The 56431-nt window shown below is 63.2% G+C and carries 51 protein-coding genes, 1 tRNA gene and 1 pseudogene (1 of these 53 running past the window's edge); 28 read left to right on the top strand and 25 right to left on the bottom strand.

Annotated elements, in window-relative coordinates; genetic code table 11:
• Window positions 1-133 precede the first annotated feature (133 nt).
• Together CHB87_RS06515 and CHB87_RS06520 are read left to right on the top strand one after the other, a co-directional pair.
• Complete coding sequence (locus tag CHB87_RS06515) at window positions 134-1396, top strand: ABC transporter permease (protein WP_089407624.1); 1263 nt, start codon at window positions 134-136, stop codon at window positions 1394-1396.
• Between the two features lie 3 nt (window positions 1397-1399).
• On the top strand, window positions 1400-2638 hold the full coding sequence (locus tag CHB87_RS06520) for an ABC transporter permease (RefSeq protein ID WP_089407625.1): 1239 nt from the start codon (window positions 1400-1402) through the stop codon (window positions 2636-2638).
• A gap of 95 nt (window positions 2639-2733) precedes the next feature.
• On the opposite strand, the gene CHB87_RS06525 is transcribed toward CHB87_RS06520, so the two are convergent.
• Complete coding sequence (locus tag CHB87_RS06525) at window positions 2734-4713, bottom strand: M1 family aminopeptidase (protein ID WP_089407626.1); 1980 nt, start codon at window positions 4711-4713, stop codon at window positions 2734-2736.
• Between the two features lie 96 nt (window positions 4714-4809).
• On the bottom strand, window positions 4810-6030 hold the full coding sequence (gene lpxB / locus CHB87_RS06530) for a lipid-A-disaccharide synthase (RefSeq protein ID WP_089407627.1): 1221 nt from the start codon (window positions 6028-6030) through the stop codon (window positions 4810-4812).
• A 49-nt stretch (window positions 6031-6079) separates the two neighbouring features.
• Here lpxB and CHB87_RS06535 point away from each other — a divergent pair, with 49 nt between their 5' ends.
• Window positions 6080-6742, top strand: coding sequence for a YdeI/OmpD-associated family protein (locus CHB87_RS06535; RefSeq protein WP_089407628.1), 663 nt, complete (start codon window positions 6080-6082; stop codon window positions 6740-6742).
• Window positions 6739-7572 carry an alpha/beta hydrolase gene (locus CHB87_RS06540; protein ID WP_142988252.1) on the top strand — a complete coding sequence of 278 codons (834 nt, stop codon included), beginning with the start codon at window positions 6739-6741 and terminating at the stop codon, window positions 7570-7572. Before CHB87_RS06535 ends, CHB87_RS06540 begins: the two co-directional genes overlap by 4 nt.
• Here CHB87_RS06540 and CHB87_RS06545 read toward each other — a convergent pair.
• Window positions 7569-9596, bottom strand: a complete 2028-nt coding sequence (locus CHB87_RS06545) for an ABC transporter ATP-binding protein (RefSeq protein ID WP_089407630.1) — start codon at window positions 9594-9596, stop codon at window positions 7569-7571. The genes CHB87_RS06540 and CHB87_RS06545 overlap by 4 nt on opposite strands.
• Window positions 9597-9685: 89 nt before the next feature.
• On the opposite strand from CHB87_RS06545, the gene hemW reads away from it, so the two are divergent.
• The 3 genes from hemW to CHB87_RS06560 are packed head-to-tail and all read left to right on the top strand — an operon-like array spanning window position 9686 to window position 12664.
• Window positions 9686-10912, top strand: a complete 1227-nt coding sequence (gene hemW / locus CHB87_RS06550; RefSeq protein WP_089407631.1) for a radical SAM family heme chaperone HemW — start codon at window positions 9686-9688, stop codon at window positions 10910-10912.
• A 22-nt stretch (window positions 10913-10934) separates the two neighbouring features.
• Window positions 10935-11600, top strand: coding sequence for an O-methyltransferase (locus CHB87_RS06555; protein WP_089407632.1), 666 nt, complete (start codon window positions 10935-10937; stop codon window positions 11598-11600).
• Between the two features lie 11 nt (window positions 11601-11611).
• The gene (locus CHB87_RS06560; RefSeq protein WP_245817856.1) at window positions 11612-12664 is read left to right on the top strand and encodes a threonine aldolase family protein; all 1053 of its coding nucleotides are present in this window, start codon (window positions 11612-11614) and stop codon (window positions 12662-12664) included.
• A 4-nt stretch (window positions 12665-12668) separates the two neighbouring features.
• Here the strand turns inward: CHB87_RS06560 and trmD are convergent, their stop codons facing one another.
• The 5 genes from trmD to CHB87_RS06585 all read right to left on the bottom strand — a co-directional run bounded on the left by trmD (window position 12669) and on the right by CHB87_RS06585 (window position 15948).
• Window positions 12669-13475: a tRNA (guanosine(37)-N1)-methyltransferase TrmD gene (gene trmD / locus CHB87_RS06565; protein WP_089407633.1), complete on the bottom strand. Its 807-nt coding sequence runs from the start codon at window positions 13473-13475 to the stop codon at window positions 12669-12671.
• A gap of 27 nt (window positions 13476-13502) precedes the next feature.
• Entirely contained in the window at window positions 13503-14075 is a 573-nt protein-coding gene (gene rimM, locus CHB87_RS06570) for a ribosome maturation factor RimM (protein WP_089407634.1), read from the bottom strand.
• Between the two features lie 28 nt (window positions 14076-14103).
• Complete coding sequence (locus CHB87_RS06575; protein ID WP_281252317.1) at window positions 14104-14454, bottom strand: KH domain-containing protein; 351 nt, start codon at window positions 14452-14454, stop codon at window positions 14104-14106.
• Between the two features lie 279 nt (window positions 14455-14733).
• On the bottom strand, window positions 14734-14982 hold the full coding sequence (rpsP, locus tag CHB87_RS06580; RefSeq protein WP_089407635.1) for a 30S ribosomal protein S16: 249 nt from the start codon (window positions 14980-14982) through the stop codon (window positions 14734-14736).
• Window positions 14983-15174: 192 nt separating this feature from the next.
• Complete coding sequence (locus tag CHB87_RS06585) at window positions 15175-15948, bottom strand: alpha/beta hydrolase (RefSeq protein WP_089408103.1); 774 nt, start codon at window positions 15946-15948, stop codon at window positions 15175-15177.
• Between the two features lie 179 nt (window positions 15949-16127).
• Here CHB87_RS06585 and CHB87_RS06590 point away from each other — a divergent pair, with 179 nt between their 5' ends.
• From CHB87_RS06590 to CHB87_RS06625, 8 genes are all read left to right on the top strand, one after another.
• Window positions 16128-16838 carry an esterase family protein gene (locus tag CHB87_RS06590; RefSeq protein WP_089407636.1) on the top strand — a complete coding sequence of 237 codons (711 nt, stop codon included), beginning with the start codon at window positions 16128-16130 and terminating at the stop codon, window positions 16836-16838.
• Between the two features lie 78 nt (window positions 16839-16916).
• Window positions 16917-17888 (top strand): ATP-grasp domain-containing protein, encoded by a 972-nt coding sequence (locus CHB87_RS06595; protein WP_089408104.1) that lies wholly within the window; start codon window positions 16917-16919, stop codon window positions 17886-17888.
• Between the two features lie 97 nt (window positions 17889-17985).
• Entirely contained in the window at window positions 17986-19089 is a 1104-nt protein-coding gene (locus CHB87_RS06600) for a carboxylate-amine ligase (RefSeq protein WP_089407637.1), read from the top strand.
• A gap of 74 nt (window positions 19090-19163) precedes the next feature.
• Complete coding sequence (locus CHB87_RS06605) at window positions 19164-20249, top strand: aminopeptidase (RefSeq protein ID WP_089407638.1); 1086 nt, start codon at window positions 19164-19166, stop codon at window positions 20247-20249.
• A 72-nt stretch (window positions 20250-20321) separates the two neighbouring features.
• Window positions 20322-21242, top strand: coding sequence for an aldo/keto reductase (locus CHB87_RS06610; protein ID WP_245817858.1), 921 nt, complete (start codon window positions 20322-20324; stop codon window positions 21240-21242).
• Window positions 21243-21281: 39 nt separating this feature from the next.
• Window positions 21282-22505, top strand: coding sequence for an ATP-grasp domain-containing protein (locus tag CHB87_RS06615; RefSeq protein ID WP_089407640.1), 1224 nt, complete (start codon window positions 21282-21284; stop codon window positions 22503-22505).
• 69 nt (window positions 22506-22574) lie between these two features.
• A complete protein-coding gene (locus CHB87_RS06620) occupies window positions 22575-22937 on the top strand; it encodes a PilZ domain-containing protein (RefSeq protein WP_089408105.1) in 363 nt (120 codons plus the stop codon).
• 45 nt (window positions 22938-22982) lie between these two features.
• Window positions 22983-23726 carry a response regulator transcription factor gene (locus CHB87_RS06625; protein ID WP_089408106.1) on the top strand — a complete coding sequence of 248 codons (744 nt, stop codon included), beginning with the start codon at window positions 22983-22985 and terminating at the stop codon, window positions 23724-23726.
• 75 nt (window positions 23727-23801) lie between these two features.
• On the opposite strand, the gene CHB87_RS06630 is transcribed toward CHB87_RS06625, so the two are convergent.
• A complete protein-coding gene (locus tag CHB87_RS06630) occupies window positions 23802-24383 on the bottom strand; it encodes a YceI family protein (protein ID WP_089407641.1) in 582 nt (193 codons plus the stop codon).
• A gap of 130 nt (window positions 24384-24513) precedes the next feature.
• Here CHB87_RS06630 and CHB87_RS06635 point away from each other — a divergent pair, with 130 nt between their 5' ends.
• Window positions 24514-25764, top strand: a complete 1251-nt coding sequence (locus CHB87_RS06635; protein WP_089408107.1) for an MFS transporter — start codon at window positions 24514-24516, stop codon at window positions 25762-25764.
• Window positions 25765-25924: 160 nt separating this feature from the next.
• Complete coding sequence (locus CHB87_RS06640) at window positions 25925-27382, top strand: metallophosphoesterase family protein (protein WP_142988253.1); 1458 nt, start codon at window positions 25925-25927, stop codon at window positions 27380-27382.
• A 43-nt stretch (window positions 27383-27425) separates the two neighbouring features.
• On the opposite strand, the gene CHB87_RS22190 is transcribed toward CHB87_RS06640, so the two are convergent.
• The 3 genes from CHB87_RS22190 to CHB87_RS06655 form a co-directional block, all read right to left on the bottom strand.
• Window positions 27426-30170: a hypothetical protein gene (locus CHB87_RS22190; RefSeq protein WP_176441633.1), complete on the bottom strand. Its 2745-nt coding sequence runs from the start codon at window positions 30168-30170 to the stop codon at window positions 27426-27428.
• 65 nt (window positions 30171-30235) lie between these two features.
• Entirely contained in the window at window positions 30236-31054 is an 819-nt protein-coding gene (locus CHB87_RS06650) for an ABC transporter ATP-binding protein (protein ID WP_245817859.1), read from the bottom strand.
• A gap of 39 nt (window positions 31055-31093) precedes the next feature.
• Complete coding sequence (locus CHB87_RS06655) at window positions 31094-32506, bottom strand: efflux RND transporter periplasmic adaptor subunit (protein ID WP_089407643.1); 1413 nt, start codon at window positions 32504-32506, stop codon at window positions 31094-31096.
• Window positions 32507-32784: 278 nt separating this feature from the next.
• On the opposite strand from CHB87_RS06655, the gene CHB87_RS06660 reads away from it, so the two are divergent.
• The gene (locus CHB87_RS06660; protein ID WP_089407644.1) at window positions 32785-34542 is read left to right on the top strand and encodes a GWxTD domain-containing protein; all 1758 of its coding nucleotides are present in this window, start codon (window positions 32785-32787) and stop codon (window positions 34540-34542) included.
• A gap of 218 nt (window positions 34543-34760) precedes the next feature.
• Window positions 34761-35030: pseudogene (locus tag CHB87_RS22850) on the top strand (carboxypeptidase-like regulatory domain-containing protein); the annotation flags it as partial.
• A gap of 1586 nt (window positions 35031-36616) precedes the next feature.
• Here the strand turns inward: CHB87_RS22850 and CHB87_RS06670 are convergent.
• The 4 genes from CHB87_RS06670 to CHB87_RS06685 form a co-directional block, all read right to left on the bottom strand.
• Window positions 36617-36692, bottom strand: a tRNA-Lys gene (locus CHB87_RS06670).
• A 158-nt stretch (window positions 36693-36850) separates the two neighbouring features.
• Window positions 36851-37702: a menaquinone biosynthesis family protein gene (locus CHB87_RS06675; RefSeq protein ID WP_089407645.1), complete on the bottom strand. Its 852-nt coding sequence runs from the start codon at window positions 37700-37702 to the stop codon at window positions 36851-36853.
• Between the two features lie 52 nt (window positions 37703-37754).
• Window positions 37755-38354, bottom strand: a complete 600-nt coding sequence (locus CHB87_RS06680; protein ID WP_089407646.1) for a biotin transporter BioY — start codon at window positions 38352-38354, stop codon at window positions 37755-37757.
• An 11-nt stretch (window positions 38355-38365) separates the two neighbouring features.
• The gene (locus tag CHB87_RS06685; RefSeq protein WP_089407647.1) at window positions 38366-38560 is read right to left on the bottom strand and encodes a hypothetical protein; all 195 of its coding nucleotides are present in this window, start codon (window positions 38558-38560) and stop codon (window positions 38366-38368) included.
• 179 nt (window positions 38561-38739) lie between these two features.
• Between CHB87_RS06685 and CHB87_RS06690 the strand changes: the two genes are divergently transcribed.
• From CHB87_RS06690 to CHB87_RS06700, 3 genes are all read left to right on the top strand, one after another.
• Window positions 38740-39114: an FtsB family cell division protein gene (locus CHB87_RS06690; RefSeq protein ID WP_089407648.1), complete on the top strand. Its 375-nt coding sequence runs from the start codon at window positions 38740-38742 to the stop codon at window positions 39112-39114.
• A 139-nt stretch (window positions 39115-39253) separates the two neighbouring features.
• The gene (locus CHB87_RS06695; RefSeq protein ID WP_089407649.1) at window positions 39254-40075 is read left to right on the top strand and encodes an alpha/beta hydrolase family protein; all 822 of its coding nucleotides are present in this window, start codon (window positions 39254-39256) and stop codon (window positions 40073-40075) included.
• Window positions 40076-40150: 75 nt separating this feature from the next.
• The gene (locus tag CHB87_RS06700) at window positions 40151-40789 is read left to right on the top strand and encodes a flavin reductase family protein (protein WP_089407650.1); all 639 of its coding nucleotides are present in this window, start codon (window positions 40151-40153) and stop codon (window positions 40787-40789) included.
• On the opposite strand, the gene CHB87_RS06705 is transcribed toward CHB87_RS06700, so the two are convergent.
• From CHB87_RS06705 to CHB87_RS06715, 3 genes are all read right to left on the bottom strand, one after another.
• The gene (locus tag CHB87_RS06705; RefSeq protein WP_089407651.1) at window positions 40786-41769 is read right to left on the bottom strand and encodes a TIGR01777 family oxidoreductase; all 984 of its coding nucleotides are present in this window, start codon (window positions 41767-41769) and stop codon (window positions 40786-40788) included. The genes CHB87_RS06700 and CHB87_RS06705 overlap by 4 nt on opposite strands.
• A gap of 116 nt (window positions 41770-41885) precedes the next feature.
• Window positions 41886-42722, bottom strand: a complete 837-nt coding sequence (locus tag CHB87_RS06710; RefSeq protein WP_089407652.1) for an ABC transporter ATP-binding protein — start codon at window positions 42720-42722, stop codon at window positions 41886-41888.
• A 72-nt stretch (window positions 42723-42794) separates the two neighbouring features.
• Window positions 42795-43571 carry an MlaE family ABC transporter permease gene (locus tag CHB87_RS06715; protein WP_089407653.1) on the bottom strand — a complete coding sequence of 259 codons (777 nt, stop codon included), beginning with the start codon at window positions 43569-43571 and terminating at the stop codon, window positions 42795-42797.
• Window positions 43572-43685: 114 nt separating this feature from the next.
• Between CHB87_RS06715 and CHB87_RS06720 the strand changes: the two genes are divergently transcribed.
• The 6 genes from CHB87_RS06720 to CHB87_RS06745 all read left to right on the top strand — a co-directional run bounded on the left by CHB87_RS06720 (window position 43686) and on the right by CHB87_RS06745 (window position 50337).
• Window positions 43686-44747: a zinc-dependent alcohol dehydrogenase gene (locus CHB87_RS06720; RefSeq protein WP_089408110.1), complete on the top strand. Its 1062-nt coding sequence runs from the start codon at window positions 43686-43688 to the stop codon at window positions 44745-44747.
• A gap of 20 nt (window positions 44748-44767) precedes the next feature.
• Window positions 44768-45700, top strand: a complete 933-nt coding sequence (gene hpnC / locus CHB87_RS06725; protein ID WP_089407654.1) for a squalene synthase HpnC — start codon at window positions 44768-44770, stop codon at window positions 45698-45700.
• Window positions 45697-46626: a phytoene/squalene synthase family protein gene (locus tag CHB87_RS06730; RefSeq protein WP_089407655.1), complete on the top strand. Its 930-nt coding sequence runs from the start codon at window positions 45697-45699 to the stop codon at window positions 46624-46626. Before hpnC ends, CHB87_RS06730 begins: the two co-directional genes overlap by 4 nt.
• Window positions 46623-48020 carry a hydroxysqualene dehydroxylase HpnE gene (gene hpnE / locus CHB87_RS06735; protein WP_089407656.1) on the top strand — a complete coding sequence of 466 codons (1398 nt, stop codon included), beginning with the start codon at window positions 46623-46625 and terminating at the stop codon, window positions 48018-48020. Before CHB87_RS06730 ends, hpnE begins: the two co-directional genes overlap by 4 nt.
• Before the next feature lie 166 nt (window positions 48021-48186).
• Window positions 48187-49278 carry an MBL fold metallo-hydrolase gene (locus tag CHB87_RS06740; RefSeq protein ID WP_089407657.1) on the top strand — a complete coding sequence of 364 codons (1092 nt, stop codon included), beginning with the start codon at window positions 48187-48189 and terminating at the stop codon, window positions 49276-49278.
• Window positions 49279-49323: 45 nt separating this feature from the next.
• On the top strand, window positions 49324-50337 hold the full coding sequence (locus CHB87_RS06745; protein WP_089407658.1) for an MBL fold metallo-hydrolase: 1014 nt from the start codon (window positions 49324-49326) through the stop codon (window positions 50335-50337).
• 3 nt (window positions 50338-50340) lie between these two features.
• On the opposite strand, the gene CHB87_RS06750 is transcribed toward CHB87_RS06745, so the two are convergent.
• The 6 genes from CHB87_RS06750 to CHB87_RS06775 all read right to left on the bottom strand — a co-directional run.
• Window positions 50341-50733 (bottom strand): EamA family transporter, encoded by a 393-nt coding sequence (locus tag CHB87_RS06750; protein WP_089407659.1) that lies wholly within the window; start codon window positions 50731-50733, stop codon window positions 50341-50343.
• Window positions 50730-51185, bottom strand: coding sequence for an EamA family transporter (locus CHB87_RS06755; protein ID WP_089407660.1), 456 nt, complete (start codon window positions 51183-51185; stop codon window positions 50730-50732). The genes CHB87_RS06750 and CHB87_RS06755 overlap by 4 nt, the downstream gene beginning before the upstream one ends.
• A gap of 125 nt (window positions 51186-51310) precedes the next feature.
• On the bottom strand, window positions 51311-52801 hold the full coding sequence (gene hpnJ / locus CHB87_RS06760; RefSeq protein ID WP_089407661.1) for a hopanoid biosynthesis associated radical SAM protein HpnJ: 1491 nt from the start codon (window positions 52799-52801) through the stop codon (window positions 51311-51313).
• Between the two features lie 113 nt (window positions 52802-52914).
• Complete coding sequence (locus tag CHB87_RS06765; protein WP_089407662.1) at window positions 52915-54285, bottom strand: TolC family protein; 1371 nt, start codon at window positions 54283-54285, stop codon at window positions 52915-52917.
• Complete coding sequence (locus tag CHB87_RS06770) at window positions 54282-55292, bottom strand: tetratricopeptide repeat protein (protein ID WP_089407663.1); 1011 nt, start codon at window positions 55290-55292, stop codon at window positions 54282-54284. Before CHB87_RS06770 ends, CHB87_RS06765 begins: the two co-directional genes overlap by 4 nt.
• Window positions 55289-56431 carry the 3' portion of an efflux RND transporter periplasmic adaptor subunit gene (locus CHB87_RS06775; RefSeq protein ID WP_089407664.1) on the bottom strand. 102 nt of this gene lie beyond the right edge of the window, so the window shows 1143 of its 1245 coding nt (coding positions 103-1245); its start codon lies beyond the right edge, outside the window; its stop codon occupies window positions 55289-55291. Before CHB87_RS06775 ends, CHB87_RS06770 begins: the two co-directional genes overlap by 4 nt.

The raw sequence follows: 56431 nt of genomic DNA on the forward strand, positions 1-56431 counted from the left end.
CCCGCCCAAAGAGCTCGTCATCCTGAGCGAAGCGAAGGACCCCCGTATTGGCTTTTGCCGCTGCTTGCCCTTGTCCGAGAGTTGACGAAACGGCTAACGGAACGAATCCGCCATCGTCTGCGTATCAACCTCCATGCACGAGTTCGTCGAAATCCTCCAGCAGGTCTGGGACGCGATCACCGCCAACAAGCTGCGGTCGTTTCTCACCATGTTCGGCATCGCCTGGGGCGTTGCGTCGCTGCTGCTGCTGATCGGTCTGGGCGAAGGCTTCCGCTCCGGCCAGCGCCGTTCGCTGGCGGAGATCGGCTCCGACGTCATCATGGAGTTCAGCGGCAACATCCCCGCGATTCCAGGCCAGCACAACGACCTGCGCCCCTACCGCCTCACACTGGGCGACGCGGCTGCGATCCGTGCCTCCGCGCCCCATGTGCGCAACCTCACCTCGCTCGACAATCGCGGCAACCTCAAAGAGGTCAGCGAGTTTTCAAGCGCCGGCGGTCCGGTGATGGGCGTGGAGCTGAACTTTCCCGAGATCCGCAATCTTCCCCTCGCCCAGGGACGCTTCTTCAACGTCGACGACCTTGAGAATCGCCGCCAGGTTGTGGTCCTGGGCAAGAAAAACAACGCGCTGCTCTTTCCCGGCCGGCCCTCGATCGGAAGTTACATCACCATCAACGGCGCTCGCTTCCTTGTTATCGGCATCGCCAAATCCATTGGGCGCGGCAATAACGACGGCGACAACCAGAAGGTCTACATCCCGCTGACAACCATGATGCAGCTCTTTCCGCAGTGGACGACCGACAGCAACGCACCGCGCGACGGCATCTACGCCATCGACTATCAGCCCACCGATGAGAGCCTGAACGAGACCGCGAAGGCCGAGGTCCACCGCGTCGTCGCCGCCCGCCACGGCTTCGATCCGGCGAACAAAGATGCCTTCGAGGAGTGGGACACCATCAAGAGCAACCGCACCGTCGGCATCATCTTCGACGCGATGGATATGTTCCTCGGTGGAGTCGGCATCGTCACCCTGGCCCTCGGCGCGGTAGGCATCGTCAACATCATGCTCGTCACCGTCACCGAGCGCACGAAGGAGATCGGGCTGCGCAAGGCGCTGGGAGCCACCAACCGCAGCATCCTCTTTCAATTCTTCCTCGAAGGCCTTACCCTGACCGGCGTCAGCGGCGCCGTCGGCATCGCCGGAGCCGCCGCCTTCATGGCGCTGGTGGGCGGCGCGGTCGGGAACAGCGACATGGGCTTCGACCCGCCCCGCCTGGTGCCTTGGTCGGCCGCGATGGCCGTCGGCATCCTCACGCTTTGCGGCGTCGTCGCGGGCATCTACCCCGCGCGCCGCGCCGCCATGCTCGAGCCCGTCGAAGCGCTGCGAAAGGACTAACCCATGTTCAGAGACATTCTCGGTCAGGCCTTCGAGGCCATGCGGCACAACGGTCGCCGCACCCTTATCACCGTCTTCGGCATGGCCTGGGGCATCGCGACCGTCGTGCTGCTGCTCGCCTACGGCGCGGGCTTCGGGCGTGCGTTTGAAAACATCTTCGCGCAGTTCGGCACCAATCAGATTGGCGTCTTCCCGAACACGACCAGCGAGCAGGCCGGCGGTTCGAAGGCCGGCGTCAAGGTTCGCTTCACCCGCGACGACGTCGAACATATCCAGGAGACCGTTCCCGGCGTCATCCACGCCTCGCCCATCGTCTGGAAGACCGTGCCCGTAGCCAACGACCTGCACGCCTATACCTGGGAGGTGGACGGCATCGAGCCCGAACTGCAGACCATCCAGAATATGAACATCGACCAGGGCCGCGCCATGAGCGAGGCCGACCTGCAGAGCCGCGCGCACGTCGCCGTCATCGGCTCCGAGGCCAAGACCAAGCTCTTCTCCGGGATGTACGCCCTCGGCCAGACGATCCACGTCAACGGCGTCAGCTTTCAGGTCATCGGCGTCCTGAAGGCCAAGATGCAGGAGGGTGATGACAACCTGAATCGCATCATCAACATACCGCTCACCACCATGGGCGATATCAAGGACACCAAGTACATCGACGGCATCTGGATGAGTTACAACGGCAACCACATGGAGGTCGAGCAGGCGCTGCGCAAGACCCTTGCCGCCTCGCACCACTACCGTGCATCGGACCGCAGGGCCGTCAATGTGGCCAACATCATGGAGCAGCTCACGCAGTTCCGCATGATCTCGCTCGGCCTTCAGGTGCTCCTGAGCTTCATCGGCGCATTGACGCTCGGCATCGCAGGCATCGGCCTGATGAACATCATGCTGGTCAGCGTGCAGCAGAGAACGCGCGAGATCGGCGTCGAAAAAGCCCTCGGCGCCCGCCGCCGCCATATCCTGCTGCAGTTCCTGTCGGAGGCGATGGTCATCACCGGCCTTGGCGGCGGCATCGGCATCGCGCTCGCATATCTGATCGCCGTCTCGGTCGGCAAGATCACGCTCTACAGCGCGATTGCGACCGACGCCGACGCGGCGGACATCCATCTGCTCATCTCAGGAACCAGCGTGATCGTCGCAACCGTAATCCTGGTCGTCGTGGGACTGATCAGCGGCATGATCCCGGCCATGCAGGCCTCGAAGCTCGACCCGATCGAAGCTCTGCGGTACGAGTAGAGTCCCCGCCGCTGCTTTCGCTTTCGCCTTTGTTGTTGCTTTTTCGTTTGTCATTCCCGCAGGGAATCTGCTTCTGTCCTTGTCTTTGCCCGAAGTTAGTTCTCCGCAGCTTCCTTCTTATACGGATGCGTCATCAGATTCCGCGCCTCGTTTACCGCACCCTGAGTATTGTCGTTCGTCTGCACCGCCAGCCTGTACTCATTCACCGCGCGCTCGCGCTGCCCGGTCACGTCGAAGATGCGGCCCAGGCAGATATGGCTCCAGACCTCCACCCACTTCGGGTCGCCGTCCCCGCGCAGCGCATCGCGGAAGGAGTTGGCTGACGACTGGTAGTTCCTCTGGTTGAAGAAGATCTCGCCGATCCGGTAGTTCGCCAGCGAGCTGTTCTTGTTCGCGTCCAGAGCCTTCTGATACTCTGCCAGCGCGCCCGCGTTGTCGCCCTGCGCGACCAGTTGCTGTCCGCGCAGCACGGCCACGCGAACGGCAAGGTCCGGCGTGCTCTTCAGCAGCCAGCCCTGCGGATCGATCGTAATCCGCCGCGGCCGGCCGAAGGTCTCGACCGTGAACTGCGAGTCCGTGCCGCTCACATCCACGCGGCGGTCCTCAGTCTTGCCGTCCGTCTCGATGCGCAGGTCGACCGGCATCCGGAAGAGGTCGAGGTCCTGCGAGATCGCCCCCACTGTGCGGAAGCCCTTATTGTTGCCCAGCCGGTAGACCGTGTACTTGTTCGTGAACTGCGGCGCGCCCGTGCCGCTGACCCACTGCGAGAAAAACGGCGTCAGTTGCAGATCGCTCTGAGCGATGGCGACCGTCTCGACGTTGCTGCTGCGCACGCCCAGGTCGGTATATTGCGACAGCAGCCCGCGCAGAAACTTCGTGAACACCTCGTCGCCCATCTCCCAGCGAAGCATGTGGAAGACCATCGCGCCCTTTTCGAGCGTCATCGACTGGAACTGCGGCGAGAACGGATCGAGCCGGCCAAGCGTGCTCAGCGGCTCCGTGTCGTAGGCCATCGCGCCTGCCGAAACGTCGCTGATCGCCGCCTGGAAGGCCGTCTTGCCCGATGCATCTTCGACGTACATCAACTCCGCGTAGCGCGACATACCGTTCGTGATCCACGCGTCGTTGAGTGTGGCGGGCGAGATCTCCGATCCAAACCACTGATGCGCCAGCGTATTCGCGAGCAGCCGCTGCGCGTTCTTGTCCGAGATGCGATGTCCGCCGATGGCCGCAATCTCCGGCCCCCACGCGGCCGAGACAGCATCCTCCGGCAGCTCCACGACGTTGATCTGGCCCGACTCCGGCTGCCCGAAGGTCGTCGTAAAGAACTCGAACTCCTTACCCGCCAGCTCGCCGAACTCGATCCCCGCAGCCTTGCGCTTCTCGGTCACGTAGACGTGGATGTTCGAGTACCCCGGCGCCCGCAGCGGCGCAAGAAACTTGCCCGCCACCAGCGTTCCGGGAAACCCCGGCTTGGTCCAGTTGAAGCTGTACTCCGTTCGATTGCCGTCGACCGTCTTCGGAGTTCCCACTGAACCGGAACCGACCACACGCTCATCCGAAGGCACCCGGATATGCATCTCGGCCGTGAAGCGATCGGTCCACAGTCCGGTCATCGGGAACCAGCGACCGGCGTAGAGCAGGATGCTGATGGGGTCGGCGATGGCCGCCAGCTTGATACCCTCGACCGGGCTGGTCTCCGAGCCCGAGAGCAGTCCGCCATACTCGAAGTAGTAGGTCGTCGTCGTACCCTTGGGGATCGGCGTCGGCAGCGAGAGCCGCACGGTGGAGTTCGTCGTCAGGCGCTCGGCGGTCAGCGTATTGTGCGCCGCGTCGGTCACCTTCGTCAGCGCCAGGCCGTTGTTCAGCTCGAAGACCGGGTTGGTGACGTCGTCGAGCGCGGTGAAGGTCACCGCCGCAGTCGCGGTCAGCTTGCTCTGCGCCGGATACAGGTCGGCCGAGATGACGTATCCGGTGATATTGATCTGCGGACGCGCCGGCGCGGCATAGGCGCCGGTCGAGAGAACGAACAGGGCGGCAAGCGAGAGACGAAGCTGGCGGAGCGAAGACGTCATGCGGTCGGATTCCTCAACGAGTGGCAAACCTGCCAGTCCCACTATATAGACGCAGAATCTCGCCCGGAGGATGAGCGCCGGTTTGTCTGATTCCTGTCAGCTTTGAAGCAGTGCCAATACGGCATCGCGAACCCGTTCGATGGCGTTCCTTTCGCCATCTCCGGCGGGTACGAGCCTCTGCCGCACCTCGGCCAGATCGCGGATCATCCGCCGCCGCTCCGGGCTGTCGACCAGCAGCGGCCCCAGCGTCTCGGACAGCTTCTGCGGATTGAAATGCTCCTGCAGCAGCTCCGGAACGATCCGCCGCCCGGCGATCAGGTTCACCATGCCGACCGGCAGATTTCCCGCGCGGTCGACCTCCGCCGGAATCTCCGGCGGATAGTCGACCAGCAGCTTCGCCACCTCGTACGTCAGCTTCGATACCTTGTAGACCACGACAAACGGGTTGCCGATCACCGCCGCCTGCACCGTCGCCGTACCGCTTGCCACCACCGACGCCTGCGCGTGGTGCAGCGCCTCGCGGGCATCGGTCACGAGGTGAAGATAGGGAAGCGGCAGCCGCGGGTCGGTTCCTGGTGGATGCGAGATCCAGCCCGCGACGAAGTCCGCCAGCCTGGCCCGGTCGATGGTGCTGGCGACCGGCAGAATATATTCCACGTCGCGCGGATACCGGCAGGCCATCTCGACCATCACCGGCAAATTTGCCTCGATCTCCCGCCAGCGGCTGCCCGGCAGCAGCGCGACCCACGGTTTCGTGGCGTCCAGGTTGTAGTGTGCCGCGTACGCCTCGCGCGGAACGGACGGCAATGGCTGCTCGGCCAGCGGGTGTCCGACGAACTCCGCGTCTACCCCCCGCGCGCGGTAAAACTCCGCCTCGAACGGAAAGATGACCAGCATCCGCGAGACTCGCTCCTGCACCCAGCGCAGGCGTCCCCGCTTCCACGCCCAGAGCTGCGGACTGACGAACCAGACGACCGGGATGCCGCGCTTCTTCAGCTCGCGCGCCAGCCGGAAGTTCACGTCGGGGAAGTCGATCAGCACGCCAATCGCCGGCGGATTCTGCTCGATCGACCGCACCAGCCTCCGGTACTGCCCGTAGATATACGGCATGTGCCGGATGACCTCGGTGATGCCCATGTGCGCGACATCCTCGGCGCGGACGACGCGCTCCTGGCCCTGCGCGGCCATGCCCAGCCCGCCCAGCCCGGTGAATGTCGCAGCAGGAAGCTGCCGCTTGATCGCGGCGATCAACTGCGCGCCGTACTGGTCGCCCGAGGCCTCGCCGGCGGAGAGAAAGATACGCGGATTGGAGCTCATGACAATACTGTTCAGTCTACCGAAGCCCGGGCGCGTTAGCATGTTGTCCATGGCGAAACCGGCGAATCCAATCCAGCATTTCACGGCGACGCTCGAGAAGGGTGACCGAGCCCTCGGCTGGACCATCGCCCGAGTCCCCTTCGACCCGGCAGTCGTCTGGAAGGAGATGATCCGGCTCCGCATCTCGGGCGAGGTCAACGGCTTCGCCTTTCGTACCTCGCTCTTTCCCGATCCGCGCGGCGGCTTCTACCTGCTGGTCAACCACAAGCTGCAGCAGGGAGCAGGGATACGCCTCGGTTCGAGCGCCGAGTTCCATCTCCAGCCCGACCTCGAACCCCGCGAAGCCGAACTCCCCGACGAACTCGCCGTCCTGCTCGACGAGGAAGAAGGCCTCCGCGACTGGTACGACGCGCTCTCCGAGTACACCCGGCGCGAGATCGGAAAGTGGGTGCTCGGCGTCAAATCCGACGCCGCCCGCATCGGCCGCGCCGAGCAGATGGCCGAACGCCTGCTCGCCACCATGGACGCCGAACGCGAGCTGCCGCCGTTGATCGCGCAGGCCTTCGCCGCGCGTCCCAAGGCCAAAGCAGGCTGGTCGAGGATGACCGGAATCCAACGCAAGAACGAGCTAATGGCCGTCTTCTACTACCGCACGCCGGAATCCAGGCAGAAGCGGCTCGAAAAGATGCTCGATGCGGCGGAGAGGCGTTGAGACCCTTGAAGCCGATCGACGCGGACCGGATGCGGCTGGAGCTCTTCTCAGCCGTCATCACGGCTGTCAGCCGCAGCCTCCAGACGCGGGATTCGCTACTCGGAGTCGTACGCAGCCTCCGGCAGGCCCCGGAACGCGAAGTGTTCTTCTTCGCCAGCGGTGAACGCAGCTTGTCTGCGGTCTACGTGGCCGGGAGGCCCGGCGCGCCGGCGATTCTGGTCTGTCATGGGATCGGCGAGACAGTCGCGCACTGGAGCGAAGTTCAGGCGCTGCTCCAGGACTACGGCCTCGGCTCGCTCGTCTTCAACTACTCCGGCTACGGCGAAAGCTCGGGAAGCGTCGACGCGAAGCATTTTGAAGAGGATATGGCCGCCGCTTATACGGAGCTGTTGCAGCGTCTGCCCGTCGAAAGCAAAGTCTTCATCCTCGGATTTTCACTGGGTAGCGGCATCGCGACGAGTGGCATATCGCCTCTTCGACCCCAGCCCGCGGGCCTGATCCTTTGCGAGGCCTACACCTCGTTTCGCGAGGCGTCGCACGCGGCAGGATTTCCAAGGTGGCTGGCCGCGATCGTCCCCGACCTATGGGATACCTGCCAAAGCGTCCAAAGGCTTCAACTTCCAATCTGCGTCGTACACAGCGACGCGGACCAGTTGTTTCCGATCGCGATGGCCGAGCAGATACTGGCGTCCTGCAAGAGCGATTGCACGGAGTTCGTCAAACTATCCGGCTTCGGCCACAACGAGCTCTACGCGCGTCCCACGGCGGGGTACTGGGAACCGGTCGTCGAGTGGGTGATGCGCGTAGCAGGAACGAAAACACTCGCTTAGATATGGACGGCCGCGTCAATCGTCGCAGGAATCCCAATCTCCTGATCCCGATACTGCAACTGATACAGCTTGTAGTAGAGCCCACGCTCGGCGAGCAACTGCTGGTGTGTCCCTTGTTCGCGAAGCTGGCCCTTGTGCATGACGAGAATCCTGTCCGCGCTCTGGATCGTCGAGAGCCGGTGTGCGATCAGCACGGACGTCCGCCCCGTAATCATCCGCGAGAGCGCCTGCCGGACCAGCATCTCGGTCTCGGTGTCGACCGAGCTGGTTGCCTCGTCCAGGATCAGGATGCCAGGGTCGTGCGCCAGCGCCCGCGCAAAGCTGATGAGCTGCTTCTGGCCGGTTGAAAATCCGGCGCCGCGCTCCCGCACCGGCGCCGCGAAGCCCTCCGGCAGCGTGCGGATGAAGGCGCCGACGTTCACCTCGTCGGCCGCGCGCTCAAGCCGGGCATCCGTAATCCACTTCGAACCGAGCCGAATGTTGTCCGCCACCGTGCCGGTGAAGAGGAACGGGTCCTGCAGCACCACGCCGAAACGACATCGCAGCGCCTTCAGGCCCTGCTCGCGAATATCCACGCCATCGACCAGAATCTGCCCGCGCTGGATGTCGTAGAACCGCATCATCAGCCCGGTGATGGTCGTCTTGCCCGCGCCCGTGTGGCCGACGATGGCGGCGGTCTCGTTCGGCGCGATCGAGAAGCTCACCCCACGTAGAATCCACTCGATGTCGGTCCTTGCCGCCAGCTCCGCTGCGGTCGAAGCCTGCACGCGAGCCAGCTCCTCCGCCGTCAGCGCCTGGTAGGTGAACCAGACATCCCGGAACTCAATGCTGCCGGTCTGGTCTCCCTCCGTGATCCTTGCCGGCGATACAATCTGCGGAGCCTGATCCAGCAGCTTGAACACGCGCTCGCTCGCAGCCATCGCGGCCTGCAGAATGTTGTACTTATCGCTGAGATCCTGAATCGGCCGGAAGAACCGCTGCGCATATTGAATGAACGCGATCAGCACGCCGACCGTGACGGTCCCAAAGACGCCCGGCGGAATCGTCAACCCGCGCACAGCCGCCGGCAGCAGGCTGAGGAAGTGCGTATTGTGCAGCACCGCGCGACCGCCCTGCCAGATCACCAGCGCCATCGCGAACGAGCTGAGGAACTCGACCACGGGGTAGTAGAGCGCGTAGGCGAAGATCGCGTCCGTCCACGCGATCTTGTTCTCGAGATTCACATCCGAGAAGTCCTTGTATGCCCGGCGCTCGCGGTTGAAGAGCTGCACGACCGACATGCCGGAGACGTACTCCTGCGTAAACGTATTGATCTTCGCCGTGGCCGCGCGCTGGCGGCGGTAGCTCTCGCGCACATGCCGGCGGAACACACCCGTCACATACAGAATTGCCGGGATGACCGACAGCGTCAGCAGCGCCAGCGGCCAGCTCATCTTGAGCATGATCGTCACAATGAAGCCAAGGATGAAGATGTCTTCGAAGATCGCCAGCACGCCCGAGGTGAACATCTCGTTCAGCGCGTCGACGTCCGAGGTCACGCGCGTCACCAGTCGGCCGACGGGGTTCTTGTCGAAGAAGCCCGCGTCCTGATTCTGAATGTGTCGGAAGATCTGGCTGCGCAGGTCGAACATGATCTTCTGCCCGGTCCACTGCATCAGGTAGGTCTGGGCCAGCTCCAGCAGAAAGGTCAGCAGCAGGGAGCCGAGATAGAGCACGGCGATCTGCGAGATGCCCGTCATCGCGACCGGGCTCAGGTGTTGCGCCAGCCAGCTCAGCTTCTCCGGCCGCTTGCCCATATACGTGTCGACCGCGGTCTTGACCAGGAACGGTCCAATCACGTCGCTGCCCGCCTTCAACACGATGGCGACGAGTGAAAACGCAACCTGCGGCTTATAGGGACGCAGATAGACCAGCAACCGGCGCATCAGCCGGCTGTCGTAGACCTTGCCGACTACATCGTCGTCGTGGGCGGTCTTCTTCTCGGGTTTCTTCTTCGCCTGCTCGTCCTGCTTTTTCTCGGCCATGGGTTATCTCGATTTTAGATGCTTTGGGGCGTTGGTCGATGCGAATCAATCCGGTGGCCGGGCAGGCCACACGTGAAAGAATGGGAGGGATGAACCAAGCGGCTGGCATCTACCTCTCGATCCCGTTCTGCAAGGCCAAGTGCAGCTTCTGCAACTTCGCCTCGGACGTCTTCGCCGCCAGCCGGATGCAGGGCTACATCGACCGCCTCTGCGCGGAGATTCGCGCCGCCCGCGCCGTCGCCCGGTCGCGCGGGGCGGCCTTTCCGGACTCTTTCGACAGCATCTACTTCGGCGGCGGCACGCCCAGCCTGCTCGAACCCGCGCTCTTCCGGCAGATCTTCGACTGTCTGCGCGACGAGTTCGCCTTCACCGGCATGCCCGAGATAACCGTCGAATGCGCGCCCGGCCAGCTCAGCGACGCGACGCTCGAAGAGCTGCAGCGGCAGGGGATGAATCGGCTCAGCTTCGGCGTGCAGAGCTTCGTCGACCGCGAAACCTCCGCCGTCGGCCGTCTCCACAGCCCGCAGGATTGCCTAGACGAGCTGGCTCGCGTCGGCCGCGCCGGAGTCGGACGGCTGGCGCTCGACCTGATCGTCGGCCTGCCGCACCAGACGGCGGAGAGCTGGCTGCACTCCGTCGACCAGGCCATCACGAGCGGCGTCGAGCACGTCAGCGTCTACATGCTCGAGGTCGATGAAGACTCCCGGCTCGGACGCGAGGCGCTCGCCCACGGCAGCCGATACCACGCGCCCCACCTGCCGGACGAAGACGCCGCCGCCGACTGGTACGTCGCGGCCTGCGAGCGACTCGCGGACGCCGGTATCGAACAATACGAGATCTCGAACTTTGCACGCACCGGCGGCGAATCGCGCCACAACCTTAAATACTGGAGCCGCGATCCGTACCTCGGCTTCGGTCTCGACGCGCATTCGATGCTCCACACCAGCGCTTCACAGACGCAGGCCGTTCGCTGGGCCAATACGAGCGACTTCGACGCCTACCTCGGTTCACCTTCGAACAATCCGCTGGCCGCGCGTTTCGTCCCTTCCTCTAAGCCGGAGGTCGACCGCGTCGATGAGGACGCCGCTTTCGAGGAGACGATGTTCCTCGGGCTGCGGCTAAACCGGGGGATCGACCTTGACTCCGTACAGGCGAAGTTCGGCATCTCGCGAGTCGCTGCGATGTTGGAAGGACTGCGCGATGTCGAGACCGCCGGACTTGTCGAGGGGCAGGGAAATCGCCTGCGACTGACCGACCGGGGCCGCATGGTTTCGAATGAGGTCTTCAGTCGGCTGCTTCTCCAACCGGCAACTTAGGCCGAAGCGATACTTTATTGCTATGAGCCAACAAACCTGGACCGCCGTAGACGATTACTTCACCGACTGTCTGATTGCCGCCGACCCGCCGCTCGATGCCGTTCTGAAGGCCAACACAAAGGCTGGGCTTCCAGCGCACGATGTCTCGCCGACCCAAGGTAAGCTGCTTCATCTGCTGGTTCGTTTGAAGGGTGCAAAGCGCATCCTTGAGATCGGCACATTGGGTGCTTACAGCACCATCTGGTTGGCGCGCGCACTCCCAGAGGACGGCCGGATCGTTACCCTAGAGGCTGATCCAAAGCATGCCCAGGTGGCCGCCGCGAACATCGAACGATCCGGCTTGGGCTCCCGGATCGAACTCAGGGTCGGTCTTGCGCTGGAGTCTCTTGCCGACCTGCATGCGGAGAACTCGGGGCCCTTTGACTTCATCTTCATCGATGCGGATAAGCCGAACAACCCTGCCTATCTCGAATGGGCGCTTCGTCTTTCCCGGCCAGGCTCCGTCATCATCGGAGACAATGTCGTGCGGGATGGCGCCGTCGTCGATCCAGATGATCCCGATCCACGCGTTCAAGGAGTTCGGCGTTTCCTTGAGATGATGAAAGCCGATCCGCGGCTGGATGCGACCGCGCTCCAAACCGTGGGCAGCAAGGGGTACGACGGGTTTACGCTGGCAATCGTCAGATAAGATTGCGAAAGATGATGAACACGAACTTTGCCCCGATCGATCTGCGCAGCGACACCGTCACCAAACCTACCCCGGCCATGCGCCGCGCCATGGCCGAAGCCGAGGTCGGCGACGACGTCTACAGCGAAGACCCCACCATCAATCGCCTGGAGGCCCGCGCCGCCGAGATCTTCGGACGCGAGGCCGCCATCTTCGTCCCGACCGGCACGATGGGGAACCAGATCGCCATCCGCCTACACACCCGGCACGGCCAGGAGGTCATCTGCGAGGCTCGCTCGCACGTCCTCGACTGGGAGATGGCCATGATGGCCGCCTTCTCCGGCTGTCAGGCCCGAACGGTGGCGGCGCCGCGCGGCATCCTGACTTGGCAACTCATCCAGCCGGCCATTGGGGCGAAGATCTACTACCGCGCTCAGACCGGGCTGATCTGCCTGGAAAACACGCACAACATGGCCGGCGGCACGGTCACGCCGCTGCCGGTCTTTGAAGAGATCTGGGCCGGGGCAAAGGCCGCCGGACTTCCGCTTCACCTCGACGGCGCACGCGTCTTCAACGCCGCCGCAGCGCTGGGTCTGCCGGTCGCCAAGCTGACCAGCGGCTTCGATACGGTGATGTTCTGCCTGTCGAAGGGCCTCGGCGCGCCGGTTGGTTCCATACTGGTCGGTAGCCGGGAGGCGATCGCGGAGGCGCGCAGCGTTCGCAAGGCGCTCGGCGGTGGCATGCGACAGGCAGGAATCCTTGCCGCAGCCGGTCTGATCGCGCTCGAAGAGATGCCCGCCCGCCTGCATGAGGATCACTCCAACGCCCGCTTGCTGGCCGAGGCAGTCGCCGGTGCGCCCGGCGCGTCGATCGACCTCGAGGCCGTCCAGACGAACATCGTCATCTTCACACTCGACGCGGGCGACGCGCCCGGCTTCGTCGCAAAGCTGAAGCAGCAGGGGGTTCTGGCCAGCGCCATCAATCCGACAACCGTCCGCTTCGTCACCCACTACGACGTCGACCGCGCCGCGTGCGAGCGTGCCGCAGCGCTGACGGTTCAGGAGTTGAAGGCGCGAACAGTCTAGGCGCCTACTGCTCCCGCAGCTTCCGCAGAAACGCTTGATCCGCCTTCGAGAGAGTCGTTCCTTCGAGCAACTCCGGGCGATTGCGGAAGGTCTTTTCGAGCGACATCTGCCGCCGCCAGCGGCGAATCTGCTCGTGATTGCCGCCCTGCAGCACATCGGGGATCGGCACGCCCTGAAACTCCGCGGGCCGCGTGTAGTGCGGGTAGTCGAGCAGGCCGCCCGATCCGTGCGTCGACGGAGGGACCGCGCCAGGCTCGTGTGCATTCCCCGTATCTTCCGCGCCGAAACTTTCAAATTTCGCGGAGTCGGGATTGCCCAGCACGCCGGGCAGCAGCCGCACAACCGAGTCCACGATGACCGCCGCAGCCAGTTCGCCGCCCGAGAGCACATAGTCGCCAATGGACAGCTCTCGGTCGCAGTACAGCTCGTTCACACGCTCGTCCACGCCCTCGTAGCGTCCGCAGATGAAGACGACGCGGTCAAGCGCGGCCAGCTCATGCGCGACCGCCTGCGTAAACGGTCGACCCTGGGCGGAGAGCAGCACGACCGATTCGCGGCTGGTGTCGCGGCCGGCCTTCAAACCGATGTGGATCGAGGCAAGCGCGTCCGAGATCGGCTCGGCCTTCAGAACCATGCCTTCGCCACCGCCGAAGGGGCGGTCGTCGACCGTGCGGTGGCGGTCGTGCGTGAACTGACGCAGGTCGTGGCTCGCGACCGAAACCGTCCCCGTCTGGATGGCGCGACGCAGCACGCCGTGGTCGAATGGCCCGGAGAAGAAGTTCGGAAAAATGGTGATGAGGTCGAAGTGCATGGCGCCTCTCGATCTTACCCTGACCGCTTACAGGTTCAGGTCGATCAGGCCCGCAGGCAGGTTCATCTCGATGCGCTTGGTTCCGGTATCGGTGGAAATCAGGTAGGCCGTGACATAGGGGATCAGCACCTCGTCGCCGGCCGGGGTCGTCACGGTCAGCAGCGGAGCGGCATCTTCGAGCCGGCGCGTGCCGTCGGGAGTGGTGGGGAAGTCGACGCCCGAGACCTCGCCGACGGGGGTTGCGCCGTCGTAGACAGTGCAGCCAATCAGGTCGTCGATATACTCGGCGTCTTCTTCAAGCTCCAGCCGCTCTTCCTCGGGAATGAGGACCTCGAGCCGCTCGAGCTTTTCGGCGTCGTTGATGGATTCGATTCCGGCAAAAGAGAGCACGATCCGGCCGGCGTTCTTGCCTACGGGCAGCCAGAAACCGGTAACCTCCGCCTCGCGGGCTGCGGCGACGTGGCCGTTGAAGCCTGCGGGTGCGAGGTAGACGCGGGGTTGAGTCTGAAAGCGCTCGGGAAAGTCGGTCAGTAGTTCGGCGAGCATCTCGCCTTTTCGTCCCTGCGGCCGGAGAAGCTGGGCAAGCGTAACCCAACGCACGCTTTGGCGTTCGGTTTCGTCCTGCGCGCTACTCGTCGGAGTCGGAATCTTGATGTTCTTCCAGGGTTGGGGGCGTGCTTTTATCTTTTTTCCAGCCGTCTTCCTGCTGAATGTCCAGCGAGAAACGGTGTTGCGCCTTCATACTGGCGGCGCCGAGGATCGTACGCATGGAACGTGCCGTTCGCCCTTGTTTCCCAATGACTTTTCCTAAATCGCTGGGGGCGACGCGAAGGAGAAGCATGGTGGAATCGCGATCGGCGACAGCTTCCACCGTAACGCGATCCGGGTTGTCTACCAGGGCTTTGGCCATACCTGCTACAAGGTTAACCATGGAGTTCGCAAGGTCTCCCTGCGACTCCAGTAGAGTCGTTTCTGTCATCACACACACACCTCTTGGGATTTTCGAATGCTTTGGTCTGGCGCATCCGACGATCCGTCTAACGCGGAGCTGAGAGGGAGGCGACCAGAACGACCATCACACCGAACCCGGGAGCTGAGTCGGAGAAATCTCCGTTCAGATCACGGCAGACCGTTCCTTTAGAGGAGCGGTCTGCGATGAGTTTACGTGAGGAAACATGAAACGGACTCGCTAAACCAAGCTATTCAATACTCTTTAGATACTCAAGGTAAGCGAATGTATGGTTACCGGTAACCAGCGCTAGGCTGCGGCAACAACCTCAGCCGGCGCTGCGGCAAGCAGCTTGCCGACGCGATCCGACAGTTGTGCGCCATTGCCGGTCCAGTAGTCGATGCGATCGCGCTTGAGATCAACGGTTGCCGGGTTGGTGCGGGGATTGTACGTGCCGACAACTTCGATGGAACGGCCGTTGCGGGCGCGGTCCTTCTCAATAACAACGACGCGGTAGTGGGGCTGCTTACGGGCGCCAACGCGCGCCAGGCGAATCATCAACACTAGGAAACCTCTCAAAACAGTTTTGTTTGGGTAAATTAAGGACGCCGCTTCGGGCGGTCCTTTGGATGGAGCCGCAGAACCCAACAACTAAGTATGGCGGAGATTGCGAAAATCCGCAATTGGAAAGCCCAGAAAAAGCGTCCGCAGGCTGCCGAGCCCTGTTAACTGGATGGTAAACAAAAGTGGTTACCTGTGCTCAAAGACGCTTTTGGCCGGGTAGAGGAAAAGTAGGACGCTATCAAAACGATCCGCCCACGCGTCCTCGCTGTGAACCCCATCCGGGATCGTCCGGTAGGCGAGATCGACCTCGTCGCGCCAGCCGAGACCGACCAGCAACCGGTGCAGCAGCGCGGTGTCGCGCACGTGGCGAGCCCCTTCGGCGGTTCCGATATCCAGCCAGAGCCGCAGGTTCGGCCGCTTCTTCAACTGTCTAACCTCGGACAAGATGCTCCGCTGATCCCACCAGATCGAAGGCGAGATAATCGCCGCCCGGCCGAAGATCTCCGGATGCCGCAGCGCGAGGTGCAGCGAGATCAGCCCGCCCAGCGACGAGCCGCCGATGCCGGTCGAATCCGCGTCGGCGCGGGTGCGCAGGGTGCGGTCGACCCAGGGCTTCAGCTCCTCGACCAGCAGCCGGCCGTACCGGTCGCCGTCGCCGCCGCCCATCTTATAGTCCTCGGTTGGGGTGTACTCCGCCATGCGTCGCACGCCGGTGTTATCGACGCCGACGAGGATCACCGGCTCGATCAGACCCGCCTCCGCCAGCCGGTCGGCGGCGGTGTGCGCACGCCAGGTGTGGCCGGGGATGTAGGAGGTTTCGGGATCGAAGAGGTTCTGGCCGTCGTGCAGATAGAGGACAGGAAAGCGGCGGCCGGGTTCGAGCGCGTACTGCGGCGGCAGATAGATGGAGACGTCGCGGTCGTCGGGCAGAATGGCGGAGTGCAGCCGGAACTTAAGCATCCGACCGCTTGAAAAGCTCTCCGGCGCAGCCAGCGGCAGAATGGAGAGACCGCGCGGTGGTTCCGGCGGCGCGACAGGGTGCGCCGGGTTGGAAATGGTTTGGGTTCTGGGCTGAATCTTCAATGCGTTACGAGGCTCCGAGTGCGCTACGATTGCATCAGACTAGCAGAGGCCACGCCATGAAACGGGAATATCACAAGTGGTTTTCGTCGAGCCTCGGACGCGACATGGAGATGCTTCTCTTCGGCCACGGCGGCTTGCCGGTGCTCGTCTTTCCTACGTCCTGCGGCCGCTTTCACGAGTTCGAAGACCGAGATATGGTGGGCGCGGTCGCGGGTGAGATCGAGGCCGGGCGCATCCAGCTCTTCTGCGTGGACTCGGTCGACGCAGAGAGCTGGTACAACCGCGGCGTGGGTCCGCGATGGCGCATCGCCCGGCACATGCAGTACGAGCAATACTGCATGACCGAGGTGCTGCCGCTCATCCGCAACCTCAACGGCAACCACGGCCTGGCGGCGATCGGTTGCAGCTTTGGCGGCTATCACGCGGCCAACATCGCGCTGCGCCACCCGGACGTCTTTACAGCATTCCTCTCCATGGGTGGGGCGTTCGACGTTTCGAGCTTCCTGCACGGGTACTATGACGACGACTGCTACTACAATCTGCCGACGCACTTCCTGCCCGGCATGAACGATCCGTGGTTCCTCGACCGGTATCGCCACAACTCGTATGTGCTGGCGACGGGCGAACATGACTTCTGCTGGAACCAGAATGAGGCGCTCGCTGGTATCCTGCGATCCAAGGGCGTGCCCTGCCGGCTGGATGTGTGGGGCGGCGGCGCTACGCACGATTGGCCGGACTGGCGGCGGATGCTTCAGACCTATCTGTAACGTTGGCTCTGTACAGTGCAAGCTCAGGGGGTGTGAATGGCTGCGAAGAAGACGGTAAAGAAGAAGGCGGCGGCAAAGATCAGGAAGATCGGTGTGCTCTTCGGCGTGGAGAATACCTTTCCCGGCGCGCTGGTCGAGCACATCAACGCGTTGGAGATCGACGGCATTCAGGCAGAGTTCGTCCATTTGGGCGGCGTGCAGGAGGCGTCCGACTCGGGGTATGCCGTCATCGTCGACCGCATCTCGCACGACATGCCGTTCTACCGGTCGTACCTGAAGAACGCCGCGCTGAGCGGGACGCAGATTGTGAACAACCCGTTCTGGTGGTCGGCGGACGATAAATTCTTCAATTACGCGCTGGCCTCGAAGCTGGGCGTGGCGGTGCCGAAGACCGTGCTGTTGCCACCGAAGGACTACCCGCCGCAGATCAACACCCGCTCGCTGCGAAACTTGGAATACCCGCTCGACTGGGCCGGCATCTTCGACTACATCGGCTTTCCGGCCTTCCTGAAGCCGCACGACGGCGGCGGCTGGCGCGACGTCTTCCACGTCCACAATCCTGAAGAATTCTTCCGCGCCTACGACCAGACGCGCGACCTCTGCATGACCCTGCAGGCGGCCGTAAAGTTCAACGAATACTTCAGGTGTTACGTGGTAGGGCAGGAGAAAGTGCGGATTATGCCCTACGACCCGCGCCGTCCGCACGAGCATCGCTACGTGCTCGACTCGCCGGAGTACGACCCGAAGCTGCTGGCGCGCGTCGAGAAAGACGCCCTCACCTTATGTAAGGCGCTGGGCTATGACCTGAACACAGTGGAGTTCGCGGTTGAAGACGGCATCCCCTACGCCATCGACTTCATGAATCCCGCGCCGGATGCGGACCTGCACTCGGTCGGCAAGGAGAGCTTTACGTGGATCGTCGACGAGGTGGCGAAGCTGGCCATCAAGAAGGCGCAGGCTGGGCCAGGGACGCTGGATCTGAACTGGAGCGCGTTCTTGAAAGGGCCGGCGCCGGCGAAGAAGGCTGCGGCAAAGAAAGTGGCGAAGTAGCCCAAGCCTTGCAATAAGACACAAGCAGATCCTTCGCTTCGCTCAGGATGACAAGCAGATTTGCGAAGGATGACAAAACCCAGAGGTGAGGTAGGGAATGCGGCCAAGTTTTACGCTGGGCATTGAAGAGGAGTACCAGACCATCGATCCTGTGACCCGCGACCTCCGCTCGCACATTGCGACCGAGATGCTGGCCAAGGGCAAGGTGCGGCTGGAGGAGCGCGTCAAGGCCGAGATGCACCAGTCCGTCATCGAGGTCGGCACGCGTATCTGCAAGAACATCCAGGAGGCCCAGCAGGATCTCTTCGACCTGCGCCGGAACATGATCTCGCTCGCCGAGGAGCACGGCCTCGTGCTGGTCGCCGGCGCGACGCATCCCTTCGCCGACTGGCAGATGCAGGAGATCTACCCCGATCCGCGCTACGCCCAGGTCGTGGAAGACCTGCAGCTTGTTGCAAGGTCCAACTTGATCTTTGGTCTGCATGTGCATGTAGGGATTGAGGATAGAGAAGCGGCAATTCGCATCATGAATTCGCTGCGCTACTTTCTCCCGCACATCCTCGCGCTCTCGACCAACTCGCCCTTCTGGATGGGGCTTGAGACGGGTTATAAGAGCTATCGCGCAAAGGTCTTCGAGCACTTTCCGCGAACGAATCTGCCGGATTCCTTCGCCAGCTACTCGGAGTTCGAGAGCTACGTGAACCTGCTCATCAAGACCAACTGCATCGACAATGCGAAGAAGATCTGGTGGGATATCCGGCCGCATCCGTTCTTCGAGACGGTCGAGGTCCGCATCTGCGACATTCCGCTCTCGGCGAAGGAGTCGATTGCGATTGCGGCGCTCATTCAGGCGACGGCCTGCAAGCTGTGGCACCTGCATTCGGGCAACGTGGACTTCCGCCAGTACTCGCGCGCGCTGCTGATGGAGAACAAGTTCCGCGCCGTGCGCTACGGGCTCGACGGCAAACTGATCGACTTCGGCAAGCAGACCGAGGTTCCGGTGCGTGACTTGATCATCGAGTACCTCGCCTTCGTCGACGACGTGCTGGACGAGCTGGGCAGCCGGGAAGAGATTGGCTACATCCACACGATGCTCGAACGCGGCTCCGGCGCCGACCGGCAGTTGAAGGTCTTTCGCGAGACCGGCGACCTGAAGGCGGTGGTCGACTACATGGCGGCGGAGACGCGCGCCGGATTGTAGAACGAGGGAACAGGGACAAGGGAATCGGCTCTGCGTTTCCGCATTGCCGATTGCGGTATGCTAAAGACATGTTAATGGGTGTTGAACAACAGATAACGGTCGTCTCTCCCGAAGCTCCGGCTGGACGGACCGATCTGCGTTCGGTCCCGTTTCCGGAATCCTTTACCGATGGCGCGCGCAACGCCGTCACCACCTGCCTGCGCATCCAGCGGGAAGAAAAAGTGACGTTGATCACGGATCGCAGTTGCATCGCGATTGCCGCGTCGCTGGCGCTCGAACTCGATGCAATCGGCTGCGCCTGGAACGCCTTCGTGCTCGAAGACATTGCGCCGCGGCCCCTTGCCGGGATGCCGGAGGTTGTCCTCGAAGACATGGAGTCCTCGCAGGTCAGCATCTTCGCGGTCGAGGTGCAGCCGAACGAGCTGCGCAGTCGGATGGAGATGACCGACGTGGTCAATCGCCGGCGCATGCGCCACGCGCACATGGTGAACATCACCGCTGAGATTATGACGCAGGGCATGCGCGCGGACTTTCTCGCCATCGACCGGTTGAGCCAGGCGGTGCTGGATAAGGTCCGCCAGGCAACCTACGTCCGCGCGACCACGCCCGCGGGCACCGACATCCACGCGCAGCTCTCGCCCGACTATCGCTGGTTCAAGACCTCTGGCATCATCAGCACGGAGAAGTGGGGCAATCTGCCCGGCGGCGAGTGCTTCACCGCGCCGGGAGAGGTCAATGGCGTCTTCGTGGTCGACGGCGTTGTCGGCGACTTCCTTTGCAAGACATACGGCCTGTTGCAGAAGTATCCGCTGACGATCCATATCGAAGGCAACCGCATCGTGCGCGCCACCTCGCCGAACAAGGAGCTCGAACGCGATTTCTGGGCCTACACGCATACGGATGAGAACTCCGACCGTGTAGGCGAATTTGCCATCGGGACCAACATCGGGGTCGAGCGCGTGATCGGCAATATCCTCCAGGACGAAAAGTTTCCCGGCATCCACATCGCCTTCGGCGACCCATACGGCGCTCACACCGGCGCGCCGTGGAAGAGCTCGACCCACATCGATGTCGTGGGGCTGGAGTTCAGCATCTGGCTTGGAAACGCTGCGGGCGAAGAGCAGATCATGCGTGACGGCGTCTTCCTGCTCGACGTATAGCGGCCCAGGCCCGGTCGGGTGCATCATAGACACATGAGCTTGGGACAGACGAAAAACCTTGGAAATTCGGAGATGGCTCTCACTGCCATCGGCTTTGGCGCATGGGCGATCGGCGGCGGCGACTGGCAGTTTGCCTGGGGGCATCAAGAAGACAAGGAGTCGATCGAAGCGATCCTCCGCGCACTTGATGCTGGAATCAACTGGATCGACACCGCGGCCGTCTACGGTCTCGGGCACTCGGAAGAGGTGGTCGGCCAGGCTCTCAAGCAGAGTTCCGCCAAGCCGTATGTCTTCACCAAGTGCAGCATGACCTGGGGTGAAGATCGCAAGATCGTCCAAACGATGAAGAAGATTCGCGAGGAGGCGGAAGCAAGCCTGCGCCGCCTCGGCGTCGACGTCATCGATCTCTATCAGATCCACTGGCCGGTTCCGGACAATGAGATCGAAGAGGGCTGGACAACAATGGCCGAGCTTCAGCGCGAAGGCAAGGTGCGGTACATCGGCGCGTCCAACTTTTCGGTTGCGCAGATGGAGCGCGCGCTGAAGATTGCGCCCATCACCTCGTTGCAGCCGCCCTATTCCATGCTGAATCGCAACGTCGAGGCGGAGATTCTGCCATTCTGCGCGAAGCACGGCATTGGCGTCATCAACTACTCGCCGATGCAGTCCGGGCTGTTGACGGGCGCGATGACGAAAGAACGTGTCCAGCAGATGCCAAAGGACGACTTCCGCCGCAACGCGAAGCAGTTTCAGGAGCCGCTCCTTTCGCGCAACCTGGAGCTGGCGAGCCTGCTCGGAGAGATTGGCGCGCCGCACGGCGTGAGCGCCGGTGTGGTCGCGATCGCATGGACCCTGGCAAACCCTGCCATCACCGCAGCTATCGTCGGCGGACGCAGCGGAAAGCAGGTTGACGGCATCCTGCCGGCGGCGAGCTTCCGGCTGAGTGAGCCCGAGATGAAAAAGGTTGCAGATTTCCTTGCATCTCATCAATAACAGGAGTCTGCAAGGGAAGGCGCAGGATAGACTCACACCATGCTTCAGCCGCTTCGCGCAGAGTTCAACCAGACGAAGTTCAGCCCGGAGCGGTACGCCGCGCTGGTGGAGCATCTCTGCGAACGGACGCGCGCTCGCATTGAGTTTCGCATCTGTGAGACGCCGGTCTTTCTGCCGCAGGCTTTGCTCGAAGAGATGGCTGACGCTGGCCGCGTCCTGACCCACCAGTTGATCGACAACCCAGAGTACATGCGGCTTTCGGACGGCGCCATTCCTGAGCGGTACCGGCTGGGCAACGACAACCCCCGGCCAAACTTCATGACGGTCGACTTCGGCGTCGTTCGCGGCGAGGACGGTCTGCTGCGTCCGAAGCTGGTGGAGCTGCAGGCATTCCCATCGGTCTTCGGCTATCAGGATTTGCTGGCCCGGTCGTATCGCGAGGTCTACGGACTGGACCCATCGCTGAGCGGCTACCTCGACGGCCACACCGAGGCGAGCTACTGGGAGTTGCTACGCCGAACCATCGTCGGCAGTCACGACCCGCGGCATGTTGTGTTGCTGGAGGTCGATCCCGAAGGCCAGAAGACGCTGCCCGACTTCCATGTCTACGAGGACCGTCTGAGCATCGCGACCGTCGATATTGCGAAGGTGAAGCAGGAGGGCCGCAGGCTTTTCTACCAGCGCGACGGGGAGTGGATCGCGATCAAGCGCATCTTCAACCGCACCATCGTCGACGAGCTGGAGCGCCGGGGCATCGTGCCGGGCTTCGACTACCGCGATGAACTCGACGTCGAGTGGGCCGGGCATCCGAACTGGTACTTTCGGATCAGCAAGTTCTCGATCCCGCACCTCCATCACCCATCGGTGCCGACGGCGGTCTTTCTGGACGACTGGTTCGCGGGGCGCGGACGTGATCGTCTTCCCGAGTCGCGCGAGGAGATTCTGTTAAAGCCGCTCTATTCGTTTGCCGGAAAGGGAATCCAGTTCGCGCCGACCGATGCGGAGCTGGCGGCGATTCCAGAGGCGGACCGGTCTCTCTATCTGTTGCAGGAGCGCGTCCACTTCGAGCCGCTGATCGAAACGCCGTTCGGCATGACGCAGGCCGAAGTTCGCATTATGTATGTGTGGCCGGACGACGAACCGGCGATGCGGCCGCTCATCAGCCTGGTGCGGCTTGGCCGCGGATTGATGATGGGCGTAGACCATAACAGGAATCAGGAGTGGGTTGGCGGCTCGGCTGCGCTCGTCCCAAAACAGTTGTAGAACCGCCCCTCATAATAAAGCCCTGATGGGGCAGTGGTTGAGATAAACTTTTCGCGGTGGACTATGTCGATGAAGCTGGTTGCGGATCTTCCGCGAGGAGAACGAAAAGGCTCCTGGAGCACAGCGGGATCAACCGATCCGGTCAGAACGGCCGTGCGGTTCCCGATGCAGTTGGCAATCCGGATCAAGACCGAAGACGGCGAGATCGAGGCCGTGACGGAGAACATTTCGGCGAATGGAATTCTGTTTAGTGGTGAAAGTCTGCCAGCGGTCGATAGCAGAATCGAGTTCACTATCGATATGCCGGCTTCGGTGATGGGTTCCGCGAGCGATGTCTCGATCCACTGCACCGGACGTGTCGTACGGCATCAGGTTAAAGGTGACTTGAAGCAGGCGGCGGCAATTATCGATGAATATTTTTTGAAGGCTTGATGGATGGCATTAATGGACTTTAGTTCGAATGCGGCACCCGAGGGGATGGAGACGGAGCTCGACGGCACGCCGGCGATCCGGGTCATTCTGGCCGATTCGCAGGCGATCTACCGGGTTGGCATGAAGAAGGTCTTCGCTCTGGAGGACGACATTCGCGTCGTTGCCCAGGCGGAGACGCTGACGCATCTCTATACGGCTTTGCAGCGATTCCCGACAGACGTAGTTGTGCTCGAAGGTCAACTGATCGCCGGCACGGTCAACGCGATTCCCGAGCTCGTGCGTCGCGCTCCTGACGCGAAGCTGATCGTGCAGGTGGTGGAGAGCGACGAGACGAACACCGTGGAACTCTATCGGCGCGGTGTGCGCGGGGTTGTCCCGCGGTCGATCTCGCCCGATCTGCTGATCAAGTGCGTGCGCAAGATCGCCGACGGCGAAACCTGGATCGATAACCAGTCGATCAGCTGGGTCATCGAGGCTTACCGCGCTCAGGCCAGCTCGCTGACCAGCCCGCGCAGCCAGCCGAAGCTCTCGAAGAAGGAGCTGGCGATTATCTCCTGCATCACGCGCGGTATGCGCAATAAGGAGATCGCCTACCAGATCGGCACCACCGAGCAGGTCATCAAGAACTACCTGCGCAAGGTCTACGATAAGCTCGGCGTCTCCGACCGGCTGGAGCTGGCGCTCTACTGCCTGCACCATCAGATTCTGAAGAAGTACAACAGCGAGCCAGAGGATGTGCTTCTGGCTGCTCCTGAGGCCAACGGCGGCGCGCGGACGGCCAAGGTCTAGGGGAGAGCGGTATCGGTGATTCACAAGAAAAGGCCTCGCGGTCATCCGCGAGGCCTTTGTTGACTACGCTGCTGCTTACTGCTTGTCCATCTCGATATCGATCGTGAACTTTACATCGTCGCCGAGGATGGGAGCCGAGAACTTCGGTCCGAACTTGAAGTCCGTCCGATGAAGGACGCCCGAAGCCGAGAAGCCGCTGATGGTCTTGCCACCCTGGCCCTTTTGCGCCGGCGCCGGGCCGTCGAGGTCGAGCGTCACGGGCTTGGTCACGCCGCTGATGGTCAGCAGGCCGACGAGCTGCAGCTTGCCGCCTGCGTTGGTGACGCCGGTGGACTTGAAGCTCATCGTCGGGTTGTTCGCGATGTCGAAGAAGTCCGGGCTCTTGAGGTGCGTGTCGCGCGCGTCCACGCCCGTGGATACGGTCTTGGTCTCGATGGTGGCCTCGACGCTGGACTTGGTCAGGTTCTTCTCGTCGAGCAGAACCGTGCCCTTGACGCCGCCGAGCGAGCCGTGCACATTCGAGACGCCCATGTGGCGGATGGTGAACTCGACGCTTGAGTGGGCGGTGTCGATCGTCCAGGCCGAGGTCTGGGCGAAGGCTGGGGCGGACAGGAGCGTGGCTCCGGCGAGGGCAAGCAGGGCGGTACGAATCTTCATGGGTCTAACCTCTTTCGAATGGGCTGACGTTCGCAGCTAAATCATGTTAGCTGAAACAGTTGAAATTTTGATGTTGCAACTTGTAATTTGATTCGAGAGAATTTTCAGGCCGGATGCTAGCATGGCCTCCATGTCCCTTGTCTCCACGATGAAATCGCTGACGGTCGCCCAGCGGCGCACCTTTACGGCCTGCTTTCTCGGCTGGACGCTCGATGCCTTCGACTTCTTCCTGCTGACGCTGTGCCTGACGTCGATCGCGGCGGACTTCCACGTGGGCCTGCCGCAGATCGCGGAGTCGCTCTTCTGGACGCAGGTGATGCGGCCGGTCGGCGCCTTCCTCTTCGGTACGATGGCGGAGAAGTATGGGCGGCGGCCGACGCTGATGCTGAACGTCGTCGCGTTCTCGATCTTCGAGCTGGCCTCGGCGTTCATGCCGGGTCTGCACAGCTTCCTGATCTGCCGCGCGCTCTTCGGGATTGCGATGGGTGGGGAGTGGGGCGTCGCCTCTGCGTTGGCGCTCGAGACGCTGCCGGCGGAGGGCCGGGGCTTCTTCTCCGGCCTGTTGCAGGAGGGATACGTAACCGGCAACCTGCTGGCGGCGTTGCTCTTCGCGTTGCTGTTTCCGCATCTGCATGGCGTGGGCGTGTGGGCGCCGTGGCGGGTGATGTTCATGATCGGCGCGCTGCCGTCGCTGCTGGCGTTTTACGTGCGGATGCACGTAAAGGAGTCGCCCGCGTGGGAGGAGAGCCGCGCGGCCAGGGCGAAGGCGCCGAAACAGGGGCTGGACTGGAAGCTGATGCGCAGCTACCTACCGACCTTTCTGCTGCTGGTCGTGCTGATGACGGCGTTTACTTCGTTCAGCCACGGTAGCCAGGATCTCTACCCGGCGTTCCTGGGCAAGGTGTTGGGGCCGAAGAACATCGGCTTTGTGGTCGTGATTGCCAACCTGGGCGCGCTCTTCGGCGGTATCTGCTGCGGCACGTTGTCGGAGAAGTTCGGCCGCAAGCGCACGATCGTCTGCGCCGCGCTGCTGTCGATCCCGATGATCCCGCTGTGGGCGTACTCGCGCTCGGCGTGGATGCTGGCGCTCGGCGGCTTCCTGATGCAGTTCATGGTGCAGGGCGCCTGGGGAGTCATTCCGGCGCATCTGAACGAACTCTCGCCCGGCCCGGTGCGCGCGGTCTTTCCGGGCTTCGTCTACCAGCTTGGCAACCTGTTCTCGTCGCGGAACCAGCCGCTGCAGGCGAAGCTGGCAGCGCGTTATCCCGGTGGTCTACAGTTGGTGATGTCGGTGACGGTGCTGGTGGTGGCGCTGATCGTCGCCCTGCTGACCGGACTGGGACGCGAGGCCAAGGGCGCCGACCTGACGGTGGTCGATTAATCTGGCCCTCGATGTTTCGTCTTTGCTTTTCCTGTTTACCCTCCTTGCAGGAGGATCTGCTTTTAGCTGTTGCAGTTGCGCTTGTTTCGAGGACCGGGCGGCAGTCCGACCGCACTCGACAGCCGCTGTACCGGGCGCCGGCATAGGGTAATCTGTCCGCATGAGGATTCGGAAAATCGGCTTGATCCTGCTGTGCTGCTCCATGCTGTTTCTGTCGGACGCGATCGGCCTGTCCGCGCAGATGGCATCTCCACGGAATCAGGCTGCGGTGAACGCGGTCCTCCTGAGCGACGTGCACCTCGACCCGTTTCTTGACCCAAGCAAGGTCGAGCGGCTGCAGGCCTCGCCGATCGGCCAGTGGGATGCGATCCTGAGCGAGCCGAATGCTCCCGACGCGGCCGAGCGCAACGCAGCCGTGCAGAAGGCCTGCGGCGCGCGTGGGCTGGATTCGTCCTATGCGCTGATGACCTCGACGCTCGCGGCGGCGAAGGCGCAGGCGGCCGGAGCGCGCTTCGTCATGGTCGGCGGCGACATGCTGGTCCATCAGTTCGACTGTCACTTCAAGACGATTCTCCCCGGCAAGACCGCGGCAGATGAGGCCGAGTTCGCCGCGCGCACGGCGAACTTCGTCATGGCCAGCATCGATAAGACCTTTCCCGGAATCCCGATCTACAGCGCGCTGGGCAACAACGACGTGGGCTGCGGAAACACGAAGCTGAACGTCCGCGATCCATTCCTCACGGGAACGGTCGACGCGGTCCTGCATGGTCTGCGCGGGGCGAGACCTGCGGAGCTGCGACAGGCGCGGCTGGACTACACGGAGGCCGGCTACTACACCCTGCGCATGGGCGGCGCGATGCGAGGCACGCGGCTGATCGTGATCGACGACACCTACCTGCTCGAAAAGCACTACGACTGTACTGGTGCGAAGGAGTTCAAGGGCGGGGAGGAGCAGCTCGCCTTCCTGACGCGCGAACTCGACCGGGCGAAACGGCGCGGCGAGCACGTCTGGGTGCTCGGCCATGCGGCGCCCGGCGTGAACACCTTCGACACCTTCTCCAAGCTGAAGAACATGTGTACGGACGGGCAGTTGACTCAATTTCTGCGCGACGACTCGCTGGCGAAGGTCATGCAGCGCTATCCGGCGCAGATTCGGCTTGGCCTCTTCGCGCATTCGCACATGGACGAGTTGCGCCTGCTGCCTGCCGCAGGTGGCGGAGTTCCGGTAAAGATCCTCTCGTCGATCTCGCCTGTAAACGGCAATCTGCCGGCCTTCGTGACGGCCAAAGTAAACCCCAGAACGGCTACGCTGGTCGATTACACGCTCTATACCGGCTCGAACGTGACCGGTGCGGCGGAGGATTGGACGCGCGCGTACCGGTTTGGAGAGAGCTTTCACGAGCCGGATTTTTCGGCGCGATCGCTGGCGGAGTTGGTGGGGCGACTCCAGGCAGACCCCGCGGCGGAGTCTCCCGAGAGCCAGGCGCTTGTGAAGTTCTACGGCCCCGGCATCACGCCATCGCCGCTGGAGACAATCTGGCCCGCCTTCGCCTGTCTCGTGAACCATTACGACGAGGCCGGCTTCAAGGCTTGTTTCTGCAAGGCGGAGAAGCCGTAGTAGACCATCGGAATCATGTCTCGGAATCGAGACGTCGAACGCCTTATTTTGTGTCGGGCTTTGCCGTGGAGGCAGTGGTCGGGTTTGCTGCCTTCGTCGTTCCGTGTTTCGCGGCGGTTGGGTCGGTGGGCAAAGGCAGAATCGGCAGGTTCACCTGCTGGACCTTCTCCGGGTCGTCACGCAGCTTCAGGTAGAGCAGTCCGGCGGTGGGGTGCGGTACCGGCAGCATCTGGTCGACAAAGCCCTCCGGCACCGGTGCCGGCTGGGTGAAGGCCGGGTCGGCCGAGACCGAGTCGATCAGGTAGAGACTCGAACCCGAGAGCTGGCAGGGCTTGGTGACGTCGGTCGCGCAATGAAGCTGGTCGAGCGTCGGCAGGCGAACCATCGTCGCCAGCGGCAACCACTCGCCGCCCGTGCCGTCGTTCGTGACAGCGCGCAGACGCAGCGGCCCGAAGGCCGAGGTGCCGAAGGTCTTCAGCGGGTCGAGTGTCGCAAGAATGGTGTGCGCGTCCTGCAGGATCAGCGAGCCCGCGCCCACGCTCAGGCTCGTGTGCAGCGAGTCGTCCGCGTTCGCGACCTCGATCTGCTCGTTTCTCGGGAAGCTGGACGGCGATTTAAGGAAAAAAACGAGTTGGTCGCCAAGCGGCAGGTCGTCCGGGCTGGCCAGCGTGATGGGCGAGGGCGCGGCCTGGGCAGGAGGCTGGATGCGTCGACTCAGGATCGTCACCGATGGACGCGAGGCCTCGATGATGACCGGCGCCTCCAGCGTACGTCCGTCGCGCAGTTCGACCTTTGCGGTCAGCTTTTCGCCCGCCTTGAACGGAGGAACCTTGGCGTCCTTCGGGAGCGTAACGGTCAGCGAGCCTGTCGAGCTGCCCGCGGAGGCGTCGACCGGCTCCAGCTTCAGCGAGTTGAGTACGACCTCTTTCACCTGATCCAGACTCGTCCCGGTGAGCGCGGCCGAGACATCGCCCGCGTGCATGCGGACGCTCTCGATCTTCGCCGGCTCGGAGAAGGTCTTTGTGCCCAACTGGTCGGGCTTCGGCTGGCCGAACTGCTGGATGGCGAGTTGGATCGTGCCGGGCGTCGCGGCATGCTGCAGATTCAGGGTCAGGTCGACCGGCTGCGCTTCGTTCGTAGCCGGAGGTGGCTCCTTGGCGCTATCGACCAGGGTGGGCGTCGCGAGCTTCCATTCGGCCTTCAGGTCGCCCGGCTCCACGCCGATGGACTGAATGCAGGCCGTGCCCGTGGAGGTTAACAAAAGGTGATTGGGCTGGCCGACGATCAGCACGGCTGGGGTCTGCGGCGTGGGCACGATCTTCCAGCCTTCGCCCGGCACGCGCTGGACATTTAATACAGGTCCGGTGAAGTTGTCGAAGCCCCACTTGCCTTGAACCGTCGCCTGCACGACCACGCCTGGCGGAGCCGACGAGATTTCGGGCTTCTTCGCATCGGTCATGTCGCTGGCAGGCTTCGGCTCCGGCTGACCGTCGATATGAATCGTGACGGGCTTTGCCTCTGGCTGAGATTGCTTGTACTCCGGTGCGCCCAGGAGGTTGGGCATATCCGGCTGCTTCTTCGCATCCGGATTTGGCAGCTCGCGCCGCGCTTTGTCGTCGGTGGGAAGAATGGCGAGCCCCCCGCGGAAGGCGTCCGGGTAAAGCGGAATGTCGGTCGGCTCGCCCTTCGCGACGTTCTGCGGCTCGATGTGGAGCGCGAGATCATGGGCGAAGGCAGTGGAAAAGACGAGCGGAGCGCCCTCGACCGGCAGCACCATCTTGGTGTCGAGCAGGCAGGAGATGTGCTTTGGATCGGTAGGGCGCAACGGCGGCAGTACCGCCTTCTGCACGCCGGGCAGCCCGATCACGATGACCGACTTCGGGTTGTGGAAGCTCGGCGCGGCGTTCAGCCGCAGGTTCAGGCTCTCGTGCTCAGGAAACGCGATGGCCGGGATGTACTGATACTGCGCGGTGTGCAGCGTGCTGGTCAGGCGCACCAGGTCCACGATGGCGCCCACGTACGCGGAGTACACGCCGGCTCCGGCCATCTGCGTATACGACGCCTGGTTAATGAAGTCCGACCCCGGCCCATTCGAAAGCGCCGTCACGATGGACTGCCCGTGGCCGTCATCGAGCAGGGTCTGGGTTCCGGTCTGAGTCAGGCAGTTGTACTGCTGATCGACAGGTTTCTTAAAGCAGTCCGGGTTCGGCTTCAGGTTCAGCGTGCGGGCCAGCAGGTTGCTATGGTCGGCGAGCGCCTTTTCGTCTCCAGGCGGGACATTCTTCATCTCGGCGAGATACTTCTCGATGCGTGCCTGCTCGAATCCGGCCTCGGTTAGATCCTGTGAGGCGCGGACGAAGATGCCGGGGCGGCCCTTGACCGCCGACCGCAGCGTGCTGAAGTCGCCGCCTGTCTCGGGCGCCAGCAGCAACAGCGCCTGCTGAGCGTCCTTGGGAACGGTGATCGTCACGCCCTCATCCTTCACCTTCTTGTCCCAGGTTTGGATGCGGATGAACCAGTTATCGGGCGGGGGATTGGTCGTGCCGCGTAAAAACACGGCTACCAATAAATAGTGAACCGACTGCGTCGGCGGCAGGTCGGCGTGCAGCCAGAGCTGATCCCCCTCCTGCAGATTCGGCACCATGGAGATGGGCAGCGCGGCGCCGTCGCGTGTGACGCGCACATCGATCTTCGGACCCGTCAGGTCGAATCGCGCAGGGTCGGCGAACGCACAGGCGGCGGAGAGAAGCAGCGCAACGATCGTCAGGCGATGGAACGTCTTAGCCATGTCCTCAGTTTAGACGCACGCCGGGGCCTCAGAGTTTGAATCGTCCTGTGAACTTCGTACCCACATTAGTAGTTCGTCAGCGGCGGCGCATTCGCAAGGCGGGCCTCGATGGCCGAGCGGTCGCGGGTGGAGAGTCGGTCGCTGGCGACGACGCCGTCGCGAATCGTCACCACGCGGTGCGCATATTCGGCGATGTCCGGCTCGTGCGTGACCAGGATGATGGTGTTGCCCTGCGCGTGCAGATCGTCGAAGAGGCCCATGATCTCGTCGCCGGTGCGGGAGTCGAGGTTACCGGTCGGCTCGTCAGCCAGGATAATGCTGGGCCGGTTGACCAGCGCGCGGGCGATCGCCACGCGCTGGCGCTGACCGCCGGATAACTCGTTCGGCTTGTGCATCATGCGGGTGCCGAGGTTTACCGACTGCAGCACCTCCTTCGCACGGATGGTCCGCTCCGCCGCAGGCGTGCCGTTGTAGATCAGCGGCAGCTCGACGTTGTGGAGCGACGTGGCGCGCGCCAGCAGGTTGAAGGTCTGGAAGACGAAGCCGATCTCCTTGTTGCGGATGCGGGCAAGCTGATCGTCGTTCAGCTCGGAGACGTTGTGCCCATTCAGCCAGTACTTGCCCACCGTCGGCGAGTCCAAACAGCCCAGCAGGTTCATCAGGGTCGACTTACCCGAGCCGGACGGACCCATGATTGCGACATACTCATTATGGCGGATGCGCAGATTGACGCCGCGCAGCGCATGCACCTGCTGGTCGCCCATCTCGTAGGTCTTCCACAGGTTGCTGGTCACAATGACGTCGCCCTCCTGCGGGCCGTCCGCGTTGACCAGGCTCAGGTCCTGCGGCGTGGGTTCGATCGTGGCTGCGGGTTCTTGGGACATCGGTCTCTCCGGTTTTGCAACTGCGGGGTTGGAGGCTGCTTATGCTTTGGATGCGTCCGGCGTCGTATCGACGGAGTTATCCGGTTTGACGGTCGTGCCGCTGGTGAGCGCACGAAGAATCTTGTAGCGGCCCGTAACGATCGTATCGCCCGCCTTGACGCCGCTAAGCACCTCGATATCGGTCGTTCCGGTCACGCCGGTCGAGACCGGAACGAAGCTGGCGCGGAACTTCTTGCCCTCGGGCTTCAGAATATAGACGCCCTGCACGAGCACAGGCTTCGTCTTCGCGGCGGGTTCGGAGCTGGGCGTGGCCTTCACCTTGCCGTCGTGCTGTTCGAGCACCGCCTCCGCGGCGATGTCGCGCTGCACCAGCGCCTGGATCGGCAGGGTGAGAGCGTCGGGCTTGTGCGCGGTGGTGATCTTCGCGGTGGTCGAAAGCCCGGGCCGCAACTCGTCGAGATCGGCGCCGCCGGGAACGGCATCGACGGTGACGACGACCTTGAAGTCCTTCGCCTCCTCCGTGCCGGTCGTGCTCTGGCTGGTGGCGATGCCGGTCGTACGCAGCAGCGCCTGGTCGCCAACCTCGGTTACGTGGCCCTTGAACAGCCGGCCGGGCAGGGCGTCGACGCTGACATCGACCGTCTGCCCCAGCCGCACGTTGACGATGTCGGTCTCGTCGACCTTCACCTCGGCGGTGATGACGGACATGTCGGCAAGCGTCATCAGGGTGGAACCCTCGGCGTTCTGGATGCCGACGACGACCGTCTCGCCCTCGCGGACGGGCACGTTGGTGACGAGGCCGTCGAAGGGCGCGCGGCTGACGGTCTTGTCGAGCGCGTCGAAGTTCGAACGCTGGCTGGCGACGGCCTGGTTCACCTTCGCGATCTGCGAGTTGGTCTGCGCCTTCGCCTGGTCGAGCGCGGCCTGCCGCTGCTGCAATGTGGCGGCGGAGACGTCGATCGCCATCTTCTTCGCGTCAAAGTCCTGCTTGGCGATCAGTTTCTCGTCATAGAGCGCCTTGGCGCGGGTGTAGTCGAACTGCTTCTGTTCGAGGTCGGCCTTGGCGGCGGCTATGTTGGCGACGGCGGTCTGCTCGGCGGCTTTGAACGACTCGACGTCGGTGCGGGAGGAGACGATGGTCGCCTGCTGAGCCGCGACCGTAGCCGTCGGCTGCACGTTTTCGACCGTCGCAAGCACCGCGCCAGCCTTCACATGGTCGCCTTCCTTCACGTTCAGGTGCGTGATGCGTCCGAAGGAGGTCGCGCCGACGTTGACGTAGGTCTTCGGCTTGATCTGGCCGGTGCCGCTGACGACGGAGACGAGATCCTCACGCGCGACGACCGAAGTGGTGACCTTGACGATGCCAGCCTGGGCGTGGAAGTACGCGCCCGCGGAGACGCCCGCTACGATCAGGACGCCGCCTGTAATCAGAAGAATCTTCTTGATGCTCATAAGGTCGAATGATCTTTCGTTCAAAGGAGATACGCAGGGTCGATCCCGGCGGTTCCGTGCCTGGGCCGGTTTTCGCGAAACTAAATTTTCGACCCAAATCCATGTCGCGGCCAGATGTCTTTTTCAGACTGCGAACGTCTAACGATCACGGAATCCAGATTGGGTCTTTGACTTCAGATTCTAGCAGTCATTATCCATCTGCCGATGCGGTCTGAGGTTTGTCTGTTGCCCCGTTTGGGCCTACAATCTTCAGTATCTATAGGAGTGTTTGTACCGCTATGACCAGATTGCGCCTTTCCTTTGTGAATCCCCTCGTTCTGTCGCTGGCTCTTGCCGGGGGAAGTGCGCTTGCGGCCCAGACAACCCAGACGAATAACCAGAGCACTGCTCCGATCCCGGTCCAGCCGGATGGCGTCAACAAAGCCCCCGCCATCACCGAGAAGCCCGACCCGACCAAGCGCCGGCTCTCCGATAAGGAGCGCTTTCAGCAGCAGAAGGACCTGAAGGGCGAACTTCACGGATCGTACAAGACCTGGGTCGACCAGGACGTCCGGTGGATCATCACGGACGAAGAACTCTCTGCCTTCAAGCATCTGAGCAACGACGAGGAGCGCGACCAGTTTATCGAGAACTTCTGGCTGCGTCGCAACCCGAACCCGGATTCGCCCGACAACGAGTATCGCGAAGAGCATTACGCCCGCATTGCCTATGCGAATGAACACTTTGCGGCCGGTAAGGCAGGCTGGCGCACGGATCGCGGCCACATCTATATTGCATACGGCAAGGCCGACAGCATCGACTCCCATCCGAGCGGCGGAAATTACGAGCGCCCGATGGAAGAGGGCGGCGGCAGCACCTCGACCTATCCTTTTGAGGTCTGGCACTATCGCTATCTCGAAGGCATCGGCGACAACATCGACATTGAGTTCGTCGACACCTGCATGTGCGGCGACTATCACATGACGATCGACCGCTCGGAGAAAGACGCGCTGAAGTACGTTCCTGGCGCCGGCGAGACGATGGCCGAGCAGAATGGTCAGGCGAAGAAGGCAGACCGCTTCAACGGCGGTGGTCTGGAGCAGCTTGGCGCGGGCCCCGGCCAGTCCAACAATCAGACGAAGCAGTTCGACCGTCTCGACCGTGCGGCGAAACTAATGGCCCCGCCGGTGATCAAGTTCAAGGATCTCGAGTCCTTCATGGTCTCGTCGAAGATCCTTACCGGACCGCCCTTCCTCTTCGACGTTCGAACCGACTACGTGAAGGTGACGAACGATACGGTGCTGGTGCCGCTCACGCTTCAGATTCATAACAAAGACGTTACCTTCAATACCAAGGAAGGCGTCTCGATGGGCACGGTCAATATTCTTGGCCGCGTGTCGAATCTGAACCATCGGGCCATCCAGACCTTCGAGGATACGGTTGCAGTACAGGTGCCGAGCGAGTTGCTCCCTCGCACCCTGAACAATGTTTCGGTCTACTGGAAGTCGCTGCCGCTACGTCCGGGCCTCTACAAGATCGACATCGTCATCAAGGACGTCAACAATCCAGATCACGTCGGCCGCTGGCAGCGCAGCATCAACGTGCCGAAGTTCGACGACGATCGCCTGGGTCACTCCTCGCTGATTCTTGCCGACGTGATGGAGCGCGTTCCGTCGAAGGATATCGGCGCGGGTAACTTCGTTATCGGCAACACCCGGCTTCGTCCGCGTGTGCCGACCGGGCCTGCTGTGCCGATCGTCTTCCACCGCAATCAGAATCTGAACTTCTGGATGCAGGTCTACAACCTCGGCATCGGCGACAACAAGCAGAACGGCGCTACCATCGAGTACCAGATCGAGGATCTCGCGACGAATAAGAACATTCTGGATTCGAAGGAGTTGACCAGCAAGCTCAGCCCGAACGCCGACCAGGTAACGCTCGAGAAGAGCATGCCGCTCGCCAGCCTGCAACCGGGCAAGTATATGGTTACGATCAAAATCAACGATGGCGTGACAAAGCAGGAGACTGCGGAGTCCGCTCCATTTACAGTAGATTGATGATCAGGCAGAAGATGCCGGGCGGATCCATGGTTACGCGGATGGAAGGCGATAGCCGGGGCTCGGTATCCTCTGGACACCACCCGAACTGGGTGGTTGCAGCACTTTTCGGAGAAGGCCAACGACGCACAGGTGAGCGTACTGTGCAACGTTTCGTGAGACGATTCGACGAACTCGGAGACCTCGGCTTGCTGCTCCTCTTCGGGGCTGCGATGCTGATGCTCGCGCCTGCCGCGCGCGCCGTCGTCACCACGGCGGCCGTAACCGGTGTCGTGCAGGATGCACAGGGAGTCGCCCAGATGGGAGCTCTGGTGCAGTTGTTGGCCGCCGACGCCTCACCCGTGGGGACCGCGTTTACCGATCTGCACGGACATTATCTGATTCGCAATGTGCGTCCCGGCACCTACCAGGTGCGGGCCAGCGCGACGCTCTTCGTTCCAACCACACGCGGAAATCTCCAGCTTCGCACCGGCGCTCGCACGGTCGTCAACCTGACGCTCGCGACACTCTTCGACACCAGCTCCTGGCTGCCGGCGGAGCGCCGCCGTTCGGACGAGCCAGCGGACGACTGGCGCTGGACGCTGCGCTCCTCGGCGAATCGGCCGATCCTCCGGGTTCTGGGCGACGGCACGCTGGTGCTCGCGAGCGCCGAGACGCCCACACCGCGGATGCAGGGCGCACGCGTTGCGGTCACCGGAGGCGACGGCGGCTTCGGAAATGGCGGCGTACACTCGGTCGTCTCCGCGGCCAGGATGCGCAAGGATGGCGCGGATATCCTGCTGCGCGCCGATATTGGTTCACCCGGCTTTCAGGCCGGCGATGTGGCTTCGAACGAGGTGGCGCTTGGCTACGAGCGGCCTATCGGACTCGCCGGCTCCGCGCGCACAGTGCTGAGCTATCGCTCGCATCCCGAGATTATTGCGCCGGACGGCAGCCGTGGCGTCGCGCTGCTGGAGATGGGCGGGTCACAGCAGACCTCATTCGGTGACCTCATTGATATGGAGTTCGGCGGCAGCCTGCGCGGCATTCATACGGCGACCGGCGACGGCTTTTCAAGCTCGCCCTTCGTTCGTCTGACGGCGCATCCTGCGGGTACGTGGACGCTCCGCTACCGCATGGCGACATCGAAGGATCTGCAGAGCGCGGAGGATCTCAGCCCGCAGGGCGATCTTCCCGCATTGGCGGTCCTGCCTACGGGCAAGGTGTTGCTCGAAAAGGGAAGGCATCAGGAGATCGCGATCTCGCATGGCGCCGGCTCGGGTGTGATTCAGGTCTCGGTCTATCACGACGTGCTGGATCGCATGGCGGTGAATGGCCTCGCGAACCGGTTGGAGCTGGGCGGCGTTCCAACGGGCGGCTTCATGCTGGACCAGATCTCGGGCAACTTCCGCGCGCTGCGCTCCGGCTATGTGGGGAATGGCGTGCAGGTGCAGGCTAGCGCGCCGCTGCCTTCCGGCATGCGTGCGACTGTGGAGTACAGCACGGGGCGTGCTCTGGGCGCGGACTTCCGCGCTACGACCAGCATCCAGAACGCGATGTCGAACCTGACCGCACGCGGCGGGCAGGCGGCTGCTGTCTCGCTGAAGGGCCGCATCAAGGGCACAGGGACGTCGCTGCGGACGATGTATCGCTTCCAGCCGTCACGGCTGGTGACGGCGGTGAATCCCTACGCGGCGTTCAGCGATCAGGGCTTCCTGAGCCTCTCCGTGCGCCAGCCGATCCGCTGGGGCAATCGCCTGCCGGTTGGCTTGGAGGCGACGATCGATGTGACCAACCTGCTCGCGCAGGGATACCGGCCGTTCCTCTCGGCTGACGGTCAGACGCTCTACTTCGCGCAGGCGCCACGGACCATGCAGGCCGGTCTATCGTTTTCGTTCTGACCCTCATATTTGTGAAGGTATCCTGTAACGAATAGCTTGCGGGAGTTGTTGGCTGCAAAATACAGAGTTGAAGATCTTCGCGGCGAATAGCAGCGGTGGAGCGGATACTCGCTAAAGAATGACCACAAGGATGAAGGCAAGTGCAAAAGCGAAACGCACCCGAGATGGGTGCGTTTCGCTTTTTACGCAGGACTTGGTGGACGCGGTAGGAATCGAACCTACAACCAGTCGATTAAGAGTCGAATGCTCTGCCAGTTGAGCTACGCGTCCGTTGGTGAGGGAACCTACTGGGACGAGCCCAAGTTCAAATGATTTGCTGACTAAAGCCCATGCTCCGAAACTTCCGGGCTGGCAGGCTTGCCGCGCTCAACCATCACTCTCAAAGAATAGCACAACTTTGCGTGCGTGGTGGTTGAAAAACGCGGCGTTTAGCCCACGAAATCCACATTCGCACGAATGGGGATGATGCCGCGCTCGTGACCCAGCTCCAGCAGCTTATGGATCGCCACACGACCATCGTCGCCATAGTTCAGCGTACGCTCGTTGACATACATGCCGACGAAGCGGTTGGCGAGGTTGGTGTCGAGGTCGCGTGCAAACTGCATCGCGTACTCGAGCGCCGCCTCGCGGTTGTCGAGCGCGTGCTGGATGCTGTCGCGCAGAGCCTGGGTGGTAATCTTCATAGCTTCGGGGCCAAGGGCGCGCCGGATGGCGTTGCCGCCGAGGGGCAGGGGCAGGCCGGTCTCGCCGTGCCACCACTGGCCGAGGTCGAGGATCTTGATGAGGCCGTCGTTCGCATAGGTGAGTTGGCCCTCGTGGATGATGAGGCCGGCGTCGAACTCGCCTGCGAGCACGGCGGGGATGATCTTGTCGAAGGGAACGGTGACGGTCTCGATCTCGGGGCAGAAGAGCTTCATCGCGAGGTACGCGGTGGTGAGCGTGCCGGGAACGGCGATGCGCAGTTTCTTCACCTCGTCCAGCGTGTACTTGCGTGCGCTGACGATCATGGGGCCGTAGCCGTCGCCGACGCTACCGCCGCAGGCCATGAGGGTGTAGTTGTCCTGCAGATAGGGATAGGCGGCGAAGCTGATGGCGGTCACGTCGTAGAACTGCTCGTTGATCGCTTTGTGGTTCAGGGTCTCGATATCGGTCAGCGTGTGTGTGAACTTGAAGCCTGGGACGCGAATCTTGTTGGTGGCGAGGCCGTAGAACATGAATGCGTCGTCGGAGTCGGGGCTATGGGCGATGCTGATTTCCTGGATGCTGCCGGGTGCTGTCATAAGGCTTTGTGTTCCTGACTTTCTGTGGTTCTGCTGCGGTGGAGAAAAAAGACTAAGCGCGCTTCCAGCGCTCGATGCCGGCGTAAATGCCGGCGGCGGCTGCGATCTTCAACGCCTCGGCGGCAAGGAACGGAATAGCGCCGAGCTTCAGAGCGGTCACAAGATTCAGATGCATCCAGACCGCAAGCCAGGCAGAGCCGGCCGAGAGAATAACGACGGTCGCGGCCGAGCAGGCCAGCACCGCAGCGGTGAAGCGGCTCGCGGTGAACTTCAGGTTGCGGACGACGGCGGAGGCAATCGCCGCGGCAGCCGGGTAGGCGAAGAGGTAGCCGGCGTTCGGGCCGAGCAGGTGCGCGATGCCGATGGGGCCGCCGGTGGGGGTGAAGACGGGCAGGCCCATGGCGCCTTCGACGAGGTAGAGCACCAGTGCGCCGAAAGCCGTCGCCGGGCCGAGCATCAGGCCGACCAGCAGTACAGCCGCATTGCCAAGCGTCAGCGGCACGGGGGTGAAGGGCAGCGGCAACGAGACGTGCGCGGCGACGGCGACCAGCGCGCTGGCGGCGATGGCGAGGAAGATGCGGCCGGGAACGGTCTGGCTTGCTGAATCAAGGGCAAGGACGCGGCGGGTCTGGCTCGGATTGGCGAGATGCATGGATATTCCTTTCAGCGTGGCTGCGGCTGTTTGGAGTGATTGCCGGGGTTGCCGACGAAGGTGTTCTTCTTTTTCGTGCTCCCGGTTGCGGTCTCCGATGGTTTTGGAGCGGCGGAGGAGGCGAGGCGTATGTGCCGCGTGATCGCGAAGGCAGCCCAGACCAGGGCGCAGAACGAGATAAGCGAGATGGCGTAGAGGATCAACATGCGGCAACTCCAAGCATAGCAAGCTGGAGCAGGTTTGTGCGCGGATCTTCGCTTGCTCTTTGCCGTCTTTCTCCCGTGGGGCCGACGGCGCTGCAGGAGGTGTCTTGGTTGGTTCATATCGTCAACGGTCGCGATTGCTGCTTGACCGGAGGGCGGGCTGCGGTTTCACTGGTAGAGTCATGGCCTCAGCTAAATCTTCTCGTATCGCGGCGCCGCTTGCCTGGATTCGCAGCCAGCGCGATCGCGTGTTCCTGAACCGCCGCCGGTTCGCGACGGCTGCCGCGGGTGTGCTGGCCCTGGGGCTTGGGTACCATGTGGTCTTTGGGCAGAACGGGCTTACGGTCTATCAGCAAAAACGGATGAACGCCCAGGCGCTGGAGCAGCAGGTCAACGACCTCTCGCGCGAGAACGAGGACCTGAAGGGCCATGTCGACCGGCTGCAGAAGGATCCCGATGCGATCGAGCACCAGGCGCGCGAGGAGCTGCACTACACCCGGCCGGGTGAGGTCATCTATACGCTGCCGGTGAAGCCTGCGAGTACGGCGAAGCGTTAGGGCTGCGGTCTGAAAAGTGCAGAAGCACATCCTCTTCGAGGGTGACAAAGCAAGAAAAGCAAAGACAAAGAAGAAAAGCTGAGGCGAGAGTGCGGCGGTTGTTTGCATCTGCCGGGCGACTTTGCGCGTCTTCTGAACAATGGATGTTCTTGGGCGTACGCCGGCGGTTGCCGATCATCGAATCCACTATGGTCCGGGCGAGTTTCAGTTTGGCGATCTGCGTCTTCCGGCGCCGGGACGGCCTGCGCCGTTGGTCGTGTTCGTCCACGGCGGCTGGTGGAAGTCGGAGTATGACCTCACCTATGGCGGCCACCTTTGCCATGCGCTGAAGGCGGACGGGATCGCGACCTGGTCGCTGGAGTACCGACGCGTGGGGGATGCGGGCGGCGGCTGGCCGGGGACGTTTCAGGATGTGGCCGCCGGCTTCGACTACGTGGCGACGTTGGCGAAGAGCTATCCGCTCGATCTGAGCCGGGTGATCGTGATGGGGCATTCGGCGGGCGGACACCTGGCGTTCTGGCTTGCCGGGCGGCACCATATTCCGGAGTCGAGCCCACTGTATCTTCCCCGGCCGATCGTGCCGGTGCATGGCGCCATCTCGCTTGCCGGGGCGGTCGACCTGCGGCTGACGATCGAACTCGCGGGCTACTTCACCTTCGCGCACGACAAGCAGGAGGTTTACGATCTGATGGGCGGTTCGCCGAAGGTACACCCGGATCGGTATGCAGCGGGCGATCCAGGCGAGTTGGTCCCGCTCAATGTCCCGCAGGCGCTGGTGCAGGGGGCCGAGGATAGCCAGATTCCGCCACAGCTTCCGGCGCGCTGGGCGGAGCGTGGCAGACGGCTGGGCGAGCAGGTTACGGTCAGGATGGTTCCGAACGCCGGGCATTTCGAGGTCGTCGACCCGGAAAGTGCGGCGTGGCAGGTGGTGCGCGCATCTTTGAGGGATATGTTGAAGTAGTGGCGGGTCGAGAAAAGGCAGATCCTTCGCTGCGCTCAGGATGACAAATTCATTTGGACTGAAGATTGGGTGATCATGGTTTTTGAGGTAGAGAAGGCGAGCACGCGCGAGGTGTACAACCTGTTGATCGGACTGGTGGCTCCGCGACCGATTGCGCTGGTGACCAGCATGGATGAGGAGGGCCGGTTGAATGCAGCGCCGTTCAGCTCCTACAACTATGTCTGTACCGATCCGCCGATCGTTGCGATGGGGGTGATGGACCGGCCGGGTGGCGGGTTCGTCCCCAAGGACACGGCGCGGAACATTCGGCGGACGGGGGAGTTTGTCGTGAACGTCGTAACCGAGGACCTGTTGCAGCAGATGAACATCTGCGCGACGGACTTTCCTCCAGAGGTCTCCGAACTGGAGATGGCGGGGCTCGAGACCGCGCCGTCGTCACTGGTGAAGGTTCCGCGCATCCGGCAGGCGCATGCGGCGCTGGAGTGCCGGGAGCATATGACCATCGAGATCGGGCGGTCGCGCGTCGTGCTGGGACAGGTGGTGGCGATGTATGTGGAGGACGAGTTCGTCGATCCGGCCGGTCCATATATCAAGGCCAGGGATCTGCATGCCGTCGGCCGGATGAACGGGCTGGGCGGATATGTGAGGACTCGCGACGCGTTTGTGGAGGTGCCGAGGATTCCTTACGCGGAGTGGGTGAAGGGGAAGCGCTAGAGCAGGTCGGCGTTGCGGGTGCGGCTTACCAGGTCGCGGGCGGCGTCTGGCCAGGCGGGGAAGCCGAACTTGAAGCCGTGCTGCAACAGAACCGTAGGGACGGCGCGCCGCGACTTGAGGATCAGTTCGGTCTCGGTACGCATCAGAAAGGCGCCGATCTCCAGCATCCAGCGGCTGGCCGGCAGTCCGATGGGAACGCCGGCGGCCTCGCGCAGATCGCGCAGGAAGTCGCGATTGGGCAGCGGCTGGGGCGCGGTCAGATTCACGGGGCCGGAGATCTCCGGGTGGCGGATGAGGAAGTCGATGGCTCCGCAGTAGTCGTGATCGTGGATCCACGAGACGTACTGGTCGCCCGGCCCCTCGGTTCCGCCCAGACCCATGCGGACGAGTCCGAGCAAAACGCGGAAGACGCCGCCGCGATCCGGACTCATCGTCATGGAGCTGCGCAGAGCGATCTTGCGCGTGGCAGGCGTGTTCGAGGCGTAGAAGGCCTTCTCCCAGTGGCTTGCGACGTCGACGGAGAAGTTCCACGTCTCGGGAACGCCCGTCTCGGAGCCGCCGGGCTCGCCCGTGAACTCGTCCTGCGGATGGTCGTCGGGGCCGTTGAGCGTGTGGCGGTAGAAGGTGCTGGTGCTGGCGTTCATCCACAACTTTGGCGGGTCGGCGCAACGCTCGATGGCGTGGCCGAGGAGCAATGTCGGCTGTACGCGGGAATCGAGGATCTCGCGGCGATTGCGCGCGGTATAGCGGCAATCGACAGAGCGGCCGGACATGTGGATGACCGCGTCCAGACCTTCGAGCGAGCGCGTCCACGAAGGCTCCAGCGTCAGGCCGTCCCAGCGGCGCGTCGTCCAGGGTGCTGCGACCGGGCGGCGGGAGAGGACGGTGACGTCGTGGCCCGCGGTGTAGAGATAGCGGGCGAGGATGGTGCCGATCTGGCCGCTGCCGCCGGGAATCAGGATGCGCTTCTTGCTCGTCATGGAACCTCGGAACGGTGCTGCTCGGTGCGTCCGGCGAAGAGTATCTCAGGTTAGACGTTTACAGTATTCGATGCGGCGTGGATCGGGTAGGTGGGTGGCGTTCGCAAGACAAAAAGCTAAGAGAGATATTCGCGAAGCCAAGGGTCGGTGGTGTGGACGAGTTCTTGCGTGGAGCCATGGAAGACGATGCCGCCGTCGTTCAGGACGAGGAACCTGGTGCTGTCGTCGATCTTGCCGTCGGGAATCGGCTCCATGTGGCCGGCCTCGGGATTCCAGCGGTGGGTTGCGAGGGTGAAGGCGTCCTGCAGGCGATGCGTGATGAGCAGCGAGGTGGTGTGCGAGACGTCGCGCTGCTTCACGATCAGCTCGATGATGGTGGTCGAGGTGATGGGGTCGAGTCCGCCGGTCGGCGAGTCATAGAGGATGAGGTCCGGGGCGGTGATGATGGCGCGGGCGATCGAGACGCGCCGGCGCATGCCGCCCGAGAGCTCAGACGGATTCTTGTCGATGGCCTGCGACAACTCAACGAAGCGCAGGACCTCCTCGACCTTCGCGTGCGCCTCGTCGTAGGGCACGCCCTCCTCGTTCAGCCGGTAGGCGACGTTGTTCTCGACCGAGAGCGAGTCGAAGAGCGCCGACTCCTGGAAGACCATGCCGATGCGCTTGCGCAGTGCGAAGCGGTCGGTCTCGCGCATGTGCGAGATGTCCTGGCCGAAGACGCGGATCGTGCCGGAGTCGGGCTCGATGAGGCCGTTGGCGAGCTTCATCAGCACGGATTTGCCGCAGCCCGCCGGGCCGAGGATGATGAGCGTCTCACCCTGCGCGACCTCGAACGAGATGTGGTGCAGCACGGGCTTCAGGTCGAAGGTGATGGAGACATCGTCGAAGACGACGATGGGAGCGGACCCAGTCTCCGGGACTTCGGCGGGTTGGGCGAGAGTGGTCGTGGTCATGATCTTCCGAACCGCAAAGGCAAAATACAGGGGTCCTTCACTTCGTTCAGGATGACGAGCATCTTGCTGGGCCTAACGTCCGAAGATGCCGATCATCAGGCGCGTGACGAGAAAGTCGCACACGATGATGAAGATGGCGGAGATGACGACGGCGTGCGTGGTGGCGCGGCCCACGCCCTGCGTGCCGCCCTTGGTGGTCATGCCGCAGTAGCAGCCGACGGTCGACATGATGAACCCGGAGAAGACCGGCTTGGCGAGACCCTGCGCAACGTCCGCGAAATAAAGCGTCTGATAGGAAGAGTGAAGGTAATAGGTGAAGTTCAGGCCGAGCATCGAGATGCTGACGATGGCGCCGCCGAGGACGCCGACCGCATCGGCCAGGATGGTGAGCCAAAAGAGCATGAAGACGCTGGCGACCAGCCGTGGGGTGACGAGCTTGCGGATCGGGTCGGTTCCGAGCGCGCGCATGGCGTCGATCTGCTCGGTCACCTTCATCGAGCCGAGTTCGGACGCGATGCCGGAGGCGTTGCGGCCGGAGACCATCAGCCCCGTTAGAACGGGGCCTAGCTCCTTGACCATCGAGAGCGAGACGAGCGAACCGGTCATGTTGACGGCGCCGAACTGCTTCAGCGCGGTCTCGGACTGCAGCGCGAGCACGCAGCCGGTGAAGAAGCCGGTGAGCAGGATAATCGGCACGGAGCCGAAGCCGATCGAATCCATCTGGGTGTAGATGTCGGCCCAGTAGCGGCGCCCGGTGAAGACGTTCGCGACGGCGCGGCCAGCCAGCAGCGAGTACTCCTGGACGGAGGCGATCTTCTGCTTGGCGAAGGTCTCAAAGGGAAGTGGCATGGCGTCTCAGGCTCACTTTATCAGATGCCGGATAAGCAGTTTCGTCGCGCGGGTCGAAATGATGCGGGTGGAGATGAGAAGATAGTCAGGATGACGTTCGAGCAACCGAAGACGATGGCCGCAGTGGTGCTTTACGGCAAGGAAGACCTCCGGGTGGAGCAACTGCCCGTTCCCGTGGCTGGGCCGGGGGAGTTGGTGGTGAAGGTAGGCGCCGCGCTGACCTGTGGGACCGACCTGAAGGTCTATCGGCGGGGATACCATGCGATGATGCTGACGCCGCCGATCCCGTTCGGCCATGAACTGGCCGGGGTGGTGACCGAGGTTGGCTCGGGCGTGACGGAGTTTGCCGTGGGCGACCGGGTCGTGCCGCTTAACTCCGCGCCCTGCGACGCGTGCTACTTCTGCGCGAAGGGCCAGCCGAATCTCTGCACGGACCTGCTCTTCAACAATGGCGCCTATGCCGAGTATCTGAAGATTCCCGCTCGGATCGTTGCGAAGAACACTCTGCGCGTCCCGGAGGGCGTGCCGTTCGAGCATGCGGCGCTGACCGAGCCGCTGGCGTGCGTGGTGCGCGGGCTGGAGGAGAGTGGCGCGCAGGCGGGCGACTCCATGGTGGTCATCGGCGCCGGACCGATCGGGCTGATGTTCATGCATGCGGCGGAGCTTGCCGGGGTGGACGTGATCGCGGTGGTCAAGCGCGAGGACCAGGTGGCGACGGCGAAGCTCTTCGGCGCGCGGCAGGTGGTGCGTGTGGACGAGGTCGACGATATCGTCGCGGCCACGCGCGCGCTGACGCCCGATGCTCGTGGCGCGGACATTGTGATCGAGGCCGTCGCGACGCCCGCGACATGGGAGTGGGCTGTCGGCATGGTCCGCAAGGGCGGGCTGGTGAACTTCTTCGGCGGACCGCCGAGCGGCACGGTCGTTGCGCTGGACACGAACCGCCTGCACTACGGCGACATCACGTTGAAGGCTAGCTTCCACCATACGCCGTCGACCTCGCGGACGGCCTTTGCGCTGATCACCAGCGGACGGTTCAAGGCGGCGGAGTTTTTGACCGGCACGGCGACGCTCGACGAAGTTCCGGCGGTGTTCGCGAAGATGATGACGCGCTCGACGGATGCGATGCGGGACATCAAGACGGCCATCTTTCCGGACGGAGCAATCGCACGATGAGCACGGAGACGACCTTGTCTATGGACGACCGTTTGATCGGCGCTCCCGCGGAGTACCTGACGCCTGCCGAGCGGCCCACGCTGGCAGCGGCGCAGGAGTGGTGCCGGACGCTGGCGACCACGCACTACGAAAACTTCCACGTCGCAACGTGGTTTCTGCCGAAGCGTATCCGGCCCTACTTCGAAAGTATTTACGCCTTCAGCCGCGTCTCGGACGATCTGGGCGACGAGGTGGCGGATACTGCGGTAGCGACGCGTCTGTTGACCTCGTGGCGCGCCATGCTGGATGAGTGCTACGACCAGCCGGAGCGCTCGCGGCATCCCGTCTTCGTTGCGCTGCAGCAGACGACCTCCGAGACGCAGGCGCCAAAGCAGCTCTTCGCCGACCTGATCCATGCCTTCCAGATGGATCAGACGGTGACGCGGTATGAGTCGCTGGAGCAGCTTGTGGGCTACTCGCACTACTCGGCGAACCCCGTGGGCAGGCTGGTGCTTTGGGTTTCGGGGTATCGCGACGAGGAGCGCGCGATGCTCTCGGACAAGGTATGCACGGCGCTGCAGCTCATCAACTTCTGGCAGGATGTGGTCGAGGATTGGGAGCGTGACCGGCGCTATCTGCCGGCGGATACGATGGCGCGCTTCGGCGTTACGGATGCGACGATCGCGGGCAAGCAGTTCACGCCGGAGTATCGCGCGATGATGGTCTATCTGGTCGACTATGCGCGGACGATGCTGGCCGAAGGCGCGGCGATCTCCGGCACGGTGGACCGCGAGCTGGCGGTGACGCTCCAGCTCTTCTCGAAGGGCGGATTCGCCGCTATCGACGGCATCGTCGCACAGGGGTACGATGTTCTGGCGAAGCGGCCATCGGTCTCGAAGGCGACCAAGGCGAAGCTGCTGGCGGGAGCGCTGGCGGGCAAGTTCCTCGGACTGTTCAGTGGGGGCAGGCAATGACCGTCGCCGAGGCCTACGCGATCTGCCAGGAGATCGCACGCCGCGAGGCGAAGAATTTTTACTATGCTTTTCGCGTGCTGCCGGCGCATAAGCGCGACGGCATCTGCGCGGTCTACGCCTTCATGCGCAAAGCGGACGACCTGGCCGACGATGAGTCGATGAGCATTCCGGAGCGGCGCGTGGCGATGGCGGCGTGGCTGGACGCATGGCGTGCGGCGCGCGCCGGTGGCGCGACCGACGACCCGGTCTTTATCGCGCTGGCCGATGCGCAGCGGCGGTTCGATATCTCGGACAAGCTGCTGGAGGAGCTGGTGCAGGGAACCTGCATGGACCTCGCCGACCCGGGCGCCGCGACGGGGGACGGGCAGGCGGTCGACCTGGGCGAGGATCTGCAGGGCTACCGGACCTTCGAGGATCTGTATCGTTATTGCTACCTTGTGGCTTCGGTCGTCGGGCTGGTCTGCATCAAGATCTTCGGCTATACGAACCCCGATGCGGAGCTGCTCGCGGAGAAAACCGGCATCGCCTTCCAGTTGACGAATATTCTGCGCGACGTGAAGGAAGATGTGGAGCGCGGTCGCATCTACCTGCCGCAGAGCCTGCTGCAGGAGTTCGGTGTGACGAACGAGGATGTGGTCGCGATGTCCGAGGGGCAGGCGATGCGTCCGCAGGACCGCGCGATGCTGGGCGCGCTGACGGCGCAGGCGTGGGGATACTACCGGGCGTCGGAGCAGCTGCTGCCGATGATCGACCCGGATAGCCGGCCCGCGCTGTGGGTGCTCGTCGAGATCTACAGCGACCTGCTGGAGCGGATCGACCGGCGCGGATGCGACGTCTTTTCGACCCGGGTGAGCGTACCTACGGGGAAGAAGCTGGCGATTCTGGCCCAGGGCTTCGTGAAGTCGCTGGGGGCGAAGCGCGCATGAGTTCGCGGCAGGATGTAGTCGTTATCGGCGCGGGACTTGCGGGGCTGTCGGCGGCGGTGGCGCTGGCGGGCGACGGAGCGAAGGTGACGCTGCTGGACCGGCGGCCGGAGATCGGCGGTCGCGCATACTCGTACCTGCATCCGGCGCTGCAGGAGACGGTCGACTCGCAGCATGTGGTGCTGGGCTGCTGCACGAATCTGCTGGACCTGTGTGGGCTGGCGGGCAGCGCCGGACTTGTGCGGTGGTACGACGAGCTGGTCTTCCTGGAGCCGAACGGCGCACGGAGCTGGATGAAGCCGGGTGTACTGCCCGCGCCGTCGCACCAGACGCTGAGTTTTCTGCGCGCACCGATGCTCTCGCTGCGCGACAAGGCCGGGATCGCCACGGGGTTGATGGAGTTCCTGCGCGGCTACCCGGCGGACGACTCTGAGAGCTTTCGAACCTGGCTGAAGCGGACAGGCCAGACCGAGCGTGCGATTCTGCACTTCTGGGAGCCGGTGGTTGTCGGCGCGCTGAACGATGGGTTCGATAACTGTTCGACCAAGTATGCGGGCAAGGTCTTCCACGAGACCTTCCTGCGCTCGCCCGAGGGTGGGCGGCTGGGGATTCCGGCGGCGCCGCTGACCGAGTTTTTCACCCCCGTCGCGGAGCTGGCGATGCGGCTCGGCGTGCAGTTGGAGTTGAAGTCCGGGGCGGACGCCATTGAGCCTCTGCCCGGCGGCGGCTGGGCGGTGCGGTCGGGCGAGCGGGTGATCGAGACGCGGAACCTTGTGCTGGCAACGGCTTTTCGCGAGGCCGGGCGTCTGATGGCCGGGCTGCCGGGTGCTGCGGCCGAGGCCGAAAGTCCTTTCGTTGCAGCGCCGATCACGACGGTTCACCTCTGGTATGACCGCGAGGTGACGGAGCTGGACCACGCCGTGCTGCTCGATACGCGGATCCAGTGGATGTTCGCGAAGTCGCGTATTCGCCGCTGGGAGGCGAGCCGGGGCAGCTACCTGGAGCTGGTCATCAGCGCCTCGTGGCCGGAGCTGAAGCTGGGGCGCGAGGAGATTCTGGCCTCGGCGCTGCGCGAGGCGGAGATCTTCTTTCCCCGCATGCGGCAGGCGAAGCTGGTGAAGAGCAGTGTGCTGAAGGAGGCGCGGGCGACGTTTTCCGTCACGCCGGGACTGGACAGGTTCCGGCCTGCGCAGGCTACGGCTTATCCTGGGCTGTTTCTGGCGGGAGACTGGACCGCAACCGAGTGGCCTTCGACGATGGAGGGTGCGGTGCGCAGCGGACGGCTGGCGGCGGGGGCCGTGCGCGGGGACACCACGCGGTTTCTTGCGCCGGAGCTTCCTGCGACCGGACTGATGCGCTGGCTGAGCACGCGCCGTCTGCCGCTCTCGAAAGGCTAGTCATTCCAGTGCTAAAGCCTTATCGCAGCCATAGGTTTCCGGCGTAGCTTCGCCGCGAAGTCTTTTCTTTGCCTATGCTTGGAAGTGCCCTCTCATTCATAAAATTGTCGATCTAACGGTCGGCCCCACACTTCCTCTGCACTTCGTTGTACGGCCAAAGGATGGTATGAATCAGACCCAGACCCCTGTCTACAATCCGGCGTTGAGCGGAAATCCTTCCTCCTCGAACCGCGCCTATCCCAATGGGAACCCGGCGGACCCTCTGAATCCAGTGGGGGCTAAGAACACGGATTCGGTCGTCCCGCTGCACCGGACTGGTGAGGTGACGCACGACTATCGGTGCGACGGTCCCGCGCCGGGAACGATCGGCTTCCGCTGGATCTTCGGTTCGATCGTGGCCGCGAAGAACACCGACCCGCGTGTGCAGGTCATGCAGTACAACGAGGACACCTACCTGATGCGCGAAAACATCTGCGTGCACTGGGAGGGACCGTTCACCTACCTGCTTTTTGGAAACAAGGGCGCGCTGCTGATCGATACCGGTGCGACCTCGAACGCGGAGTGGTATCCGCTGCGCAAGACCGTCGACGGCATCATCGCACGCTGGGCGAAGGCTCGTGGAAAGACGAACGTTCCGCTCACGGTGGTGATGACCTCTGGTGAGGATGCCGCGCAGAATCAGGGCCTGTCGCAGTTCGTGGGACGAACGCACACGAGGCTGGCGCCAAAGTCGCTGGCGGAGGTAAAGGCCTTTTACAAACTGGAGAGCGCATGGCCGGCCGGGACAGGGAAGATCGACCTGGGCGACCGCGTGATTGAGGTGATCCCGACACCGGGCTCGCACCGGGACGGCGTCAGCTTCTATGACCCGTACTGCGACATCCTGTTTACAGGCGACCTGATCTATCCGGGCAAGATTCAGATCGGCAACGACAAGGACTTTGTACGCTCCATCGAGCGCCTGAAGGCATGGCGGGAGAGTCATCCGGTGAAGTGGATTCTGGGTGGGCACGTCGAGATGCAGTTTCTGCCGGGTAAGGCGTATCCGCGCTTCTACGCATATAAACCGTACGAGCGGCTGCTGGAGATGAAGCCGGAGCTGATCGATGATGTGCTGGCCTCCGCAAAGCTGGTGGTGGGGAAGCAGATGGTGCTGGTGCGTCCGGACTTTCAACTGCTGAACGGGGTGAGCCCGGACCAGAAGACGCTGGAGTTTCCCGCGGGCGTCGCGAATATCAACGGGCCGCGTGCGTTCTAAGCGGTGTCGACAGGCAATCTCTAAATCGCAAAAGGATCGTGAATCATGCAACTGAATCGCAGAGCCTTCGTCTCGCTCCCAGTTCTTTCGTTCATCGTGCCGGCGGCGCAAGCTGCGTTTACCGACGTTGCGGAGGCGGCCGTCGCTCCCGTCACGATCGACTTCAAGAGCAGGTTGCCCGCTGCCGGGACTCTACCCAAGCGTTGGATCTGTGGGTCCGAGTCGGCCATGGACAACACCGACCCGCCGACACAGGTGCATTGGTACAACGAACATACGGTCGTGCTGCGGCAGAATAAGTGCTACAGCTACGAAGCCCCGTTCATGATGCTGTACTTCGGCAACGAACGTGTCCTGATGGTCGACCAGGGATTCAACCAGCTCCGCACGGACTGGCCGCTTCGCGATACGGTGGATGCCTGCATCTCCGAATGGGCGAAGAAGCATGGGCGTAAAGCAGAGGATCTGGAGCTGCTGCTCGCGTTCAGCCATCTGCACGCCGATCACTATGCGGCGCAAAACGAGTTTGTGGATCGCCCCAATACTCGCATCATGGGGCTTACCCATGAGGAGATGGTGGGCTTCTGGGGGATGACCCACTACCCGGAGCAACGTGTGACGCTCGACCTGGGTGGCCGCGAGATCTGGATCTGGGGAAGCCCAGGGCATGTGATGAGCGAGTTCGCCTACTACGATACGTATACCCAGATTCTGTACACGGGCGACATGTTCTATCGGGGCCGCTGTTACATCAGCTTCTGGCAGCCGTGGTTCGATTCCATGACGCGGCTGATGAAGTTCCTGGACGAGTATCCGGTGACGCACGTCGTTGGATGCCACGTGGAGATGGGCAGCAGGGGTGAGGACTATCCCTACGGCGTAACCTGGCAGCCGGATGAGGCGCCGTGGCAGTTGACCGTTGCCGAGCTGCGTCATGCGTACGAGGTCGCGAAGACGATCACCCAACCCGGAATCTACTTTACCGGCGGCGTCTATCTCTGCAACCAGACGCGCGGAACCACGACGATCGACAAGAATCCTTACGCTTACGAGTCCTAAGTCCTACTTGGTGAGCAGATAGACGCCGACGCAGACGAAGAGTGCAGCCATCCAGCGGCGGCGGTCTACGTTCTCGTGCAGGAAATACTTGGCGGCGATGGCGTTGCCGACATAGGTGCAGGAGCCGACGGCAGGCAGGGCCAGCGAGAGGTCGACGCGGGAGACGAGGAAGAGCTGCGCGAAGTAGTTGAAGGCCATGCAGAAGGCGCCGACCAGGAAGAGCGGGCTGCCGAGGACCGCGCGGATGGTTCCCGGTAAGCCGGATTTCGCGCGGATGAGGTCGAGGTCGCCGAGGTTGCGCATGGCGGCCGCGATGAGCACCTCGCCCGCTATAGCGAAGAGCGCGACGCAGGCGATGGCGGTCCAGGTGACGGCGGTTGAGGTGTGATGAGTCACAGGCCGATCCCGGGGTCTACCTGCGTGAGCTTGGGTCCGGCGAAGGGATCGGAGTCCGGCGAGTGCTCGGTGCGGGCGGGGCTGTTGGCGATGAAGCCTACGGCGCAGGTGATGAGCAGGATGCCGATCCAGCGCGAGAGCGACAGGTGCTCGTGCAGCCAGAAACGGCTGAGCAGCGCGATCATGACATTGCCGAATGCCGTGGCCGGCATCACGAAGGTGAGATCGGCCCAGGAAAGGGCGGTCATGTAGGAGGCGAAGAAGCCGACGAGCAGGATGGTGCCGGCGATGATATTCAGGTTGGCGAGTGCGCGAAAGAGGAGCAGCAGGTGGTGGAGGTCGACGGCGCCGATCTGGCTCATGCCGCGAGAGAGCAGAGTGTCGCCCAGCGACGCGGTGATCATCACCGTGAGCAGAATCAGATACTGCTGGAGTGAGAGGCGGTGTTTCATGGAGACCCCAGAGCTGTGGCGGACGCCTGGAGCGAGTAGGCGTCCGATCGGCTTTCAAAACGCCGTTAAGTGAAAGGAGGGCGGAGTGTGTCTCCGCCCTCCGGGAATTGTTTCCAGAGCAGGGATCAGGCGTTCATGCTGACGGATTCCTGCGCCTTGAGGGCGTTGGCTTCCTTCATCGCGCGGCTGGCCTTGTTGCGCTGGGCGCGGAGCTTCATGAAAGACTTCGCCTCGACGTAAAGGCGCGGGACATCGCGGTTGACGATCGCCTTCCAGACCACGCGGAAGGCTGCCTTCGGACGGAAGTAGTACTCGTCGTAGAAGCGGTGCACCATCTCCATGACGTACTCGACCGGCAGGCCGGGGTACTCGATGTGCGCCATCTGGTGACCGGCGTCGTCTTCCATCTTCTGGTTGGTGATGTAGCCGTTCTTGGCGGCGAAGTCGTAGAACTCCGTGCCCGGATAGGCGTGCGCGATGGAGACCTGGATGGTCTCGCAGTCGAGCGACTTGGCGAAGTCGATCGTGTTGCGGATCGACTGCTTCGTCTCGCCCGGCAGGCCGAGGATGAAGTCGGCGTGAATGATGAGGCCGAGGTCGTGGCAGTCCTTGACGAAGTCGCGTGCGCGCTCGACGGTGGCGCCCTTCTTGATATTCTTGAGGATCTGCGGATCGCCGGACTCGAAGCCGACGATGAGCAGGCGGCAGCCGGCCTCCTTCATGGCCTTGAGGGTATCGCGGTCTGTGGTGACGCGCGAGGTGCAGGACCAGGTCAGGCCGAGCGGCTTCAGCTTGGCGCAGAGCTCGATCGTGCGCGCCTTCTGGATGTTGAAGGTGTCGTCGTCGAAGAAGAACTCCTTGACATGGGGGAAGAGCTGCTTGGCGTGCGCCATCTCGGCGGCGACGTCATCGGTGGAGCGCTTGCGCCACGCGTGGCCCGAGAGCGTCTGCGGCCAGAGGCAGAAGGTGCACTGCGCCGGGCATCCGCGGGTCGAGTAGAGCGAGACATACGGGTGCAGCAGGAACGGCACGTTGTACTTGGTGACGTCCATGTCGCGGGCGTAGATGTCGGTGACCCAGGGCATGTCGGGCTTGTCGAGCTTCTCGACCTGCGGACGATCCGGATTGTGGATGTGCTGTCCGTCGGCGCCGCGATAGCTGATGCCGAGGATCTCCTCGAGCGGCTTGTAGTTCGCGAACTCGACGACCGAGTAGTCGAACTCACGGCGGCAGACGAAGTCGATGGCGGAGCACTCGTTCAGCGCGCGGTCCGGGTCGGTGGTCACCGGGGGGCCGACGAAGGTGATCTTGATCGTCGGGTTCGCCTTCTTGATGGCCTGCGCGAGGGCGTGATCGCCGGCCCAGCCGACGGTCGAAGTGAAGAGCACGAGGAATTCGTAGCCCTTGGCGATTTCAATGGTCTCGTCAGCCGAGACGTGGTGCGGCGGAGCATCGAGCAACTTGGAACCTTCGAGCAAGCCAGCCGGATAGGCGAGCCAGACGGGGTACCAGTAGGATTCGATCTCACGCACAGCGGGCCAACGGGAGCTGGCGCCGCCATCGAAGTTCTCAAAGGAGGGCGGATTCAGGAGCAGGGTCTTCAGCGGCTTGTTCATGAGTATGCTAGATTTTACCATTTTGCAACGGGGTTGAGGGCGGATAGTGCACGAATCTCCAGCCGTGTGGTTGATTTGGTTCCGGCCAATGCCGCCCTGCCAACCGGAGCAGCCTAAGGTTTAGACGGACTTGCCAGGGAATTGGAGGACGCCGCCGCCGATCCGGCGGAGATTTTCAGCCAACCTTCCAGCTCGCCCGTCTGGCGCAGCAGGTTGATGCCGGTCTGGCGCAGTTGTCCCTCGGCGTCGAGCATCTCGACATAGCGTTGACGCTCCTGGATGCGGGCGTTCTGCTCGTCCTTGGGAGTCAGCGCCGCGGCGCCGCCCACGGCTGGAGCCTGCAACTGGACCAGGATCGCCTCGAGCTGTTCCTCGGCAAGCTCCTTGTCGAGCGAAGCGAGGTCGGACTTCGCGGAGAGTTCGGCCATGCTGTGGCGTAGCTTCAACTGGCCCTCCTGCGCCTGGTCGCGGTGGTAGATGGCGTCGTTCTGCGCGTGTACCGCCTCGGCCATGGACTCGCGCGCCTTCGCCTCGTGGCTTTTGTCGAAGAGCGGGATAGTGACGTTGACGGAGAAGCCGACGGCGTTCGATTCGAGCCCGCTCACCGAGGGGTAGTACTTGACGTACTGGTTGTTGAAGGTGCTGAACCGGCTGTACTCGGCGCCGAAGGCGAACTGCGGCCGGAAGCGATAGCGGTCGTCGCCGAAGGCCCGCTCGTATTTGGATTTGGCGGTGGCGAAGGCTGCTTTGACGCCGGGTGTCTCGGCGGGCACGAAGGACCCGCTGGGATGGGGCACCTCGGGGATGCTGTCGGATACGGTGGTCAGCGGATTGCCCGGCAGGCCGATCAACCGCGCGAGGTGGTCGGCGGAGTTGGCGATCTCGTCGTCGAGCTGCAAAAGCTGCAGGCGAAGCTGGACGCCGGTGCGGCGGCTCCTGGTCAGCTCCATCTTCGTGTCGCGGCCGGCGTCGAGGCGATCCTGCACGATGCTCTGCAGATGCTCGGCATAGCCCAACTCTTCGGCGAGCGCCGCGCGCTGGCGCTGGGCGCGGTCGAGCGAGATATACGTGGTAGCCGCGTCTTCGGCGACCTGCGAGCGCACGTCCTTCAGGGCAAAGTTCGCGGCGACCAGCCCCGAGCGCGCCGAGCGGACGTAATCTTTCTGGGAGTAGCTGAAGACCAGCGACTGCGCCGTGAAGCTATAGATCGTCGGCGGGCCGAGCGGAAATCCGTAGGCATAACCCAGGCCGCTGGTCGCACCCACGACGGTGGGGATATAGACGTCGATCGCCTCGTCAATGGCTGCGCGCGCGTGCATGACGTCGGACTCGGCCATGCGGACCTGCGGGCTGTTCTTCAACGCCATATCGACGGCGGCGGTAAAGGAGATCTGCGCCTGGGCCGATGCGCCGGCCAGCGTCAGCAGCGCGAGGCCGGCCATGCGTCCTGCGAGCCGCGCCGAAGATCGAGTTGCTGCGTTCATCGTGTTCCTTTGGACGTCGAAGCCGAGGGCTGCGGTTCAGCCGGCAGCGATTGCAGTCCCTTGCGCGCCGGCCCGTAGCCGGATGCCAGTGCGAGTGCGGCCTGATACTCCCGCCGCGCGCCTTCGGGGTCTTTGGACTTCAGCAGATCGCCGAGCTGGGTATGAACCTTGAATGCAGGGGTCTCGTCGGTCTGGGCGTCGGAGCGAAGGTAGTCGCGGAGGGCTTTCTGTGCGATCTGCGGTGCGAGGCCGGATTTGGTGAGGATGCTGGCTGCATCCACCTCGGCCGGTCCGTGCGTGCGATCGGCGGCGAGCGCCTTGTTGATCGTCGGCAGTATCTGATCGGTACGCTTGGTCTGCTGATAGAAGATAGCTAGGTCGATGTAGGTCTCGGCCGTCTTGCCTGAGTCGATCGCCGCCTTGAACTCGTTCTCGGCCGTGGTCATGTCGCCGTTCTTCTGCGCCAGTTGCGCCAGCAGCCGGTGCGACCGGGCGGGCGAATATTGCTGGAGCGATGCGGCGAGGCTGCGCGCTTTATCGGCGCCGCCGCCGACCATGCCCGGCGCATGAATGTAGAACTCGCCCAGATCGCTGGCGGCGTGGACGTTCGAAGGAGAGAGCTGTACGGCGCGTTCGAAGGCGGTGCGCACCTGCTTGGCGAGACCCATCTGCGAGAACAGGCTGGAGTGGGTGGTCTTCAGACCCAGCGCACGCCCAAGCCACATCTGCGCGTCGCTGCTGGAGGGCTCGCCTGCGACGGCCTTGCGGCACTCGTCCACAGCGGCATCGGCTTGATCCTGCGCGTAGGCCGCGCGGCAGAGCAGCAGGTGCGCGGTCGCGTTCGATGGGTTCGAGGCAAGCTCGGACTTCAGCATCGCCGTCGCTTCGTCGACGCGGCCGTGAAGCAGCGCGGCGTTGGCCGCAGCCGTATCCGCGTGAAGCGGAAGGGCGCCGAGCACAACGAAGGAGAGCCCGGCAAATGCGTTTGCAGGTAGGCGTGGTCTCATTCGATCGGCTTGACTTCGAGTCCGTTCTTCAGTTCCTGGTTGGTGGTCGCGCTGACCACGATCTGATCGTTCTCCTTCAAGCCGGAGGTAATCTCGACGCGGGTCAGGTTGACGACGCCGACCTGCACGGTTGTCCGCGACAGCTTACCCTGCCTGACGGTGTAGACGAAGTTGCTGGCGCCGTCGGTGTGGAGCGCCTCGCGGGGGATGCTGAGCACGTTGAAGCGCTGCGAGGTGGTGACGGTCACGGTGACGTTGGTGTTGGGTAGCAGGTCGCCCTTCGCGTCGTCCACCGTGATGAGGCATTCGCCGACGTTGCGCGTGCCGTAGGTGATGACGGTCGTGGGGGCGCGCTCGATGTGACCGTGCCAGCGCTGGTTGGGCTTTGCGTCCCAGACGATGCTGACGGCCTGGCCGCGCAGGAGCTTGCCGATCTCCGGCTCGTCGAAGTAGGCGCGGATCTGAATGCGGTTCAGGTCGGCGATGTCGAGGAGGTCGTCGCCCGCCGGGACGAAGTCGTATTGCGAGACGGGAATCGAGTAGACGGTGCCGGGAATCGGCGAGACGATGTTCGCATTCGCATGCGCCGAGTGAGCCGCCGCAAGTCCGGCCTGCGCCTCGGCGACCTGTGCGTCGGCGCGGGCGATGTCGTCCTTGCTGTAGCGCCCGGCGGTGTGCGACTGGGCGGCGGCAAGGGTGCGGTTTGCGGAGTCCAGTTGCGACTGCGCGCTGGCGACCTCGCCGGCCGAAGCGGCGCCCTTGGCCTGCAGCGCCTGCACCTGCGCGAGGCTGCGCGCCGCGGTGGCCTGTTCTGCCTGTGCGTTCTGCAGATCGGCCGCGGCGCGGTTGCGCTCTTCCTGCGTGCCGCCGAGCGTGAGGTCGTTGCGGCTCACCTGGGCGCTCTTCAGCGACGACTCGGCGGCGGCGACCTTGGCGTTCACATCGGCGTCGTCCATGCGCAGCAGCGGTGTGCCGGGCTTGACCACCTGGCCGACATCAACGTAGATCTCTTTGATGACGCCGGGATAGGGTGCATGCGCCTGGAACTCTTCCACGGGCTCGACCTTGCCGTTGGTCGAGACGGTGCTCAACAGGTTCTGGTTGGTCGCGGTCGAGGTGCGAACGCCGACCTGCTCGTG

Origin of the sequence: Granulicella rosea, from assembly GCF_900188085.1 — a bacterium.
Taxonomy (GTDB): Bacteria; Acidobacteriota; Terriglobia; order Terriglobales; family Acidobacteriaceae; genus Edaphobacter; species Edaphobacter rosea.

Bases quoted from the DNA above. Each gene is read 5' to 3' on its own strand.
- CHB87_RS06630 (WP_089407641.1), bottom strand. From the start codon at position 24,383: ATGAAGATTCGTACCGCCCTGCTTGCCCTCGCCGGAGCCACGCTCCTG.
- CHB87_RS06610 (WP_245817858.1), top strand. From the start codon at position 20,322: ATGGCTCTCACTGCCATCGGCTTTGGCGCATGGGCGATCGGCGGCGGC.
- CHB87_RS06685 (WP_089407647.1), bottom strand. From the start codon at position 38,560: ATGTTGATCCTCTACGCCATCTCGCTTATCTCGTTCTGCGCCCTGGTC.
- CHB87_RS06715 (WP_089407653.1), bottom strand. From the start codon at position 43,571: ATGCCACTTCCCTTTGAGACCTTCGCCAAGCAGAAGATCGCCTCCGTC.
- CHB87_RS22190 (WP_176441633.1), bottom strand. From the start codon at position 30,170: ATGGCTAAGACGTTCCATCGCCTGACGATCGTTGCGCTGCTTCTCTCC.
- hpnE (WP_089407656.1), top strand. From the start codon at position 46,623: ATGAGTTCGCGGCAGGATGTAGTCGTTATCGGCGCGGGACTTGCGGGG.
- CHB87_RS06675 (WP_089407645.1), bottom strand. From the start codon at position 37,702: ATGACAGCACCCGGCAGCATCCAGGAAATCAGCATCGCCCATAGCCCC.
- CHB87_RS06585 (WP_089408103.1), bottom strand. From the start codon at position 15,948: ATGCTTAAGTTCCGGCTGCACTCCGCCATTCTGCCCGACGACCGCGAC.
- hpnC (WP_089407654.1), top strand. From the start codon at position 44,768: ATGGACGACCGTTTGATCGGCGCTCCCGCGGAGTACCTGACGCCTGCC.
- CHB87_RS06690 (WP_089407648.1), top strand. From the start codon at position 38,740: ATGGCCTCAGCTAAATCTTCTCGTATCGCGGCGCCGCTTGCCTGGATT.
- CHB87_RS06755 (WP_089407660.1), bottom strand. From the start codon at position 51,185: ATGAAACACCGCCTCTCACTCCAGCAGTATCTGATTCTGCTCACGGTG.
- CHB87_RS06745 (WP_089407658.1), top strand. From the start codon at position 49,324: ATGCAACTGAATCGCAGAGCCTTCGTCTCGCTCCCAGTTCTTTCGTTC.
- CHB87_RS06730 (WP_089407655.1), top strand. From the start codon at position 45,697: ATGACCGTCGCCGAGGCCTACGCGATCTGCCAGGAGATCGCACGCCGC.
- trmD (WP_089407633.1), bottom strand. From the start codon at position 13,475: ATGCACTTCGACCTCATCACCATTTTTCCGAACTTCTTCTCCGGGCCA.
- CHB87_RS06660 (WP_089407644.1), top strand. From the start codon at position 32,785: ATGACCAGATTGCGCCTTTCCTTTGTGAATCCCCTCGTTCTGTCGCTG.
- CHB87_RS06620 (WP_089408105.1), top strand. From the start codon at position 22,575: ATGAAGCTGGTTGCGGATCTTCCGCGAGGAGAACGAAAAGGCTCCTGG.
- CHB87_RS06740 (WP_089407657.1), top strand. From the start codon at position 48,187: ATGAATCAGACCCAGACCCCTGTCTACAATCCGGCGTTGAGCGGAAAT.
- CHB87_RS06560 (WP_245817856.1), top strand. From the start codon at position 11,612: ATGATGAACACGAACTTTGCCCCGATCGATCTGCGCAGCGACACCGTC.
- CHB87_RS06535 (WP_089407628.1), top strand. From the start codon at position 6,080: ATGGCGAAACCGGCGAATCCAATCCAGCATTTCACGGCGACGCTCGAG.
- CHB87_RS06680 (WP_089407646.1), bottom strand. From the start codon at position 38,354: ATGCATCTCGCCAATCCGAGCCAGACCCGCCGCGTCCTTGCCCTTGAT.
- CHB87_RS06525 (WP_089407626.1), bottom strand. From the start codon at position 4,713: ATGACGTCTTCGCTCCGCCAGCTTCGTCTCTCGCTTGCCGCCCTGTTC.
- CHB87_RS06520 (WP_089407625.1), top strand. From the start codon at position 1,400: ATGTTCAGAGACATTCTCGGTCAGGCCTTCGAGGCCATGCGGCACAAC.
- rpsP (WP_089407635.1), bottom strand. From the start codon at position 14,982: ATGATTCGCCTGGCGCGCGTTGGCGCCCGTAAGCAGCCCCACTACCGC.
- CHB87_RS06600 (WP_089407637.1), top strand. From the start codon at position 17,986: ATGCGGCCAAGTTTTACGCTGGGCATTGAAGAGGAGTACCAGACCATC.
- CHB87_RS06615 (WP_089407640.1), top strand. From the start codon at position 21,282: ATGCTTCAGCCGCTTCGCGCAGAGTTCAACCAGACGAAGTTCAGCCCG.
- CHB87_RS06555 (WP_089407632.1), top strand. From the start codon at position 10,935: ATGAGCCAACAAACCTGGACCGCCGTAGACGATTACTTCACCGACTGT.
- CHB87_RS06765 (WP_089407662.1), bottom strand. From the start codon at position 54,285: ATGAACGCAGCAACTCGATCTTCGGCGCGGCTCGCAGGACGCATGGCC.
- hemW (WP_089407631.1), top strand. From the start codon at position 9,686: ATGAACCAAGCGGCTGGCATCTACCTCTCGATCCCGTTCTGCAAGGCC.
- CHB87_RS06635 (WP_089408107.1), top strand. From the start codon at position 24,514: ATGTCCCTTGTCTCCACGATGAAATCGCTGACGGTCGCCCAGCGGCGC.
- lpxB (WP_089407627.1), bottom strand. From the start codon at position 6,030: ATGAGCTCCAATCCGCGTATCTTTCTCTCCGCCGGCGAGGCCTCGGGC.
- CHB87_RS06515 (WP_089407624.1), top strand. From the start codon at position 134: ATGCACGAGTTCGTCGAAATCCTCCAGCAGGTCTGGGACGCGATCACC.
- CHB87_RS06640 (WP_142988253.1), top strand. From the start codon at position 25,925: ATGAGGATTCGGAAAATCGGCTTGATCCTGCTGTGCTGCTCCATGCTG.
- CHB87_RS06705 (WP_089407651.1), bottom strand. From the start codon at position 41,769: ATGACGAGCAAGAAGCGCATCCTGATTCCCGGCGGCAGCGGCCAGATC.
- CHB87_RS06590 (WP_089407636.1), top strand. From the start codon at position 16,128: ATGAAACGGGAATATCACAAGTGGTTTTCGTCGAGCCTCGGACGCGAC.
- CHB87_RS06650 (WP_245817859.1), bottom strand. From the start codon at position 31,054: ATGTCCCAAGAACCCGCAGCCACGATCGAACCCACGCCGCAGGACCTG.
- CHB87_RS06605 (WP_089407638.1), top strand. From the start codon at position 19,164: ATGGGTGTTGAACAACAGATAACGGTCGTCTCTCCCGAAGCTCCGGCT.
- CHB87_RS06710 (WP_089407652.1), bottom strand. From the start codon at position 42,722: ATGACCACGACCACTCTCGCCCAACCCGCCGAAGTCCCGGAGACTGGG.
- CHB87_RS06695 (WP_089407649.1), top strand. From the start codon at position 39,254: ATGGATGTTCTTGGGCGTACGCCGGCGGTTGCCGATCATCGAATCCAC.
- CHB87_RS06575 (WP_281252317.1), bottom strand. From the start codon at position 14,454: ATGACAGAAACGACTCTACTGGAGTCGCAGGGAGACCTTGCGAACTCC.
- CHB87_RS06545 (WP_089407630.1), bottom strand. From the start codon at position 9,596: ATGGCCGAGAAAAAGCAGGACGAGCAGGCGAAGAAGAAACCCGAGAAG.
- CHB87_RS06770 (WP_089407663.1), bottom strand. From the start codon at position 55,292: ATGAGACCACGCCTACCTGCAAACGCATTTGCCGGGCTCTCCTTCGTT.
- hpnJ (WP_089407661.1), bottom strand. From the start codon at position 52,801: ATGAACAAGCCGCTGAAGACCCTGCTCCTGAATCCGCCCTCCTTTGAG.
- CHB87_RS06625 (WP_089408106.1), top strand. From the start codon at position 22,983: ATGGAGACGGAGCTCGACGGCACGCCGGCGATCCGGGTCATTCTGGCC.
- CHB87_RS06720 (WP_089408110.1), top strand. From the start codon at position 43,686: ATGGCCGCAGTGGTGCTTTACGGCAAGGAAGACCTCCGGGTGGAGCAA.
- CHB87_RS06700 (WP_089407650.1), top strand. From the start codon at position 40,151: ATGGTTTTTGAGGTAGAGAAGGCGAGCACGCGCGAGGTGTACAACCTG.
- CHB87_RS06655 (WP_089407643.1), bottom strand. From the start codon at position 32,506: ATGAGCATCAAGAAGATTCTTCTGATTACAGGCGGCGTCCTGATCGTA.